Here is a 55231-nt window from a genome sequence, read left to right on the forward strand (position 1 = left end):
GGCGTCAAACGCCTATTGGCCGAAGGTCGTAGATCACAAAAACGCGCGCCCGACTGGCGGGCGCGCGATCTTTTTGGGGGTCAGGGCTCGGCTCAGTTCGCCGAGGCCAGTTCCTTGGGCAGGCGGAAAGTCCACAACGTGCCTCCCTGGTTGAGGTAGTTGACCTTCTTGGCCACTTCACCGCCCCACAGCGGAACCGCACCGCCCCAGCCGGATATGATCGAGACATACTGTTCGCCATCCTGTTCCCAGGTCACAGGCTGACCCACGATGCCCGAGCCGGTCTGGAACGACCACAGCTTTTCGCCGGTTTCGTCATCCAGCGCGATGAACTCGCCTTCGGGGGTGCCAAAGAACACCAGCCCGCCAGCCGTCGTCATCACACCTGACCACAGCGGCGCGTCGTTCTTGTATTCCCACTTCCACTCGCCGGTATCGGGGTCAATCGCCTTGAGCGAACCGATGTGATCCTCGTAGTTCGGCTTGATGGTAAAGCCCGCGCCCAGATAGGCCGCGCCTTTCTTGTAGGTGATCGGCTCATTCCAAATGTCCATGCCCCATTCGTTCGAAGGCACGTAGAAATTACCGGTGTTCTGCGAGAAGGCCATCGGCATCCAGTTCTTGCCGCCCAGGAAGGACGGCGAGGCAAAGATGACCTCACCCTTGTTGCCATCAGCCGCAGCGGCCGGATCACCGGGACGGTTGTTTTCGACAAAGATCGGACGGCCGGTTTCATCAATTCCGTCGGCCCATGTAATGTCCTTGACGAAAGGTGTCGCCGAGACGAACCCACCATCCTCACGGTTCAGAACATAGAAGTACCCGTTCCGGTCGGCAGTGGCGAAGCGCTGGTTACCTTCGCGGTCGGTATAAGCGACCACTTCGTTCACACCGTCATAGTCCCAGCCTTCACGCGGGGTAGTCTGGAAATGCCACTTGATCTCGCCGGTTTTGGGGTCGATTCCGATACGGCTGGCGGCATAGAGGTTGTCGCCCTTGTTGCCCTCGGTCGGGGTGCCGGCATCGCGTAGCCAGCTGTTCCAGGGGGCCGGGTTGCCTGCGCCAAAGACCAGCGTGTCGGTGTCAGCATCGTAAGAGCCGCCCAACCAGGTCGCGCCGCCGCCGGTTTTCCACATGTCACCGGGCCAGGTCGCGTTCAGCTCACCTGTCATGGTGCTTTCTTCGCCATTCAGCGTGCCCATGTGACCTTCGATAACGGGGCGTTCCCAGACCAGATCGCCGGTATTGACGTCCCGCGCTTGAACCGCGCCGACGATGCCGAACTCACCGCCCGAGTTGCCGGTGATGACCAGACCGTCGACGATCAGCGGGGCAGCCGTATAGGAATAGCCCGCTTTGTAGTCGGCAATCTTGTCGCGCCAGACCACATCGCCCGTGTCCTTGTTCAGCGCCACGATCCGCGCGTCCAGCGTACCGAAAATGACCTTGTCGCCATAGATGGCAGCGCCCCGGTTGACCACGTCACAGCAGGGCAGAATGCCTTCGGGCAGGCGGGCATCGTATTGCCAGACCTCTTTGCCGGTCTCCAGATCAATCGCATAGAGGCGTGAATACGACCCGGTGATATACATCATCCCGTCATAGATCAGCGGCTGAGTTTCCTGTCCGCGCTGCTTCTCTCCGCCAAGACTGAAGGCCCAGGCCGGAAGCAGGTTCTTGACGTTGTCCTTGTTCAGCATATCCAGCGGGCTGTAGCGCTGCAAATGCCGCCCCATACCATTGGTCACAACCTGAGTTGTGATCGTTTGGTCATTGGCCAGATCGTCTTCGGTAACTTCTGCATAGGCCGCGCTGGTCGCGACAATGCTCGCAGCGGCGGCCATGATAAACCGTTTCATCGGTATCCTCCCTAGACTTATGTCTTTCCTCCACGCCGAATCTCCGACGCGTCGGGATTGTTGGCGAGAGTATTATTCGCAGGCAGGCACCGGTGTTGGAATTGCACATTGGTCGTAGGGCGCAAACGGCAGATTTCAACTAGGTTGGGCCATCTTATTTGATGCGCGAGGCTATGATGCGGAGGCTTTTCACTTGGTTTATCCCTGCGGTTTTGATCTGCGCGCAGCCCGCGCTGGCCGATCCTCTGTCGGGGCAGAAAGCCATTTCTCTGGTCGACGGAGAAGGCAACAAGTTATTGATCGGACACGTGACTTTCGATCCCAAGAGCGACGCCGTAGCCTATCAGATCGACCTGAGCGCGGGCCCCTTCGCAGACCATTTCCTGTCCATGCGCCCGTTTCGCTGTCTTGAAGGGGCGGACAAACACTGGTGCCATGTCCCCTACCCTTATGCTCTGCGGCGCGAGGTCTCGGACGACAATCTGACCGATATGGAATACGACCTGCTGTTTATCCACAAGGGCGCCACCGAATACGGCATTGATATGTGGAACGGAGTCTACTACCGCCTGCAACGCGACGGTGACCGCCTGGTCGGACAGCTGCACGAAATGGATATGGGCATCCTATCGGCCCCACCTGAAGACGGAGATCTCCGGCCCGTATCCGAGGAAGACATCCACGTGGCCGATCCCGACAGTCACTGGCTACCGAAGGTCGTGATCGACTAATCACTGGTCTGAGATGCTGCTCAGATAGGCCAGAATGAAGTCCTGCACCGTCCGGTCCTCGATCCCGACATGGCGCATCTTTGTGCCGGGCATGAATCCGTCATTGTCTTCCATCCATGCGCGCAAAGCGGCGGGTGTCCAGACGATGCCTGATCCGGCCAGAGCCTCAGAATACTCATAGCCGTCGACCGTGCCCGCCCTGCGCCCGACGACACCGTCCAGCTGAGGGCCATAGCTGGGATCGGTCGCGCCCGGCGCATGGCAGCGGCGGCATTCCGAGACAAACAGGGTTTCCCCCGCCTCGACCTTGACGCGGTCAAAGGTGGATTGGGCATATGCAGGTGCGGCTGAAGCTGCGCAGGCAGCAAGGCCAAGGGACAAGATGATGTGTTTCATTTGATCCTCCGAACGTTTGTCGGAGTATAGGCCCGCACCCTGGGCCCCAAGCTTGACGCATATCAAGAAATCAGGCGCGCGGCCTCATCCTTTGGTCGTAGAAAACGCAGAAAATCAGGTTTTTTCAGAACAAGGGCGCGTACTTCCACTCATCTGCGTCCGGCGTGACCTCGTTGGGATCATAGCCAGACTCTTGCAGACGTTTGGCGATCTTCAAGCCGTCGCTTGCGGCTTCATCCACATAGGCGCGGCCTAGCTCGGGGTCTTGCGCCACCCCGTGACCGCGCAGCAGGTTCAGACCATAGTTGAACTTGCCCACCGGATCGCCCAGATCAGCGGCGCGTTTGTCCCAGGCGGCGGCGGCATCGGGATCGTAGTCTCCGCCCAGCCCGTTATTGTCCAACTGCCCCATCCATGTCATCGCGCCGGTATACCCGGCATTGGCGCAGCTTTCGAACAGCTTGCGCGCCATCTCGTGCCGGCCGGATTTGGTGATGTAGTAGCCGGTTGCGCAGGTCGTCATATCGGTGACGCCATTGTCAATATTGCTCATGACGCGGCCAAATCCCGTGTCCTGCGGGTTGAGCGTGCCGAACTCATCCTCGACCGTCTGGGCCGAGGCGGCTGTGCCCAGAAACAGTAGTGCAAATGCGATACGGATCATGAAAGAACCCTCCGTTTGAAAGGCATACTAGCGCATCGGGGGGGGATTTCACCTCTGCTATGGTCGTAGACAGCTTAGCGTCCGGGGCGTTTGATCCCGCGGGCCGGATCATAGCCCCACAGCGCAAGGCCCAAAAACGCCAGACCGGCCAGGATGGTCCAGCCCAGGGCCGCGCCATTGAACTGACCATAGAGCGCAAAGCGGATCAGCTCGACTGCGTGGGTAAAGGGGTTAAGCGCGCAGATATCGCGCAACAGGGCCGAGCTTTCGGCCATCTTCCAAAGCGGGTAAAGCGCCGAGGACAGAAAGAACATCGGGAAGATGACAAAATTCATCACCCCCGCAAAATTCTCAAGCTGTTTGATGGCCGAGGACAAAGCCAAACCCAGAGCGCCGAGCATCAGTCCGGCAATGATCAGCGCGGGAAAGACGCACAGATATCCGTACCAAGGCATATCAATCCCGCAGATCGCGGCAACCGCCAGAAACGTATAGACCTGCAGGATCGAGATCGTGGTGCTGGCCAGCAGGCGGCAGAACAACAACCACCACCGCGGCAGAGGGCTGGTCAGCAGCAACCGCATCGACCCCATCTCACGGTCATAGACAAGGCTGAGAGAGCTTTGCATCCCATTGAATAGCATAATCATGCCGCACAGGCCCGGCACGATGTAGATCTCATAGGTGATATAGGTCTGATAGGGCGGCGTGATCGACAGGCCCAATGCTGCGCGGAACCCGGCAGCAAAGACAACCAGCCAGACCAACGGGCGTACCAAAGCGGCGATGAACCGGCTTCGTTGACGCACAAAACGCAGCGCCTCGCGGATCAGGATCGCGCACAGGGCGATCAGCGCACCGGTCATGTGGCGGCTCCGGTCATCGACAAAAACACCTTTTGCAGAGGTTGGTCGCCGGTGATGTCGCGGCAGGTGCCTTGTGTCAGCATCTTGCCCCGATGCAGGATGGCAAGCTGATCGTCGGGGGTGATCTCATCGGTCAGATGGGTCGCCCACAACACGGTCAAACCATCCTGTGCCGACAGATCATGCACATGTTGGGTGATGGCACTGCGCGCGGCGGCATCCAGCCCCACTGTCGGTTCGTCCAGCAACAGTACCGAAGGCGCGTGGATCAGGCAACGCGCGATCTCCAGCCGTCTGCGATGGCCGCCATTCAGATCGCGTGTGCGTTCGCTTGCGCGTTCGGCCATATCCAGACGTTCCAGCGCGGCGGTGATACGGGTCTCGGCAGCACGACCTGACAGGCCATGCAAGGCAGCGAAATAGCTGAGGTTGCGATGAACCGTGAGGTCCAGATCCAGCGTCGGCTGCTGAAACACCACCCCGATCTGCGCCAAGGCCTGACGGGGCTGTTTCGAGATATCGAACCCCGCCACCTCTATCACCCCCTGCGCGGTGGTGAACAGGCGGGTCAGAAGGGAAAACAGCGTTGATTTCCCCGCGCCATTGGGCCCCAGCAACGCGCAAAACGCGCCCTGCGGGACATGAAAGCTCACGTCATCAAGGGCGCGTTTGTCGCCATAGGCGTAGCTGACATTGCGGACCGAAAGCCCTGTCACTTAATGGTAATCTCCAGCCGCTGCGTTTCGCCGGTGCTGCCCGGCACTTTCAGATAGTAGCTGCCCGGCTTGATTGCGACAAAGCCTATTTCCATCTCTCCCGCCTCGTCGAATTCAACGGAATCGACGCCCAGAGGCCGGATTTCCAACCCTTCGACCACGATCTCATCCACCCAGATCGCGCGGAAGAACTCGGGCCCGACCAAAGCCAGTTCCTGACTGCCGTCGCCTTGAATTTCGAACTCATAATAGGTGCCGGATTTCAGCTCCCACGGCGCCTCGGCCAGAGGTACGCCGGCAGAAAGGGTGATTGGCGGCAGATCTTCCTTGTTCTTGGCTGACAGCAGACCCGCAAGACCAAAGCCGTCGTCATCATCATCATCGTCAGCCAAAGCTGCAGTTGGCAAGGCCATAACCATCATCGCGGCCACGCATATCAGTCGCTTCATCACTTAAGTCTCCTCAATATTGTCAGTTGGTCGGACGGAAGGCCGCGCCCCAAGGGAAACGCCCAACCTTGATCGTCTTGATCGGTTCGCGCTTGGCCACATCAATCACAGTCACATCGCCGGAGACGCCGTTGGTGGTGAACAACAGCGACTTGTCGGCGTTGAAATCCATGTGCCAGACGCGGCGACCCACGAGGATGTAATCCTCAACCTCGTAGGTTTCGGCGTTGACGGCGGCGACATGGTTCGACGGCCCCAACGCGACAAATGCGGTCTCGTCCCCGTTCGACAACTCAAACCCCACGGGCTGTACCCGGTCGGGGTGGACCCCTTCGACCTCAAACTCGATCTTGGCCTTCTCGGTCTGGGTTTCGACGTCAAACACGGTGATCGTGCCCCCAATCTCGGAACTCACCCAAAGCTCCGTGCCGTCCTTCAGGAACTCGGCGTGACGTGGTCGGGAGTCGACGAGCGTATTGGCAAACAGCTCTTGCGTTTCCGTATCGATCCAATGAGCCATGTTGGTGGTCTCGGACGTCGTGATGGCAATCTTGCCATCTGGTGAGACGGCCATGCCTTCCGGCTCGATTCCCACGTCGATCTGGGCAATCACCGTGCGCGATTCCGTGTCTACCACTGTAGTAATCGCGTCATCCTCATTGGCGATATAAAGATGCTTGTCATTGGGGTGCAGTACGAACTGCTCAGGGTCCTCGCCCGAGGGTAGGTCGTGCAGAATCTCGCCCGTTTCGGGGTCCATCACCTGCACCGAGTCACTGTCGGACGCGCAGATATAGAGAACGGAGTAGTCCTTGGAGAACGTGATCCCGCGCGGGCGTTCTCCGGTCTCGATCGTGCGGATCACCTCAAGCGTTTCGATGTCGATCACACTGAGCGTGTCGTCCTTTTCATTGCTGATCCAGATCTCATCGGCAGTGGCAGGAGCGCAAAGCGCGGTCGCTGCCAGAAGTGCTGCTAGTCTCATCGCTGTTACTCCTTAAATGCCTGACACTGGCTTTCGGCTTCATCAATGCCCAGCGTGTCCAGTTCGGTGCGTTGGTGCAGAAACCCCTCAAGCGGAGCCATCGCCACAACGGCGCGATCCGTGACCAGCGGGATGGGTTGCCGCAACTGGCCGTTCCAGGCCCGGAAATTCATCGCGCGGCCTTTGAAGCCCGCCAGTTCGAAATCATCCGACAGGATATAGTCGCGCAGAACCGCAGGGTCGTCGGATTGGGTGCGCGTCACCGCCTCGCCCAAGGCCCGATAGGCCGCCCACGCGGCGTAATCCTTGGGGCGCATCGCCCGCCCTGCCTGATCGGCAAAACGGTTCTGCATCTGCACAGCGCCCCATTGTTCAACCACGCGCGACCACGTGACGGGCTGCAACCCCTCTGACCCGGCAACGGGGCGCGGTTCCCATGTGTTGAAGGGGATATAGCGGCCGAAATCGTCCAGCTCATCAGCGACTAGCAACACGTCATAGTCGCCGAAGTCTTGCGTAAACAGTGGCACCTCTTGTGCTGCATTTCGTCGAAGATCGGCATCGAACACCCACGTCTTTTCCGCCTGCAGGTCCAACCGGAACTTTTGCAGCGACCGCTTCAGCGCCTCGGCAAAGGCCTGATCCCCCGGATGCTCGCCCGAGATCAGGACTATTTCATCCCACCGGCGTTTGACAAGGAACTGCGTCAGTGCATCGGTGCGCATCACATCCGATGGCAACGTGTGTAACAGGTTGGCGCGACACTCGGCCTCGCGCAGCGACAGGTCCGGGGCCGAGGCGTTAAACAGCACCGCGCCTGCCGCTTCGGGCAGATCGGCGACCTCAAGCTGCGCTTGCGCAGGCGCATCCAGAATGACGAAGGGACCATTGACCAAAGCCTGCCGCGCGGCTTGCGCCCAGTCACCGCCCGCGGGCACCGTGGTCACCGTCAGATCATATTTATGCCCCAGAAACTTGGCCGTCGTCAGATTGTCGGCCAGACCCAGCTCGGCCCCCGCCTTGCCCAGATCTTCGGGAATCGGGTCGAGGTTGGACAGAACCGGAGGGCGCTCAACCTCTTGCTGCAGATAGGTCACTGAAATCGCAACCTCAGCCTGCGCAGCGCCAGATGTCAGCGTCAAGGCTGCAAGAACAAAAGAAAATCTGAACATGTTCGCGCCTCCTCCCCGGCCCTAAAAGTAAAAGCCGGTCGAAAATGGGAAAGCCATTCGACCTTAGTCGCAGATTTCGCCCATCTGCAACCAAGGTCGAATGTCGCGTTGTTTTTGCCTGCGCTATGACCGGGGAAAGCTTCAGCAGGAGGATGAAATGCGTCTTGGTTTTTACAGCGCGGCGATTGCGGCTACAGTGACAGCGGGCATGGCGCTGGCACATGGAGATGTCGCGCCCCAGCCGGTAAATACGGATGCCCTGCCCGACGTGAGCGAGGAATGGTTGATCGAGAACCCCTATCGCGATCAGGGCGAAGAGGTCTGGCAGGCTGCAATCGAAATCGGCGATTCCGGCTATAACCAGAACTGCGCACGCTGCCACGGTTTGGGCGTCGTATCGGGCGGACTGGCGCCTGACCTTCGCTACCTCGAGGCTGAAGAATACGGCGATGAATGGTATATCGAACGCTTCCGTGAGGGCTATACCCAGAACGGCATCACCAAGATGCCCGCCTTTGGCGATCTGTTGGGCCAAAAGGCCGCCTGGGCCATTCGTACCTATATCGAGACCCGCCCCGATGACGGCGCGCTGGATGATCATTCGGACCGGTTGAAGGAAATCCGCGACGAGCTGGCCGCTATGGCCGAGGGCGCGGATGGGGACACAGCCGCCCTGCAATCCGAACTGAACGAGATCGCGGGCACAATCGAAACCGGCTCGGGCGCGCCTGTGGCCGACTCGGTGGCCCTGCGCGCTGCGGTGCTGATCTCGGGCGAGGCCCCGGATTTTGCACAGGCGGCGGAGCAGCTGACTATCGGATTGTCTGCCGCGCAATAGAACGGCAGACTGGGGCACATGATCGGACGCCATTTCATTTTCTCCCTGTTGGTCGCCGCCCTGTCCGCCGGGTCGGCTCTGGCCAGGTGTGAAGACCATGTGCCCCAACCCAAACCCCAGAATGCCAGCCGCGACATCGTGGGCGCTGACCTCGATACCATTGTCGAGCGCGGCTATATCGAATTCGCCGCCTACGAAGATTTCGCGCCCTGGTCGTTTGAGCAGGACGGTAAGATTCAGGGCGTGGACATCGAAATCGGCAAGTTGATTGCACAGGATCTGGGGGTCGAGCCCCGGTTCAATCTGGTCGCGGCAGGAGAGAACCTAGAGGCCGATCTGCGCAACTGGATCTGGAAAGGTCCGCTGATCAACGGGCGCGTGGCCAATGTCATGCTGCACATTCCCTATGACAGCGAATTTGCCTGCCGGGTCGAACAGGTGGTGTTCACCGGCCAGTATCATGACGAGGAAATCGCCATCGCCTTTCGCCGCGATGCCTATCCCGAAGACCCTCCGGTTCCGGCCTATTTCCGTTTTGACACCGTCGCGGTTGAAAACGACTCAATTGCTGATTTCTACCTGTCGTCTTTTCCCGGCGGGCAACTGTCGCAGAATGTCAGCCGGTTCCCTACTGCAGATCAGGCGATGCAGGCCCTGGCCGCAGGTGAAACGATGGCCGCAATGGGCCCCCGCGCCCAGCTTGAGGCCGGACTGACCCCCGATCTGGATATCCATACCCCGCCTTTGCCCGGCTTTGCCGTCAGCACCTGGACCAGTGGCGTGGCTGTGCATTTTGCCTATCGCGGCCTCAGTTATGCGGTTGATGATGCGATCTATGCAGCGCTTCAGGATGGCCGCATCGCCAAAATCTTCGAGGATTATGGGCTGACGCATACCCCTCCCGAACTGCGCTGACTACGCCCAAGGTCGCATATGCTTTGCGGCCCCGACGCCATAGGTTGGAAAAAACTCTGGAGGAGTGACATGGAGTTACATGACAGCCGCACAATAGCCGCGCCACGGTCCGAGGTCTGGAATGCCCTTCTGTCGGCAGATGTTCTGCGCAAATGCGTCCCCGGTTGCCAAGAGATGACCGGCACCGCAGAGGACGGGTTCGATGCCACCGTGGTGCAGAAAGTCGGCCCCGTCAAAGCCACGTTCAAAGGGAAAGTGACCCTGTCCGACATGGTGTCCGGGGAAAGCCTGAAATTGTCGGGCGAAGGCAAGGGCGGCGCTGCCGGATTTGCCAAGGGCGCGGCCGATGTCACGCTGTCCGATGTCGCCGAAGGCACCTTGCTGACCTACAACGTGGACGCGCGCGTGGGCGGCAAGCTGGCCCAACTGGGTGGCCGCGTCGTGGACGGTTTCGCCAAGAAAATGGCGGATCAGTTCTTTCAGAATTTCCAAAGCGCGGTCGAGGTCGAGCCAGAGGCCCCCGCCAGCGAAGCGGCAGCTGAACCAGAACAACAAGCGGAAGAGGCAACCGAAAAGAAAGGCTGGCTCAAGCGCGTTTTGGGCGGTTGAGCTATAGATTTAAGGGAGGAAAATGTGATGAAAATATCGCTGACTGTGAATGGGATGTCTGTGAGCGGTGATGTTGAGGGTCGGACGTTATTGTCTGGATTTTTGCGGGATCATTTGGGTTTAACGGGGACGCATGTTGGGTGTGACACGGCGCAGTGCGGGGCCTGTGTTGTGCATGTGAATGGTCAGGCTGTGAAGTCGTGCAACATGCTGGCGGTTGAGGCGGACGGGGCCGAGGTTGGCACGATTGAGGGTCAGGCGGCAGAGGATGGGACGCTGAACACCATTCAGCAGGCGTTTCAGGATCACCATGGCCTGCAATGCGGCTTCTGCACGCCGGGCATGGTGATGAGTGCGGCGGCTTTGCTTAAGGACAATCCGCGCCCGACGGAAGCTGAGATCCGGAAGTATCTGGAAGGCAATCTGTGCCGGTGCACGGGCTATCATAACATCGTCAAGGCGATCATGGCCGCTTCGGGTCAGGACGTTTCAAGCATCGCCGCCGAATAAGGCGGGTAAGAATTTTCGACGAAAATTCTTTTCCAGGGAGGAGAACAAGCAATGCCCAAAGACAGTGGCATCGGAGCCAGTTCCAAGCGGCGCGAGGACGTACGCTTTCTGACCGGAGCTGGCAATTATACCGACGACATCAACGTGGCCGGACAGGCCTATGTCCATTTCCTGCGCTCGGATATCGCGCATGGACGTTTGAAAAGCGTGGATACATCAGCGGCTGAGGCGATGCCCGGCGTGGTCAAGGTGTTCACCGGCAAGGATTTCGAAGGCGTGGGCGGCATGCCCTGCGGCTGGGAGGTGACGGACAAGCACGGCGCGCCGATGCAGGAGCCTCCGCACCCCATTCTGGCCCAGGGTAAAGTGCGCCATGTGGGCGATCCCATTGCCGCCGTGGTGGCCGACAGCCTGGAACAGGCGCGCGACGCGGCCGAGGCGATCGAGGTGGACATCGAGGAACTGCCCGCCGTGATGGACATGAAGGCCGCAGCCCAAGAGGGCGCGACGCTGGTTCATGACGATCTGAAGAACAACATCTGCTATGACTGGCAGCTGGGCGAGGCCGATGACGCCAAGGTCAACGAGGTCTTCGCGAATGCGGCCCATGTGACCACGCTGGATCTGGTCAACAACCGTCTGGTCGCCAACCCGATGGAACCGCGCGTGGCGGTGGGGGAATACAAGCGCGGGACGGATGAGTACACGCTCTATACCACATCGCAGAACCCGCATGTGATCCGCCTGCTGATGTGCGCCTTTGTGCTGGGCCTGCCCGAGCATAAGGTCCGCGTGGTGGCCCCCGATGTGGGCGGCGGCTTTGGCACCAAGATTTTCCACTATGCGGAAGAGGCGTTCTGTACCTTCGCCGCCAAGGCCTGCAACCGGCCGGTGAAGTGGACCTCGAGCCGGTCCGAGGCGTTCATGTCGGATGCCCATGGTCGAGACCACGTCAGCACCATCGAGCTGGCGCTGGATGCGGACAACAACTTCATCGGTCTGCGCACCAATACCTTTGCCAATCTGGGGGCGTATCTGTCGACCTTCTCAAGCTCCGTGCCAACCTGGCTGCACGGCACGCTGATGGCGGGCAACTACAAGACGCCGGTCATTCAGGTGAACGTCAAGGCGATGTTCACCAACACGGTGCCGGTGGATGCCTATCGCGGCGCGGGCCGACCCGAGGCGACGTTTCAGTTGGAGCGCGTGGTGGACAAGGCCGCGCGCGAGCTGGGGGTCGATCCGATTGCGCTGCGCCGTCAGAACTTTGTCACCCAGTTCCCCTATGACACGCCGGTGGCGCTGACCTATGACACCGGGGATTACAACGGGACGATGGACAAGCTGGAGGCCGCCGCCGATCTGGCAGGCTTTGCCGCCCGCCGGGCGCAGAGCGAGGCCAATGGCAAGCTGCGGGGCCTGGGCATCAACTGCTATATCGAGGCCTGTGGCATTGCGCCGTCGAACATCGTTGGCATGCTGGGGGCCCGGGCGGGTCTTTATGATGCGGCGACCGTGCGGGTGAACGCCACCGGATCAATCAGTGTCATGGTGGGTGCGCATAGCCACGGGCAGGGGCATGAGACCGCCTTCCCGCAGGTTGTGGCCGATATGATCGGCATCGACGAGTCGATGGTCGAGATCGTGCATGGCGACACCTCGAAGATTCCGTTTGGGATGGGCACCTATGGCTCGCGCTCGCTTGCGGTCTGTGGCTCGGCTATGGTCAAGGCCACCGAGAAGGTGATCGACAAGGCCAAGAAGATCGCAGCCCACCTGCTGGAGGCTTCCGAGGCCGATATCGAGCTGAAGGACGGTCAGTTCAGCGTGGCAGGCACCGACAAGTCGGTGGCCTGGGGCGATGTGACCCTGACGGCCTATGTGCCGCATAACTTCCCGCTGGAGGTTGAGCCGGGGCTGGAGGAGACCGCGTTCTATGACCCGGCCAACTTCACCTTCCCCTCGGGCGCCTATGCCTGCGAGGTTGAGGTCGACCCCGAGACCGGGCAGGTCAGTATCGAGGCCTTCACCGCGGCGGATGACTTTGGCAACATCGTCAATCCGATGATCGTGGATGGTCAGGTGCATGGCGGTATCGGTCAGGGCATCGGTCAGGCGCTGCTGGAGAACTGCGCCTATGACGAGAATGGCCAGTTGCTGAGTGCGTCCTTCATGGATTACGCCATGCCGCGCGCCGATGATGTGCCCTTCTATGCGGTGGATCATTCCAGCCAGACGCCCTGCACGCATAACCCGCTGGGGGTGAAGGGCTGTGGTGAGGCCGGGGCCATTGGCTCGCCGCCTGCGGTGGTCAATGCGGTGCTGGATGCGATGAACTCTGGCGGCAAGGCGGTGGATCACATCGACATGCCAATGAGCCCGTCGCGCGTCTGGGCGGCGATGAACAGCTGAGTTGGAGAGGGCGGACCGGGGGCCAGCCCCCGGACCCCCGGGATATTTATAGCCAGATGAAGAACGGATCCGTGTTCTTCGGAAAGGAAATGCGAAATGTACAGTTTCGAGTTTGAGAAGCCCTCGAACATAGCGGATGCGGTTGCCGCATTGGGGGCTGAGGATGCGCAGGCGTTGGGGGGTGGTCAGACACTGATACCGACGCTGAAGCAGCGATTGGCAGCGCCTTCGGTGCTGGTCAGCGTGAGCGGGATTGCTGAGATGCAGGGTGTCTGTATCGAAGATGACGGCTCGGTCGCGATTGGTGGAGCGACGACTCATGCCACCGTGGCGCGCGAAGCGGCGAGCGCTTATCCGGCGCTGGCGGCGCTGGCGGGTCAGATCGGTGATCCGGCGGTGCGCAACCGCGGCACCATTGGCGGGTCGGTGGCCAACAATGATCCGGCGGCCTGTTATCCGGCGGGGGTTCTGGGCTCGGGTGCGACTATCGTGACCGACACGCGGCAGATCGCGGCGGATGACTTCTTTGAGGGCATGTTCGCGACCGCACTGGATGAGGGCGAGATCATCACCTCGGTCCGGTTCCCGGTGCCACAGGCGGCGAGCTATCAGAAGTTCTTGCAGCCCGCGTCGCGCTTTGCCTTGGTTGGTGTCTACGTGGCGCGCTTTGCGGATGGCGTCCGTGTCGCTGTCACCGGTGCCAGCGAAGACGGCGTGTTCCGGTGGGCAGAGGCCGAAGAGGCCTTGAACAAATCCTTCAGCGCCGATGCGTTGATGGGGCTGAGCGTCAACCCGATGAACATGATCGCCGACCTGCACGGCAGCAAAGACTACCGCGCCCATCTGGTTGGGGTAATGACGAAACGCGCCGTCCAAGACTGTTCGTAATCGCATAGGCGATAAACCCTAAAGCCCCGGGCAAAACCCCGGGGCTTTTGTTATGATTGGAAGGTCCGGACAGACCCATTCTGGTGAACACAAATTACAGTGGTGCTCTTGGGTGTCCGATCCAGGATGGTTTGAATCTCACCTTCATCTGCATGGCAAAGCGCCGTTGACAATGCATCTGCCGATGTCGCGGTTGCAGCCTGAACGCCGACCGTCGACCATTGGGGTGGTTGCATGGCTTGTGGATTCAGGACGTGAAACTGACCGCCACCCAGTCGCAACGCACCTGGGCTGGAGGTGGCAATCGCTTGATCTTTGAGCGTCCGGGTCTGAACGATCCCGTACTGAGGATCGGATAAACCAAGGGTCCAGTTACGCCCTGCGGCGTAGTACTCACCGATATTGACGAGTACGTTCTCCCAACCCGCCTGACGCAGCACCTCTGTGACCAGATCCGTGGCGTAGCCCTGTGCAATTCCATTCAGCGTCAGTGCTTGGCCGGGATCCAGCGCAATGTGATCGGGCGAAATCCGAACCCGGTCCCATCCAAGGGCTTTGCGCGCGGCATTGAGGTCTCCATTCTGCGCCGCTGCCTGCCACAAGGGTTGAACGGTCGGATCAAAACGCCCGTCGGTCTGCCGGTAGGCGTGATCACACGCCTGCAGAAGCGCGAGCATTTCGGGCGCGGGTGCTTTCAGGTGGCCAGAACGGTTCAACCGAGACAAGTCGGAATTCGGCCGATAGAGGCTGAACAATGCTTCGCAGCGTTCAAGCTCGGCTCGGATGCGGGTTATGGCGGGTTCGGCAACATCTGGGGGCGCGTCAAAGGTTAGGCTGACTTCTGCGCCCAAAGCGTAGCCATGCCATTTTGTGGGCTGGGCCGTGGCCGGAGTGGCCAGCGCGGCGGCAGAGATAGCAAGGAAGCGGCGGCGGTTTATCATTCGGCGGCGACCTCTCTGGCTTGGCGTCGGGCGGCGACAATCAGGGGCACACATTTCGTGCTGTCGTCATGGATCGTCACACAGTCAAGGCATTGAAAGCACTCATCATATTGGATACGTCCACTCTTTGCGATGGCCCCGTATTTGCATTTGACCTTACACAACTGACAGGGAGAGCCGCATTCTGCGCGCCGGTCGATCCAATCGCGCCCGCGCAACAGCCCTCCGATCGCCATGAAAGCGCCGAGCGGACAGACATAGCGGCAAAATCCCTTGAACAGCACCATTCCAAGGAACAGCCATCCCGCCGCATAGGCCACGTAATACCATTCCCGCACAAAGAAGGTGGTGACCGCGGTTTTGAACGGCTCGACCTCGGCGGCTTTGTCCACCTGATCGGGGGCGGCGAACACAACGCCCACAAGGCCCGCCAGGATGACGTATTTCAACCATTTCAGACGCCTGTCCCAAGCGTCGGACGGCTCAATCTGCGGCAGACGCAGGGCTTTGCCGAGGTGATGCGCGAACTCCTGCATCGCGCCGAAGGGGCAAAGCCAACCGCAGAAAAGCCCCCTGCCCCATGCGATGAAACCAGCAATGGACACCGCCCAGATCAGCAGGGAAAACGGGTCATACAGAAGGAATACGAAACTGCCGCCCTCGACTGCTGCTCTGAGTGTTCCAAGAACGGTGACGATGGACAACTGCCCTTGCCCCCACCATCCGACAAAACCGATGACAACGGCCAGCACACCCAAGCGGAGGGGCGTGAACAAAGGCTGCGCCGCCAGTGCATTCATGCGAAGGCTGAGCGCGGCGACGAGACCTGTCAGGAATATCCCCAGAACGATCATGTCACCCTGACGGTTGCGCAGCGCCTCAAGCCACGGGGGGTCCGGCGTGATCTGAACCGGACGGGTAAAGAACCGCTCGGGCGTGATATGGGGCACCTCAAGCGTGACCGAGCCTGTTTCGGGTTGGAACATGCCGTGTTCCCGCACGGCCAGCACCTTCAGAACCCAATCACGCGAGGGGTCAAATCCCAGCCTACGGTCCGTTCGCAAGATCATGGCGGTTCCATCGGGCAGACCATCGACCAGCTCCACAAACAGATCGGCATCGCGCAGAGCAACCGGGAAACCGTCCTGTTCCGCCGACAGCCAATCAGGCGCGGTATTGCGCACGAAATCCTCGCTGACCAAACCGTGGCGCGCGGTTTCGATCACCAGGATCGGTTCATCATTGTCCGAGATTTCCAGAAAGCTCTGGAGGTCGTCGAAACTGTCCTCGGCCAGCGCAGCGCGGGCGATGGAAGTAGGCCCCAAATCGACAACCCAGATGTCTAAGTAAGGCTCATCCGGGTAATCCTGCGCTTCGGGGTCGTCATCCTCCCACAAGGTGCCTGCGAACAAGGCGTCGACTTGCGCGTTGGTGTAGGTCTTGCGCGTGGCGATGCCCTGATCGACAAGATCCTGCCAAGTCAGGTCCTCCTGATACTCGGAGTCGGGAAAGGCGGGCGGCGCGGTAGCCAGCCCCTGCATTTTTTCGCGGGCCACTGCCAGCGCGGCCCCCATGACGGATTCGTGGGCAATGCGCACGCTGGCCGTCGCCTTGGTGACGCCATCCAGATAAACAAGCTGTGAACCCGCCGCCGCATCGCCATAGGGTGTTCCCACCACAATCGAGTCCGAAATCGACAGCCCGCCATATTGTTCAAAGAATTTGTGAAACGGGGCCTCTCCCAGACCCGAGACAAAGATCGGCTCGTTGTGTTCGATCAGTTGGACATCCAGAAAGCGCCCCTCAAGGTCCAGCACCACCAGCATATTGATCGGCGCGCCTGAGAAGCCCGGCAAGGGGGCCAAGGGTTCGGATTCAAACACATATCCTGCCTCACCGCCACCCGAGTTCAGCAGGCTGTAGACCCCGTCATCGTTCAGCGCGTCGCCCAGCGAAAACGGGGCGCGGATATAGGTTTCGATCTGCTCACGCGGCAGAGGCTCTGCCTGAACCGACAGGCCGCTGAGAAGCAAAAACACAAGTAACAGGATCGCGCGCATGAGCGTGAGACTATATTTCCGCCTGCGCCCATGACATTCGACGAAAGTCCTAAGTCCCGCCTCTACGACCCCAAGGCGGTTGACGCAGCCGCCCCGGCCCCTCAACACTACATCCCATCCCTACGACCAAAGGAGCATTTTCCGAAAATCGTGCCGGTAGTAGGTTTTTAACAACGCCAGTCATTCATGGGAGGACACTATGACCTGGAGCACACCGAAGCTGAAAGAAGTGAACTGCGGTATGGAGATCAACATGTATTCTCCGTCCGAGGACGAAGGCCGCGAGTACGAGCCCGACCTGTTTTGATCACGTAAACGCAGCGGAGGCCCAAAGTGCATTTCCTGGTTCTTGGGGCTTCTGCAGGTGGCGGTTTGCCACAATGGAACTGCGGTTGCCGGAATTGCGAGGACGCCCGCAAGGGTAAGATCCCGCCTTCCGGCCAATCCTCTTTGGCGGTGTCGCCGGATGGCCTGAATTGGAGCGTCCTGAATGCCTCGCCCGATATTCGCCAGCAGATGCTGGATACCCCCAAAATGCACCCACGTGCGTTACGCGACACGCCTGTGGCCTCGGTTCTGCTGACCAACGGGGATATCGACCACATCGCCGGGTTGCTCAGCCTGCGTGAACAGACCCCGTTCACCCTGTTTGCCACAGGCGATATTCTGGGTGTGCTGTCCCAGAACCGGATCTTCGACGCGGTCAACCGTGAGAAAGTCAACCGCCGTCAGATTGCCCCCGGCGATGAATTCACCCTTCAAGATGGGCTGCAGGCGCAGCTCTTTGCAGTGCCCGGAAAGGTGCCCCTGTTCATGGAGGGCGACACCGTTCAGACCGATCTATTGGGTGAACAAACCGTGGGCGTCCGGCTGACTACCGCCGACAAGACCGCCTATTACATTCCCGGCTGCGCGCAGGTGACCGATGACCTGTTGGCCCGAATTGCGGATGCCGATCAGTTGTTCTTTGACGGCACGCTTTGGGATGATGATGAAATGATCCGCACCGGAACCGGTGTAAAAACCGGGCAGCGGATGGGTCACATCTCGATCAGCGGGCCCGAGGGGTCGATCGCCCGACTGCAAGACATCCGCGCGTCGAAAACCTTTATTCACATCAACAACACCAACCCCATTCTGCAACCCGACAGCCCTGAGCGCGCGTTCGTGGAAACCGCTGGCTGGAACATCGCCTATGACGGGCAGGAGATCACGATATGAGCCGCGACACCCTTGAGGCCCGCCTGCGTCAGATCGGGGCCGAGCGTTATCACGACAAACACCCGTTTCATCACCGGCTGCACAGCGGGGAATGCACCCCCGATCAAGTGCGCGCCTGGGTGATCAATCGGTGGGCCTATCAGGCGGCGATTCCGATGAAGGATGCCGCCTTCATATCGCGCTGCACCGATCCCGACATCCGGCGCGAGTGGCGATCCCGCATCGAAGACCATGATGGTGGCGTGACCGAGGGCGGCGGCATTCGGCGCTGGCTGAAACTGGCCGAGGCGGTGGGGCTGGATCCCGACTATGTCGCCTCGGGCCGCGGTATCCTGCCGGCCACGCAATTCGCCGTCGACGCCTATGTGCATTACGTGCGTGAAAAGCCCCTGTTGCAGGCCGTCGCGTCTTCTCTGACCGAGTTATTTGCCCCCAAAATCCACGAACAGCGGATCGAGGGCCTGTTGCAGCACTATGACTTCGCCAATTCCGACAGCCTGTCCTATTTCCAAAAACGCCTGACCCAAGCCCCCAAGGATGTGGCGTTCGGCCTGAACTGGGTTTTGGACCATGCCGATACGGCGGAAAAAGAAGACATGGCCTGCGAGGCGCTTATCTTCAAAACCAACGTTTTGTGGGCGCAGCTGGACGCGCTTTGGTCGGGATATGTGGAACCGGGCCTGATCCCGCCCGGCGCATGGAAACCGGGGGAAGGCCTGCTATGACGCTTGACTTGCATCAGTCCGACCGCCCCTACCTACCGCGCGGCGTGCGGGTTCAGCGCGACGCAGTGCGCGACCGCATGGTCCTGCAGGCCCCGGAAAAGGTGATCGAACTGGACGATATCGGCGTCGCCATCCTGTCGCGGGTGGATGGCCAGACCTCGTTTCGCCAGATCGTCACCGATCTTGCCACCACCTACGGCGCCCCTGCCGATCAGGTCGAAACCGATGTTCAACGGTTTTTGCAGGCCCTGCGCAGCCGTCTATATGTAATGGTGCAGACATGACTGCCGCACCGCCCATCGCGCTTTTGGCCGAACTCACCCACCGCTGTCCACTTAGCTGCCCTTATTGCAGCAACCCGGTCGAGCTTGAGCGCAAAGAGACAGAACTGGACACGAAGGCGTGGGTGGATGTGTTCCAGCAAGCGTTCGACATGGGCGTCCTGCAATTGCACCTGTCAGGGGGTGAGCCCGCCTCGCGCCGCGATCTGGAGGAGTTGACCGCGCAAGCCTCCCGTATCGGGCTCTACACCAACCTGATCACCTCCGGCATCGGGCTGACCCCCAAACGACTGGACCGGCTAGAGGAGGCAGGGCTGGACCACGTCCAACTGTCTCTGCAAGGAACGAATGCAGCTCTGGCCGATCGCATCGGCGGCTATCGCGGCGGTTTTGACCGAAAGATGATCATTGCCAAAGAGGTCGGTGCCCGGGGCATCCCGCTAACACTGAATGCGGTCATGCACCGGCAGAACCTGGATGATCTGGAACGGACCATCGAAATGGCGGTTGAGCTTGGCGCCCGGCGGCTTGAGGTTGCTTGCGTCCAGTTTCACGGCTGGGCTCTGCCAAACCGCCCAGCACTATTGCCGACGTTTGAGCAGACGCAAGCCGTCAAAAAGACCGTCGCCGAGGCCAGTCGCCGGCTAAGAGGGGTTCTGGCCTTCGACTTTGTGCCGCCCGATTATTATTCGGATTTTCCCAAGGCCTGTATGGGAGGATGGGGTTCGAGCGGGCTTAACATTACGCCAAACGGAACCGTTCTGCCTTGCCATGCCGCACAAACGATTGGCCACCTGAAGTTTGCCAACGTGCAGGATGAGCCGTTGTCCGATATTTGGTACAACAGCGCCGCCTTTAACCAATATCGCGGCACTGACTGGATGCCTGAGCCCTGTCAGAGTTGTGACCGTAAGGAAATAGACTTCGGAGGTTGCCGGTGCCAGGCTATGGCATTGGCCCATGATGCAAACACAACAGACCCGGTGTGCCAAAAGTCGCCCTTGCATGGCCGAGTCCAAGAAGTGCTGAACGCAACGACTGAAGAAGCTGAGGTGGAGTTTGTCTACCGCAAACTATGAACCGGAACTGGGATTTTCCAAGCTAGGTTCTGAATGCTCAGTCGAAGCGCATTGTTCAAATAAAGTTTGTCTTGGACTTAGAAGGGTTCTGTCGCAAACTTTGTTCCCACCTGTCAGGTCAAGCTTAGTTTTGGTAGCGCATGCTCCAAATTGCAGGAGCAGACCGTGACAATCTCATTCAAGGGCGCACACTTTCCGAAAGAAGTGATCTTGTATGCTGTTTTCTTCTATCTCCGATACGGCGTGTCTTACCGGGATCTGGAAGAAATCATGGCTGAACGTGGCGTTGAACTGGATCACGCGACGCTAAACCGTTGGGTGAGTCGATATGCCGGTCTTGTAGCTGATGCTTCACGGTACAAAAAACGCCCTGTCGACCGTTCATGGCGCATGGATGAGACCTATGTGAAGGTGAAGGGTGAGTGGGTTTATCTCTATCGCGCCATCGACAAACACGGAAAGACCCTTGATTTCATGCTATCAAAGCGCCGGAACAAAGCGGCTGCGACCAAGTTCTTCGCTCGTGCGCTTGAGGCGAACGGTTTGCCACGGAAAATTGTCATCGACAAAAGCGGTGCAAACACAGCTGGCATTAAAGCAATAAACAAGATGCTGAAAGGCTTTGGTTGTCTGGTACCGATTGAGGTGGTCAGGCGGAAGTACCTCAACAACATCATTGAACAAGACCATCGCTTCATCAAACGTCGGATCAGGCCCATGTTGGGTTTCAAGTCTTTCGCTTCAGCTGCATCTGCCCTGGCTGGCATCGAACTGGTCAACATGATCCGCAAAGGTCAATTCACGCCCGGACTCCGTCCGTTTCAGCAGTTTGTTCAACTGGTAGGGTAATCAACCTGCCTACGCCATCTCCACAGCCTTCAAAGGAATTTGCGACAGAACCAGCGGCGGCAGGCTTTGCGGGACTTCCCCAACGATTTCCACACCCATTTCGACAAGATCCAATGCCCAAACCGCAACCGTAGTAGCAACTACGGCGGCAACAGGTCCCGCCTTCGTTAGAATATCGGCAAGCGCCACCGGAGCACCCAGCCTCAATAATTCGGGTTTTAACCATCGGCGGGCCCAAAAAAGGAAGGCCGTCGCACTGAGGCCGATAACGAGCGTAACCCAATTCACCTCATGCAAATGCGCAGCAATCGATGCGAGGATCTCGAGCAATGTATGTCCGCGAGCATTCACACCCAAAATGTGCTTAAGTTGGCTCGCGGCGATCAAGATCCCAGATGCAGTGATAAACCCCGCAATCACCGGGTGGCTCAAAAAATTAGCCAGGAAGCCCAGCCGCAAGAACCCCAAAAGCAACAGGAAACTGCCAGAAAGAAATGCGAGGGTCAGTGCCGCAATCGCGTAGCCTGCCGTGCCTTGTTCAGCAACCTGACCGACCGCTGACGCTGTTAGCAGTGAGACAACGGCAACCGGGCCAACGGCTAACGCGCGACTGGTTCCAAATATTGCGTAAAGAAGAATTGGCGCGATGGACGCGTACAGCCCCGCTTCTGGAGGCAATCCAGCCAGGAGCGCATAGGCCAGGGATTGAGGTATCAGCATGATGGTGACGATCACCGCCGCCATTAGATCGTTAGAAAGCTCTGCCCGTCCATAGCTGCGAGCCCAACTCAGAACCGGAAGATATTGCGCCGCCCGCATCCTTACTCCCCGCTACGCCGCGGTACGTCGTCGTGCGTGCCACAACGTTGCAGCGCGCTGACCGCTTCGGCAGTAGCCAAGGGCAGGCTCGGGTAGCTCTGCCAACGCCTTAGAAAAAGCAATGTGGTTCGATTCTGTTGCGCCGGAGGGTTTGACCGGCACATAGCGAGCTTGAAGACCTTGCGCCTTGGCGCATTCTTGGATCTTGCCAAAGGTAGGCTGCCCCTTTTCTTCGCCGTCAGGGCGCACACAGATTAGAGAGCGAAATCCGAGCGTTTTGACTTCCGCCAAGTCATCGGTCTCCAATTGACCGCAAGTACTGAAGTTGTCGGAAATTTGGGTGATTTCCATTGCTCTTATCCTTTCAAAATCAGAGTTTGTTGACCGGAACCTTGAGCATGGGGTTGCCGTCCACGTCCGTAGGCACCTCACCCGCACGCATATTTACCTGAAGTGATGGGATGATCAGCTTCGGCATTGCCAGCTGAGCATCTCGTTCTTTGCGGAACTTGACGAACTCTTCTTTTGATTTGCCACCACCAACGTGGATATTGTGGGCTTTCTCATCACCGACAGTTGTTTCCCAGGCGATTTCTCGCCCGTTTGGTCCGTAGTCATGACACATGAAAAGTCGTGTTTCGTCCGGCAAGCTCAGGACTTTTTGAATGCTATCGTAAAGCGTTGCTGCATCGCCGCCAGGAAAATCTGCGCGCGCTGATCCCCCATCCGGCATGAACAAAGTATCGCCCACAAAAGCCGCATCCCCTGCAACATGTACCATGCAAGCCGGCGTATGTCCGGGAGTGTACATTGTGAACACCTGCATATTGCCAACCATGTACGTATCGCCGTCTTCGAAAAGCTGATCGAACTGGCTGCCATCACGCTGGAACTCGGTACCTTCATTGAAGACCCTCCCAAACGTGTCCTGCACGATCATGATTTTTGAACCAATGCCGATCTTTCCCCCAAGCTTTTCTTGGATATACGGCGCTGCACTTAAATGATCGGCGTGAACATGGGTCTCAATGATCCATTCCAAATTCAGATCTTGGCTTACGATCTGGTGGACGAGCTCGTCTGCGTGATCGTAAGTGATGCGCCCCGCCGCGTAGTCAATGTCCATTACGCTATCGACAATGGCACATGAGTTCGAGGTTGGATCCTTCACAATATAGCTGATGGTGTTCGTCGCCTCATCGAAGAAGGCCTGAACGTCCGGCTTGATGTTCATGTTTACGGGATACGTCATCTGATTGTACTCTTGGGAGGTTGAGGGAAGTCGGAGACTACGCCGCCGACCGAACAGGACGCGGGAAAAGGAGCCTGCGCAGTACAAACCCGGCAAGAACTGCAACCAGAAAGAGAGCGACTTCCCAACGCCCGGTGCCAAGTGCAGGTATAGCAGCGCCGGGGCAGAAGCCTGCAATTCCCCAACCGATGCCGAAGAGAGCCGAACCACCAACCAGTCGCTTGTCTACGGCCGTCGCGCTTGGGATCTGAAAACGACCGCCAAAGAGCGGCGTTGTTTGCCGCCAGGCAAGTCTGTAGCCGAAGAAAGTGACCAGGAGCGCACCGCCCATAACAAAGGCGAGGCTAGGATCCCACGTCCCGGCAATATCGAAGAAATTCAAAACTTTGGCCGGATCCATCATGCCCGACATAGCGATACCAACACCAAAGATCAGGCCAGTAAACAAAGCAAAGACAAGTTTCATTGCATTACACTCCAAAGACATGACGGATCAGGAAGACTGTGACTGCAGCTGTGACCATGAAGGTCGGCACTGCCACCAAAGAGCGAACAGACAGCCGAGATAGTCCACAAACACCATGCCCTGAAGTGCAGCCAGACCCGAGACTGGCGCCCAGGCCGACGATCACACCGCCGATCACGATCATAGTCGGACTGACAGGTACCGTGAGTTCAGGCATTGCACCGGTCGCAGCATAGATCAGACCCGGTGCGAGCATCATTCCCGCAACCAAGGCTGTTCGCCAGGCGAATTCCTCGCGGTTTTCTGGGAATGCCAAACCGGACAAAATGCCCGTCGCACCCATGATGCGTCCCAGTCCGAGCATCAAAAGCACGGATCCAAGTCCAATTGCGAGCCCGCCTCCAAATGAGGCGATCGGCGTAAACGCGGTTTCCATCAGGCGTCTCCGGTTGTTCGTGTTGCAAACTGATTACCCACCGGTACCTTGCTCTTCAGTGACAATGTCACCTAACGCAAAAACTCATGCGCTGTCCGCCAAACGCTCCAATTGAGGTTTGTTTTGGAGGGTGATCCGCCCTCTCGTCTGACGGATAAGTCCGCGCTTTTGAAAATCGTTCAGTATGCGTGAAACGACCTCACGCGCTGTCCCTAACTCGTTTGCCAAAGCCTGATGCGTCGCCTGGATTTCGGAGTGACCTTCTCCCAGCGCCAAAAGGCGCTCTGCCAGTCGAACGTCCATTCTGCCAAAGGCGACATCGTCGACCACGCGCAGAAGATCAATCAACCGTCGAGAATAGGCCGAGAAAACGAAACCGCGAAAACTGTCTTCTTCAGCAGCCAGCCGATCAAATGAAGTTTTAGGTAATGTGATAGCCGTAACGTCGGTCTCGGCAATTCCCTCAGCATTATAAGCTTCCTCGGACAGCATGCAGGCGGTGGTCAGCACGCAGCTCTCTCCAGCCTCAACGCGATACAGCACGATTTCTCGCCCGGCATCAGAGCTTTGGGAAACGCGTATGCGGCCGGCATGCAAAAACATCAGACTGTCCGGGATATTGTCGGGTCCAAAAATTTGCTGGCCCTGCTTGTATGAAACCACGCGTGCTTCAAGTAGAAGCTTATCCCTGACCCGCCGAGGTAGGTTCCTCGTGCCAAGAAAGCTTTCGGTCCAATCTCCGACAGTTGTCTTCAATTTATGTCCTATGCCCTGTGCGTACGTTTCACTGGTTCCATGCAAAGATGCGGTGGCACGCGATCTGGATCAATGGCTCTCTTTGCTTTTCAGACTAGCTAGATCCGAGCGTCGCCCGACATTGGCCAGCCCGACTGGCTATTAACGCAGGCCTCAGCTCTTTGGCCGCTTCAGGCTCTTCGCGGCCATCGGCACCCACACAAAATCTGAACTGCAGGAGACCTGGAGCGATATCGTTGACAGCCCTTTCCGGACCTACACCCCATAGTCTCCATGCTGCGGCGCGGCCCGTCGAACCCGATGGGGTGGATAGCTCCTGCTCCAACCGGCGTCGCAATGCGCCATACTGCAGTTGTGTATCACTGCTAGGAAAGGAGCTACCCAATGCAAGTTACAACAGTCGGCATCGATCTGGCCAAACATGTTTTTCAAGTCCATGGGATTACTGCGGATGGCACCGTCGTTTTCAATCGAGCGATCCGGCGCGCCCAACTTGTCGCCTTCTTTGATGAACTCGAGCCATGTTTGGTGGGGATGGAAGCATGCGGGTCCAGTCATCATTGGGCACGAGAACTCTCAAAGCTGGGCCATGATGTTCGGCTGATCCCGGCCAACTACGTGAAGCCTTATGTGAAACGCGGCAAATCTGACGCGGTTGATGCTGAGGCGGTTTGCGAGGCAGTGACGCGCCCAACAATGCGGTTTGTAGCGCCGAAATCGGAAGCGCAGCAAGCGGTCCTATTTCTCCATCGTGCTCGCGATCTGATAGTCCGCCAACGGACACAGCTCAGCAATATGTTACGCAGCCTGCTGGTCGAGTTTGGCATTATCATAGCGCAGGGTACAGGAAGTGCCGTGAAGTATGCCAAGAGCCTTCTGGATGGTGACAAACCAGACCTGCCTGAAATTGCGATGGATGTTCTCAAGCAGCTGAGTCATCAACTCGTTGCCATGCATCTCCGCCTCCGTTGGTACGAGGTGCGCATGCGCCTGCATTCGAAACTGGACAAGCGCGTGATGTTGCTGCGCACGATCCCAGGAATTGGACCCGTGACAGCATCGGCAATTGTTGCAACCGTCGGTGACGCGAAGCAGTTCAAGAACGGCAGACAGTTTGCAGCCAGGCTTGGCCTGACGCCGCTCAACCGATCCAGTGGTGGTAAGGAACGATTGGGGCGGATCACGAAGATGGGCGACCGATATATCCGGCGCCTCTTGGTGACCGGTATGACGGCGCGATTGCGGCAAATGAAGGTGAACCCCGACCGTGTCGATCCATGGGCCATAGACCTGCTCGCCCGCAAGCCTCCCCGTTTGGCGACAATCGCCATGGCCAATAAGACAGCGCGGATCGTCTGGGCTGTGCTGACCAAGAGCGAATACTACCGTCCCCACCCGATCTAAGAGAACAAGAAGGGAATACTCGAGACAGCAAGACCCTTGAAATGATGGAGAACAGTCAGCCCGCCAGCCAAGACACCCCGTCGAACGGCAAGGACACTAGTTGTCCGCAATACCCGTATGGGACTTGGTCGCGGAAACCATCAAGGCCAGCAGCCGCGTGTGCTGCACAAACAGGCCGGACACACGTCTGCTTCTGACCAGTGCGAAATTACTTTCAAAAAATGTCTTGCTATGCGGGAGCTATCTACACATGCCGTTCCCTGCGAGCGCAAAATCAAAGGCTGCCTGAATTCGCAAAATGCGGGACGAAGTTCGAATTCGCCACACAAGTACTAATGAATGCTTTTGGTTGTCGTATTAGTGATGTGGATCTTCGCCCAGTGCGATCTGTAAGTGGTGTGCCTGATGGTGGGCGCCGATAGTCATGACGCCGAAGAATCCGAGGCCGAGGGCGCGGGCAAATTCCTGATCTGTATCGACTTCGATCCGCATCGTTGCTCCGTTCGCCGAGGGTTCAGCAGTCACCGCCCATCCGGTTGCCATTTCCAGCATGGGCGAATGCGCCAGCGCCATGCGTTCTACAGCATCGGCAACATGGCCCTCGCCGAAAGCGTGGAATTCGACGATCCGGCCCTCACTACTAGTACGCACATTCGCCTCTGTCGTGACCAGTTCCATATCCACGAGGTGATCGCGCAGCGCCTGAACATTGACTTTGCTCCAGTCGGTGCCGGGATCATCCGACAGAATTTGGACGATTTCAGCCAAGGCGGCAAATGCGGACTGACCCGTTTCAATGGGGCCACCTGAGCCATGATGAAAGTGTTGGGCTGTTGCAGGAACAGCCAAAAGCGCGACTGTGGCGCACAGGATTGATTTGATCATGAGACGTCCGTTGTTGCAGTTAGCATGCGAGATTTGCTACACCGCAAACAAAGAAACAAATATGATTGAAATCACATGTTGCCGCCTCCGTTCGATGTATTACACGTGAATTCTCTATCTAACCTGTGTTACGCCCAAGGTGGCCACGTGTTCCGGCAAGGCGACCCGACGAATGGTATTTTCTTCATCAAATCGGGCAACGTCTGCCTTACCCGAGTTACGGAATCTGGAAACGCTGTCACCATCCATAACGCCCAGCCTGGCGACATGTTTGCCGAAGCATCCATCTATTCGGATCACTACCACTGCGATGCGATTTGTTCCTGTTCATCCGAAGTTGTTCGGGTGTCGAAACGGGCCATTTTGTTGCGCCTAGAGGACGACAGCGCATTTTCGGAGGGGATAACCAAACGACTAGCAATGCAGGTGCAGGACTACCGCCAACTTTTGACGCTACATGCGGTGAAATCTGCAAATGAGCGAGTTTTGCTGGCAGTAGCGTTAGGCAAGCTAACCGGATCGGTCACACAGTTCGCCAGCCAGATCGGACTAACAAAGGAAGCCTGCTATCGGGCACTCAAAGACCTATCCGAACAGGGATTGCTCGTCAAAACTGGACGCGGGAGTTACGCACCCACGCCACGCGGTAACGATAGCCATCCTTAGTTATGTGGTGGATTGCGACCCGCTTGAATTTCCTGAACGCGCTCAGGCCAAGTGGACCTTATGTAGGCGAGAACATCCCAGATATCGTCATAGGTGAGGGCAGCCCCAAAGCCGGGCATGCCACTCGCAAAGCCGTCGACGCCACGCGCGGCCAACGCGGTTTTGTTGCAAAGATCTGAGGCCGTTGAGTTATTTCAGCAATCGCTTGTGCGTCATGTGGCGAGCTCAGCGAACTGCTGAAATGGGCAGAGTCCTGGTATGATTTGACCTTTGCGGATCATGTGCGCCACTTCTATTCCGTCGAGCGTTGCCGCCGCATAATCAATCCAACCAGATGCGCCAGATCCTCTCTTAACTCAGGCAGCCATCTGTCCCAAAATCCCTGACAACGGACAACCACCGCCAGCGCCGACAATTCTGCAATAATCACGCATAGCCAACGACGCTCTTTGCTCTGCTACTAAGCTTGTTGAGTCGCCCTAACGGCTGCCTTCCGCTCTCCAGTCAATTGCTCCGCTTCGTCCAGACCGGGGATCGCAACGCGCACTTCACGGCGGGCAAAGTCGATGCCGTTTTCCTTGAACGCGGCCTTGACCCGGTTGAAGATTTCCTTGCGCAGCGTGAACTGCTTGCCCGGTTTGGCCATGAACTTGCCCCGGATGATCATGCCCACATCGTCAAAGTCAAAGACGCCCTGAGACTTAAAGGGCTGCAGGAAGCCGTCCTTGTGGGTCTCGTCTTCCATCATCTCGGCACCGATCTTCTTGAAGATCTTCTTGACCTTGTTGGGGTCGGTGTCGAAGGGCACGGTGAATTTCAGCTTCATGATCACCCAGTCGCAACTGTAGTTGGTCAGCTTCTGGATCTCGCCATAGGGGATGGTGTGAACCGGTCCGCGATGGTGGCGCAGCTGCATCGAGCGGATCGAGATCTTTTCGACCGTTCCCGTGGTGCCGCCCACATCGACATATTCTCCGACGCGGAACGCATCATCGATCAGGAAGAAGATGCCGCCCACGATATCTGAGACCAGTTTCTGCGCGCCGAACCCGATGGCCAGACCCAGGATACCTGCACCAGCCAGCAGCGGTGTGATGTCCAGTCCCAGGGCCCCCAAAGCAAGCAGCACGAAGATCACAGAGATGGCAACCTGCGCGGTGACCCGCAGCAGCGGCAGAACCGTGGCCAGCCGCGAGCCACCTGCGCCACCGCCTTCGCCTGCCTCTTCATCCGGGCTTTGGTCCGCGGTCATCTCTTTCGCCAGACGACGGTTGATCCACAGCGAGACGAGCTCATTCAGGATATAGCCAATCGCGATGATGATGAAGAATTGAATCACCCGGCTGCCGTCTTCTTCACCGCCACCCGCAATTTCTTGCAGGTCCAGATTCCAGGCTTTGGCGATCATCAGGATCACCAGAATGCCCGCCAGCACCCGCCCAATGCGGATGTAGCTGCGTTTGGTCGATTTATAGGCTTGCTCGGCCACCGGACCTTCGCCCAGCATCGGGGGTTGCAGGTGACGCACCAGCCCTCGGATCAAGGTATCCAGCGCTGGCGCGATCAGCAGCCAGAACATGGTGGTGAAATGCGCGCCTTGCAGCAGGATGGCCCGGATCGCCGGATCGCGCTGTGCAGCCAGGAATTCAACCAGCAGCCAGATCACCGCAGACACACCAATCGCAAAGTAGGGGTAGTAGTGCGCAACTTCTTCATCGAACTTCGTATGATCAGGGTCGGTACCCAACATCATCTGCGACAGACCTTCGCGCGCGGTCCAGGCGATGACGCCGATATAGATGTGGATCGCGGCATTGAGCCAGAAGCCAATACGAGTCTCACCACCGGTGATGCCGTTCAACCGGTTGAAGTGCAGCAGGAACAAGGTAAAGCCAATCAGGATCAGCAGGCCGATCAAGTTGCGGTGCAGGTACTTCGCCCAGCGATCGTCGGTATTGACCAGGCGGTATTCTGGCTTGTTCGGGGCAAGAATAAACCGCGACGCCGCCGCACCCAGACGGGGAATCCAGATGAGGTAGAAGACAAACGGCGCGGCGTAAGTGACCTGCTCGGGCGTCAGAAGTCCGCGACCGATGGCTCGGATAACGACGTAAAAGACCACCAGGCCTGCGATCTCGTGGCAAAACCGGATGAACAGGTACCTTGCAGCGCCCCGTAAATCGTTTTCGTCCGCAGTGTCGGGCTTTGCGTGCCATTTGCGCGTTAGCAGGCCAAACAGTTTCTCGGCAATGAAGCCAACGACCAAAACGCTGATTATAAGGCCGATCAGGACGAGCGCGCCATTGCCACCGAACTTACCAATGAAGTTATCGACCGCATGTGCCTGTGCGCTGAAAATATTGGGAATAGTGACAACGACATGGGTCCAGGACGCCACCATTTCAGCCCAGATCTCATTGATCTCGGTAATGGGATCTTCGCGTTCTTCCGCCTCGGCGGCATTCTTTTCAGCAACCGCATCCAATCGTTCCAGCAGGATTGATCTGACCTGATCGTCCGACATACGTGCGACCAGACCATCAACCTGTTCAGGTGTTAGGCCTTCGGGAATGGTTACCGTTGCCGGTGCTTCCGATGAAGAGGTTGCCGCGACTTGCGCATGCAACGGCCCGACCAAAAGCAAGAAGCCAATCAGGGTAACACTAGAGAATAGCCGAAACATATGTCCCACTTTGCCTACGAGATGAGATTGAAAAACTGGCCACATCTGGTCAGGCTTGAACACCCCGAACCTGACCAGATCGACGATCTTTCGCCACAGAATTCAAACGACCTGGAAAGCTGCATGGGCTTCAATGTAAGCCACCACCTCGTTGGGCGTTGATTACAGTTTGCTCTAGCGGGTTGTAGCCTTCGGGCACCGGGACGAGATTGACCTCTTCGGCGTATTCATCAAAGAACGCCTGCATTTCTGCGACGAGGTCCGGCATCTCTGCAGCCAGGTTGTTGATCTCGGACGGATCGGCAATGGTATCATAGAGCTCCCATTCTCCTGTGCCTTTTGGCGGTGGATTTTGGGACAGCTTGTAGCGCCCTTTGAACACGGCACTGGAACCGGCCAATTCGTAGCCGACTGGATTGTCTTCATCACGGACCGTATCGAGCGCACCTGTCAGGACCGGTACCATACTAATCCCACTGGGTGGGTTGATCTCGCGACCCTGGTAGGTCGAACCTGGTGTCTCAACGCCTGCCAGCTCAAGCAGAGTTGGGACAATGTCCAGGACAAACGCGAAGCTTTCAACCTTCGTGCCTGCGGCAACCATTTCGGGGTAACGCACAATCAGCGGAACACGCAGGCCCCCTTCTGTCGAGAACGTTTTGTAATAACTGGCCGGTGTCGCTGCAGCTGCTGCCCAACTCGGACCGTAGTCCGCGTAGACACCTTGCTGTCCCATCGACGAAAAATCGCCTTGGTAATCCTCCATCCACACAGTGTCATAGTTGGCCTCATACCACTCTCGGTAGTCCGGTGAGAGCGTCAGTTGGTTGGGGTCAGGGCCGTTGTCAGACAAAAACAGGATGACAGTGTTGTCCAGTTCACCCTTTTCCTCGAGATATGCGAAAATCTCCCCAATGTTTTCGTCCATGTTGTCGAGCATACCTGCATAGGTCTGCATCCGGCGGGCATGGAAAGCCTGCTCTTCGCCGGACAGCGCGTCCCAATCCTCAAGCCGCCAAGGGTCGTAGCTGGTTTTGTCCATTGCCGCATCGAGCGCTACGTCCGGAGAAACAACGCCAAGTTCCACTTGGCGCTCCAGCCGTTTATCACGTAAATCGGCAAAACCACTGTCATAGACACCATCATATTTATCGATGTAGGGTTTTGGGGCCTGGTGGGGATAGTGCACCGCTTGATAGCCCACCCAAGCCAGAAAAGGCTTTCCATCATCTATGTTGCTGTCGATATAGTCGATAATGGTGTCGGTGTAGTGCTCTGTTGAAAAATAGTCTTCAGTGGGCAAAGACACGAGTTCGTTGTCTTCGTAGTAGTGAACGCGCTCGTAAAAAGGCGCATAGGGCTGCTCAACCCAATTGTCCGCCCCACTTTCGCCCAGCATAAAGGAACGATCAAATCCACGCGCATAGGCTATGGTATCCTCGTCATGCCCCAGATGCCATTTCCCGGCCATATAAGTGTGGTAGCCGGCATCGCGCAGCAACGTGGCAACCGTCACCACGCTGTCGTTGAGGTGTCCTTCATACCCCGGCTTACCAAATTGGTTATCGGCTTGGATCTCAAGCATGTTGCCCAGACCCGCCAGGTGGTTGTCTACACCACTAATGAGCATTGTACGTGTCGGTGAACAGGATGCACCAACGTGAAAATTGGTAAACAACATCCCCTGAGCTGCGAGTTGGTCAATATTCGGTGTCTCAATCTCGCTGCCAAAAGCACCAACGTCCGAGAAACCCATGTCGTCTGCGATCAGGATCAGGAAATTAGGGCGTGTATCTTCTTGCGCTGCCGCGGCAGAAAAACCAAGCGCCGCAAAAGCGGAAAACAGGGGGAAAATTCGTCTCATACCAAACTCACCATAATTGCCGTTTTAAGCGCACTTCTAGAAGCGCGACACAGCTTATCGTTGCGTATTAGAGCTGTCGTTGCGATAGCTTGCAGCCAAGGTTTCACTTTTCGGAACGAGCGTATAAACTTCTGAAATCGAGATTGCGGCCCCGGATTGTCGCTTGGAAATTCGTCACAGTATTCGTGGCCGCCGAAGGGCAACAAACATGATTGACACGAAATTGGCCGTTGCCGTGAAAGCTCTCGCGCGAGTGGGAGGATTTCGTGAAGCAGCCGCAGCTGCCGGGGTTTCGCCAGCCACATTGTCCCGTCGGATTTCGCAGGCGGAGGATTATGCAGGAAAACGTCTATTCGAACGCAGCCGAAACGGCACCACACTGACTGAAGCCGGGCAAAAGTTTCTTCAGCTCTTATCCGATTTGGACACGGCGGGGAATTCCTTTGAACGCGGCGTCGCGGCTTTGCGCGATGAAGGCGCAAGTCTTCTTGCGATCGGGTGTGGGCCACTGACGACGCGAACCATTATTTCCCCCAGCCTCGAAAAACTCCTTTCTGAAATGCCGGACCTGCGGGTCCGGATCGATGTGAGGGCCACCAAAGAGCCGCTCGAAGCTCTGCGCAGCGGCCGTATCGATATTGCCGTATGCGACCTTACCCATACACCGGACTTGAGTGACCTTGAGATCCAGGTAGCACACCGCAGGCCCGTTTCATTCTGGGCGCGACCAGAGCATCCTATTCACGCAGAAGCACCGGTACCTTTAGACAAACTCTTTCGACGGCCTCTTATGGCGCCATTTTTGCATAAGCATTGGCGCGCAACGTTTGCAGAAATCCTCGGAGGTGATGCCCAAGCCTGGGAGCTTGCGGAGCGACTCCCTCAGATCGAATGCGACGATTATGGGATGCTCATCGATTTGGCGTGCCGATGCGACATTGTCTGTGGCGGCATGACCGACGCGTTTGTGGAACATGCAAAACTTGAACGCCTTAAGCAGGTTACCACTCAGACCGAAATTCAATGGAATATCTGTTTCGCGCGCCGAAGAAACCACCGCTTTGACTCATTGGATGTGCTTTGGCGGATATTGCGGACCGAATTCGGGGTGTAAATCGATGAGCCAGATCAATATCTTTGAGACGGACCGCAAGCACCGCACCTTAACGATCGTCTGACGGGTTACACCAGCATGGCGCCAAGAGACGTGAAGTTGCCTGGCTGACCCGAAACCATGCAAGCTTCTTGTAAGATAAGTTGGAACCGTGCAAACCGCCGAGGATGATATGAGTTTCAATCTTGCAGAGCCAAAATCATCTACAAACCGCATCGAAACCAGCGAAACAGTATTTTGAGATTGTTCAAACTCTTCAAAGCAAATCGAGACTGCAATCTGACACGGCTTCTTCCTTTCCGGCGGTTGGATCGTTCGCGCGAGCACCTAGCCGGGATAGCTGAGGCGACTCAAACTGTCATCTTGCTTGAACCTGGGTTCGGCAGCTGCAACCAAATTTTGAGGGCCCATCAGAAGCAATTTGGGGAAACCCCTGCATGCTTTGGAGGTCCAAGCCTATGAGTGCCGCTACAAGCTACGCTCTGGCGGCCTATTTTTTGGCTCATATCGGCGTTGCTATTTGGGCGAGAGCGAAGCGCCGCGGAACGATCGAGAGCTATTATCTCGCTGACCGCGATATCGGCATGTTTGCCCTGACGGCCACCCTCGTTGCCTCCGCCGTGAATGCTCTCGCAGTCACTGGAACCCCAGCGCTATTTTACACTGGCGGCGTTCTATTCTCGCAGATGTTTGTAGCAGTATTAATGACGTCGGCGCTCGTTTGGTCCTTTGGGCCGACGATCGCCAAGCAAGGACGCCAAGGTGGAATTGTCACCCAGGCAGAGTATTTCGGCAGTCACTACGGATCCCGCAATGTTCAATTATTGGCCGCCCTGCTGGGACTTCTGTCGCTACTCCCGTTCCTAGCCGCGCAGATTGTCGGCGTCGGCAAAATTCTCGCCGGAGTTTCCGGCGGTCAAATACCGTTTGAAACTGGAGTGATAAGTTGTGCGCTCGCTATTGCGATCTACGTTTTCTTTGGCGGTGCAAGAGCCGTTGTCGCGAGCGATGTTCTGCAGGGCATCATCATCCTTATTTTCTTACTTGCCTCCGCTTTTGTTTTGATCAGTGCGCAGGGGGGAGTATTTGAGGTGCTCACTCAAATTAGCCTGTCAATGCCAGACAAACTTGTATTCTCCGCAAGCAATTTACCGCCCTTCATAGATAATTGTCTGTCCTGGTCATTTGCGTTCTTTCTCTGGCCGCACATGTTCCAGCGCCTGTTGATGGCGCGAAAAGAAACTCGAATCCAGTACGTCGCTACCATGAGCTGTCTGTCCTACTTCGTTGTCGTACTCTGCATTCTAGCTACGGCGATGGCCGCGACGGTGCACTTTGGCGATGTTCAAATTGATCCGGATCGCCTGGTACCGGCCGCGTTGAGTGCGCTATGGCCCGTCGGTGGAACTATTCTTATCGTCGCTATTCTTGCTCTCGCCATGAGCACGATTGACAGCATTGTATTGACGTCCGGATCAATCTTGTCGCGCGATTTCCTGTCACAAACAACCCAGTCTGGCGACGAAGTGCATAATACCACGATTTCGCGAGTTCTGGTTTTGCTCATTATGGCCCTGGCGATTTCGATTGCTGTGACTGAGTTCGGTACTCGAACGGTCCTTCCCTTGGTCACCTTAAGCGCATCGATCGCGACACTGGCGCTGTGGCCATTGCTCGGTACCGTTTGGCCAAAAGTGAGCACCACGGGCGTTATCCTCACGCAAGTCAGCGGGCTGCTAGCCATGATCTATGTTTTTGCAACTGGGAACAGTCCGTTTCAGCCGCTTGGTTCGGCATCCACAGCGTTTATTGTCTCGGCTGCGGTGTTTTTGGCGACGACGCTGGTCTTTCCTCGAAAAGGATACACTTAGATGAAAGGGTGTATTGCACCCGCTTTCCTACTTTAGTGAATTTTGCGACAAAGCCTCAATGAGGTGCGGGATTCCCATACTGGCAAAACAGTGGTGCTTGTCTGTGCATGGGACAATGGGCAAGTAAATGTTGCATCTGACGGTGGGCTGAAGGTGGTAGAGCTTTCCCCCACAGCGCGCCTTCGTCTTTGAGAAATTGGTCCCGAGGATAGAAAGATTGCCTTGAGATCGCAGAACTCAACATAATTTCACTTCTGCGTTTTTGGTTTGAAGCAGGGGGTGTGTGCTATTTCCAAGTGCGACTTCTGTTAGAAACCAATGGGTTATCTAATGAGGAGAAAATGGCACAGGCGCAGTGTATTCGCAACTCGGCATTTAGAAACGGCGTAGGATTGAGCGCTGGAGGCATGCGAAGGTCCCTGTTCGAGAGATGGCACATGTGTTGAAACGCTCGAAGGCAACTATCCATCGCGAGATCAAATAAACGTCTTCTCAGAACCCTGTCATCTGAACGCGATGGTTACTACGGCGCGTCTGCGCACCGGAAAGCTGCAGATCGGTGATGGGACACCTCATGTCCTACTTCTCACCTGTTGGAGCATGAGACTTGCGGTCTGGCGACGGCAGAATTACGCGAGTTGATGTCGGAAAAGGATACAAATAACGTCCTTTATTGGACTCGTCGGCGGTGTTCATTCGTCCTGTCATCAATTTGCTTGCCCATAAGCATGTCATCCCACCGATGCTCGGCGCTGGTGGGATTGGGTTCTCAATCCAGACCTATATCCGTTTATCCGTTCGTCGAAACAGCGAGTGTGGCGTTGGCCGTGAAAGCTCTAGTAATAGCTTCTGCCCCCATCAACGTAGCGCTAAGGCAAATCCGCAATCGTTGTCTATTCGGAACCTGTCCCTCTATGAGTAGATTTCGATTGGCGTCCCGTCTTTGACCATAGCGTAGATCTCTTCAATCTCCTGATCTGTGACAGCGACGCACCCTGCAGTCCAGTCACGCTTGTTCGTGGGATCAATTCCAGGGCGAGGGCCGCCATGGATAAAAATATCACCGCCCGGAGAACGACCCCGAGCTCGGGCAAACGCAGAATCCGCCTCGTTCGGATAAGAGATTCCGATTGAAAGATGGAAAAGGCTCTCGGGATTGCGACGGTCAATTACATAGGAGCCTTCAGGTGTTCGCCCGTCTCCTTCGAATTGCTTGTGACCTTCGGGGGCAAATCCGAGTCCAATTGGAAAAGCCCGCAAGACACGCTCACTACCATCGAGGATAAGTAGGCGCTGCGCTTTGTATAGCCGAAGCCGAGTCACAACCGGCCCATTGTAAGTACGGAACTTGCTTGCACAGCCGGACAAAAAGGCGGCTATGAAGCCAGAGAGAAACAGACGTCTTTTCATTGGAACTGCTCGGCTCATTTTGATTTTTTCAAAAAAATATCACTAAAGGCCAGTTGAACAAAGGTATATTGGATCTCGCTAGGACAGGAACCGAAAACAAAGTGATCAGTTGTGGCCACCTCGTCAGAAGTGCAATGAGTAACTCTATGATTTCGACATATGTTATTCTTAAGCAATCTTTCAGTTTTCGCCTATTCAGTACGGAGATCGCTGCTGTAGTCAGGTTTTTTGCCGCTGGAAATCTTGACGCCGATTACTAAGTGAGCCAGATCATCTACCGAATTGGATTCTTGTTCTAAGGACTCGTTCACTACGTCTGCACCTGTATCGATTTTCAGGTACCCACGTAGTTTCGCGCCGGGCCACCCACCCTCAGATAGCGTCACTGTCTAGCTGCAACTTAGGACAATCTCTGTCTATGTGAAATTAGATCTACCAAATTTCGCAACCATATTTGAGGCTCTTTTTGTTTCTACTTTGCTTCATCGGCCCGCCCAACGAACCGTTCAAACACTGCAAGAGTTTCTTCGCTTACATGATGCTCAATACCTTCAGCGTCATGCTCTGCCACTTCTGGTGAAACGCCCAAGGCGATCAGGAACTCCACGACAATCCGGTGACGCCTTCTACAAGCTTCCGCCAATTGACGCCCGGCATCGGTCAGCTGAAGTGAGCGGTAGGGTATTTGCTCAATGAAACCCTCTCGTTTCAAACGAGCCAAATTCTTGGAAACCGTAGGTTGGGTCACGCCCAATCGCTCGGCTATTTCGACCGGGCGCGCCGTGCCATTCTGATGGATCAGCTCCGCGATAAGTTCAACGTAGTCTTCAACCATTTCGCTTTGGTGGGCCTGTCGCACAGCCTCAAACCCACTCGCCTGGGTATCAATGCTACGATCTGAATTTACCGGTTTTGTTTCGGTCATCGGCTCACGATTACGTCGCTGGTCTAGTCTCCAGTGTATGCACCTGAAAGCCGAGCTTGACAATGAGCATGCCTTCATCATTAAATTAGACAAGGCTAACTTTGATAGACAGTGCTATGAAACACCTGATAGCGTCCACACTACTTTGCGCATTGCCCGTGATCGCGGATGCCACGGCGATTGAAGAATCTCCTTGGGCTCCGCGCGCTGCCGCGTATCGACTGACCTTGTTCATGGGAAATCTAACCCCGGTTCCCTGGGATGAAATTGAGAGGAGTTGGACTTCGCCCGCACCTGGCAGTGACATTCAGGTCGCTCCCTTGTCACGCGTCTCCGGCAACGAAGCGATTGCGATCAACCAAGCTATGAAAGCCGAAGATCGGCAGGCGCTGTTTGAAGCAAGCACAACTGCCATTGCTGAGGGAATTCTGCGCCATTTGGATGTCGCAAAGACCGCGCTGGGTCAGCCTGAAGCGGCACGCGAGGTCGCGCAAGCGGCTGCTCTGTTCCGCGCATTCGAGGATGGTATCAAGGCTGCAGACACGTCGGCGTCTCGCGATCTGGGCCGGGCATGGTTGGTTCTGAACTCCACCCTTGGCAGCGCAGGAGTACTGGGCAATGGCGCACAAACAGTGGATGTCGACCAATTTGCAGAAGCTCAGGCCACTATTGTTGCCTATATTCGTGCCAACTATCTGCCATCCGAGTATGCCCAACGCGACAAGTTAACACCGCTGCCTGAAACAGTAGTTCTTTCAGGCGAACAAATCACAATGCCCGCCACGCTGCCGCCAGGGTCGAACATCGGAGATCAGGCGCAGCTGCCGCGGCTGGTTCTTCAGTTTGAAGAGGCGGGTGAGGATGAGGCCAATCTACCGCTGGTGGCCTATGGAGATATGCTGTTCGACAGCCCTGAAATCTTCGGCGGCCCGGCGCGCGAGTTGGGCATCGCCTGCTCGACCTGCCACAACCGCTCCGACGTGAACCGGGATTTCTTCATTCCGGGCCTTTCATCCCATCCAGGTGGGATGGATGTGGACGGTTCGTTCTTCAATCCAATGTTCAATGACCGGACCGATGATCACTTGGACACGCCTTCCATGCGTGGCATCCGCTTTACCGCACCTTATGGCCGCGACGGGCGCGAACCAAGCCTGCGCCGGTTCATCCGAAATGTGATTGTGACCGAGTTCGCGGGAAAGGAACCAACGCCGTTCCAGCTGGATGCGCTGGAAGCCTATGTCAAACAGTTCGACTTCCTTCCCAACCCAAAGATCGACCGGTACGGCAAGCTGACCGATCTGGCTTCGGACGACGCCAAGCGCGGAGAGGTGCTGTTCAACACCAAATTTGCCGGACTTGGTGACAAATCCTGCGCTTCGTGTCACACGCCTGACCGTCAGTTCCGCGATGGTCTGACCTACGACATGGGCAGCGCTGAACCACCATTCCCCGGGGGCACGGCTACGGCGTTCGAAACCCCGACACTGCTCAACGTCAATTTCACTGCACCTTACATGCATGACGGATCGCTGCCGACGCTGGCCAGCGTTGTTGACTGGTTCAATGACACCAAGAATTTGGGGTTGGACGAAGCACAGCGCGCAGACCTGACTGCCTATGTCGAAGCCGTTGGCGACGGTGAAGACCCCTATCAAGTATTCGAAGGCCGTGACAGCGTATTCCGCTTGTCCTGGGAAGAACTGACAACATTCGCCAGCACGCTCGATACCCTGCTGCCTATGCAGGATGCTGAAAACATAGCGGTTCTGATCGACACGGTAGCTCCTGATCTGGCGACGGATGCCAGTGTCATGGTCAATCAGAACGCCAAGCCCGAAATCTACGAATTCGCTGCCATCCTGCGAGCGGTTGGCGATGCCAGCGCCGAAGGAAACTGGACCGAAGCCACCCGCCAATGGGAGCTGTTCAAGGCCATGCAGGCCGAAATTGACGAGAGGATGTTCTGATGCTGTCGCGCCGCAATTTTCTGGTCGCTGCAGCCGCATCTGTAGCCCTGCCCGTAATGGCCGCAACTGATCAGGGGCTGAAGCTGGCCTTCATCCCGCAGGAGAACCCCGAAAAGCTGTTGGGTGATATCAACATCATCACAGGCTGGCTTTCCGAGCAGATGGGTGTTCCGGTCACGGGGTTTGTGACGTTTGACCACGCAGCCGCCGTCGAGGCGCTGCGCAACGGTGATGCCGATATCTCGTTCATGGGAGCGTTGCCCTTTGTGTTGGCCGAGGACCAGATCGGTGCCGTACCGCTCTTGTCCGAGGTTTATCGCGGGCAACCCAGCTATTCGGGCCGCGTCTTCGTGCGACGTGACAGCGGTATCGAAACGCTGGCCGATCTCCGGGGACGTGACATTGCCTTTTCCGATCCGGTCTCGGAATCCGGTTACATCTATCCGCTTGATCTGTTTGTGCGCGCCGGGCTGTTCTCGGGCACAGGCGATGCTGACAGTTTTTTCGGGCAGAAGTTCTTTGCCGGTGGTTATCAGCAAGCGATGCAGGCCATGGCCAACGGACTGGTCGATGCGGCAGGCGCAAGCCAGTATGCCGATCTCTATCTGACACCGGATCAGCAGGCCGAGGTCAAGGTGCTGGCGGAATCAGAACAAATTCCCAGCCACGCAATCATCGCCCGCCCTGACCTGGACGCTGGGCTGCAGGCGAAGTTCATTGAAACCATGCTGCGCCTCAACGAGAGTGAGAACCGTCACCTGCTCACCTACCTCTATGGCCCGGACGGCTATCTCCCTGCTGATCCATCGGTTTACGAAGGCGTACGCGAGACTGCGCGGCGGTATGGGTTTCTGAAATGAACCCTGTGATTTCACTCAACGCGGTATCGCAGCACTTTGCCAGTGCGGCAGCTCTTGCAGATGTTTCACTGTCGGTGCAGCCGGGTGAAAGTGTCGCGCTACTCGGTCCTTCGGGTGCGGGCAAATCAACGTTGCTGGCGTTGTTGGATGGTCGTTCGAGCGGTTGGCAGGGCGAGGCCCAGGTGCTGGGCAAGTCACTTTTGGCAACAGGAATTCCATCCCGCGAGGACCGTGCCAATATCGGCTTTGTCTTCCAGGAATTCGCATTGGTTGATCGGCAGAGTGTCTATCAGAATGTGATGAACGGTCGGATGGGCCGGATGAATATCTGGTCCTCACTCTGGGGGCGGTTCCGGGAAGAGGACCATATGTGCGTGACACGGGCGCTTCAGGATACGGGGCTGTCCGATCTGGCAAGCCGCCGTGCCGATCAGTTGTCGGGTGGACAACGGCAGCGCGTTGCGATTGCCAGATGTCTGGCACAAGAACCCGAGTTGATCCTTGCGGATGAGCCCGTCAGCAATTTGGACCCTGCTCACGCAGAACGCATTCTGAGCCTGATCACCAGCTCTGCACGTAGCCGCGAAATCGGCGTCATTTTCAGCTCGCATCAGCCCGACCTGTCACGCCGCTTTGCTGAGCGCATCATAGGCCTGCGAGATGGCGTGGTATTGTTCGACAAACCGTCGGCTCAGTTGACCAGCGGGGACATCGATGAACTGTATCACGGTGCCGGTGTCACATCGGGGCTGCGTGTAGTCAGTTGATGGGTCGATCCGTCATTTGGGTCATGCTGGTGCTGGCGATCCTGTGGTCGCTGACCAGCGGAGATATGGGATTGGGCAAGCTGCCAGGCGCGGGACCCCGTCTGGCAGAGTTTTTGGGGCGTATGATCCCACCTGACCTGTCCGTTTGGCGCGAGGTTCTGACCGGGCTGGCGGAGACTCTGAGGATCGCCATTCTGGGAACATTGTTCGCCGTGATCCTGTCGGTGGGACTGGCCGTTTTGGCCTCTGAAACTATGGTACCACCAGCGATCTGGCGTCCCGTCCGTGCCTTGCTTGCGGTTATCCGGTCGATCCCGCTGATCCTGGTCGCTATGCTAATGGTGGGCGCTGTTGGGTTGGGTCCGCTTCCCGGTATACTGGCAATCACATTTCACGCGACCGGCATGTTGGCAAAGTTCTATGCAGAAGCCATCGACAATGTTGCCACCGCTCCTGTGGCGGCGCTTGAAAGCGCAGGGGCCAACAGAATTCAACAGTTGCGTTGGGCAATCTGGCCGCAGATGGCGCCTGTGATCATGCGCGATACCGTATTTCGGTTTGAGCTAAATCTGCGCGAAAGCCTGATACTGGGCATTGTCGGTGCAGGTGGCATTGGGTTGTATGTGCAAACCTATGTACGGTCGTTTCAGTATGAAAAGGCTGCGACCGTGACGTTGGCAATCATTGTTCTGGTTTTATTGTCAGAGGCGCTGAATATGGCCTTGCAAAAACGGTTCAACTAAGCCGGAATTTCCCAATTCTCTAAAGAAAAGGCTCGTGTCTTTCCTTTTCTTCCATCGCGGTTGAAGGTTGGATGCTTCGCTTGAAACCGGGCCGGTGTAGCCTGCTACACACGCCCTCGCGCTGGTTTGTTAAGGCCTCAAGCTTGCTAGATTGAAAATCGCCTGCGTTGAGGAAAATTCTTGGTGCCAATCTAGCGTTCAAACGGATTCACCGGAGTTGCCATGGGAATGTGTTGCCGAAACATTTGCCACCAGCCTGCCAGTGCGTAGTGCTCTTACACGTGCGTTCATCCAATGCCTCACGACGACTCGGTACATCAGTTCACGAAAAAAGCCAAAGTTCTGCCTGTGACGGACATAAAAGGAGTCAGGTGAGTCAAAGTCCCCAAAATCCTGCACGATGCCGTTTCTTTGAATGTATGTGTCACGGCCTTCCCATTCGACCTGGGGATCGCTCAGGCAATCCGTCCCCACACCATACCCACACAGGCTTTCTGTTTTGGGAAATGTCTGCTGCAACACGCGTAAGAAAAGCTCATCCAGAATAAAGCCTTCCAGCTTTAGCCACGTACCCTCTGCTTCGACTTCAACCCATGAATGCACAATCTCCGTCGGCGCCATCGGATAGAAAAGCTCGGGAACCACACCCCTCTGCAACTCTTTGTGGATCGTAAAGCCATGCAAACGGCATCGGATACCGCTGCCGCGAAACAGTGCCATCAGAAGAGTGCCCTTGGTATTGCATTGCCCATAGCCATTGGCGAGTACCTCTGATGCCGGGATATCGTCTGCACGGTTGTAACCAAAGGCAATCTCGTTACGCACGAAATCATAAATAGCGCCAATTCGATCCAAGACAGGCAGATCGGGCCAGCGCCGTTCCGTTATGAGTCCCAAAATTGCGGGTGTTTCAAAATCAAGCAGAGGTGTGGCGGTTAGCAACGGGTCTCGGTTCAGCATTTGGTCTCTCGTCGAATCAACTCAGAAAGACTTGTAATTGCTACAGTGACTATAGCTTCAAGGGGCTAATTCCAGTTCGCAACGACGCTGCCCAGGGTTACGCGCCGATTTCTTCGTGATCAGTAAGACATTCGGAATGATCGCGCAGAACTTCGAGTACACGACAATCCGAGGTGTTGCCGCCACTGCATTCATGCACCATGCGCTCCAGCTCGGTCCGCAACGCTTCCAGCCGCGCCATTCTTTGCTCAATCTGTTTGAGTTGCCGGCGCGCGATACTGTCGGCTTCATGACAGGGGCGATCCGGATCGTCGGACAAATCAAGCAGTTCGCGTATCGCCTCAAGCGAAAACCCCAGTTGGCGGGCGTGACGGATAAAAGCCAGGCGATCCAATTCGGTATGGCCATAACGCCGCTGGCCACCTTCGGTGCGCCCCGGTTCCGGCATAAGTCCGATCTGCTCGTAGTAGCGGATCGTCTGAACCTTGGTTCCGGTCTTTTTTCCAAGCGTTCCGATCGTCAGCATCTGGGTCTCCTTGCAAAGTTACAGCTTATGTAGGTTCAGGTCAGCACCGCACAATAGCACCTTCCAGCCGGTGGACCTGTGACACCCAGCCGCAGGCTCGAAATCACCTTTGAACCTCTAGCAGGTAGAGGGTGTACACGCCGTTCTGAACCAAGAATCGCAGGCGGACGGCTAACTTTGAAACTGACTGTATTTCAGAAAATCTTATGGGTGCTGGCTGGTGTCGCAACGGCGGCATTTGCCTATCTGATGTTGTGGTCAGATAACAGATCCGTGCGGACCGAAGAAGGTTCTGTCCCGTTCGAGGCCAGGTTCGAACTGACAGATCACTCTGGTGTTGTCCGTACTCAGAACGACTTTGCGGGCAAGTGGATGTTGGTGTTTTTTGGGTTCACCAACTGCCCGGACGTTTGCCCTACAACACTGTCCGAGGTGGCAGCAGTGCAGGAAGGCCTGGGAACCCAATCAAACCAAGTGCAACCCATCTTCATTTCAATTGACCCCGAACGCGACACTCCGGCCGTCTTGGCCGAGTATGTACCACTTTTCGATGCGGGGATCATTGGACTTACAGGCACGTCAGAACAGATAGCGCAAACGTCCAAGACTTTTCCGATATTCTACGAACGGATCGAACAAGCCGCTGCACCGGACGGATACACGATGGGGCATACCTCTCATCTGTTTCTGTTCAATGAGGACGCTGGATTCGTTCAGTCCTGGTCATATGGCACGCCTCCCGAAGAAATTCTTGCGGATCTGAAACAGAGACTCTGAGCACCATGTCCTGGTTTTCCAAAGATACACTTCTCGGCCTGGCCTGGGCGATTGCCCTGGTTGCTTCTCTTTCTGTTCTGTTCATTGGAGAGATCCTGGGGCAGACGCCCTGTGTGCTGTGCTGGTTCCAGCGCGCGTTCATGTTCCCATTGGCGATCGTACTGGGGCTTGGCCTGTGGTGGCAGGACCAGAACGTGGGCCGTTACGGGATAGCACTGGCATTGGGGGGCGCTGCTGTCGCCTTGTGGCACATGGGCCTGTATGCCGGTCTGATCCCCGAAAAAATCCAACCATGCTCAGCTAGCGGTCCGTCCTGCACGGACGCAAATCAAACTGTTTTGGGCGTCCCGATTCCGCTGATGGCGCTCGTTTCATTCGCGCTAATCGGCGTTCTGTGCGCCCTTTCACTCAAGGAGAAACAAGTATGAACAGACGAGGCCTGATTTTGTCCGTTCTCGCATTTGGTGGCGCTGGTTTTGGAGCCGCCTCCTGGTACGTGAACCGCCCGGCTGCTTCAGGCAACACCGAGCCTGTCGCACCCGAAATCGCTGAAACACTTATCCGTTCTTACTCGCCTGTTCTCGGCCCTAAAGACGCACCGGTTACAATTGTCGAATTTTTCGATCCGGCTTGTGAAGCCTGCCGTGCCTTTCATCCGGTCGTGAAGGACATCATGGCACAGCATGGAGACGCCGTGCGCGTTGTGATCCGGTACACCCCTTTCCATGGCGAAGGCTCAGAGGAGGCGATCCGCGTGCTTGAAGCGGCACGCATGCAGGGGGTCTTTGAACCGGTCCTGGAAGCCGTGCTGCGAGAGCAGCCCAAATGGGCCGCGCATGGTGCGCCTGAGCCTGGTCTTATTATTCGAATTGCAGCAGCGGCGGGACTGGATGCCGATGCAGCGCAGGCACAAATGCTCGCGCCCCAGACAGTCGGTGTTCTTAATCAGGATCGCGCTGATGTCGAAGCAGTCGGTATACGGCAAACTCCGACATTCTTCGTCAATGGCAAATCTCTGGATCCGTTTGGTGAGGCTGAATTGAGACGTCTGGTCGCTGCAGAAGTTGCAGCACTGCAAAGCTGAGCAGTAGCGAGAGGTACTATGAGACTCACTACAAAAAATACACTTCTGGCAGGTGTGCTTGCCGCATTCGGCACCACTGCCATTCTATCGGCACCGGTACTGGCAGGGGGCGACGATGTTGTCGTTGAAGATGCCTGGTCGCGGGCCTCTATCGGCACCAACCGGCCGGGTGCCGCGTACATGACGATCCGCAACACCAGTGATGAGGTCGTCACACTGACCTCTATCCGCACCGATCTTGCGATGATGCCCGAGATCCACCAGACATCGACCAATGCAGAGGGCGTTAGTTCCATGGCACCAGCTGGCGAGCTGGAAATTGCGCCCGGTGGTTCCGTCGCGCTTGAGCCCGGCGGGCTGCATGCAATGCTTATGCGGCTGCAACGCCCGATGACTGAAGGCGAGAGTTTTGCGCTGACCCTGATCTTTGCCGATGGAGCAGAAAAGACCGTCAACATACCGATATTCGGTATTGCTGCACGAGGCCCAGAGAACTGATGCAGCGGCGACGTGTTCTCACATTTGGGGCTGCTGGAATTGGCGCAATCGGCCTGACACTCTTTGTCGGATGGTGGCAAGTGGATGGGCCGGGAGCGGCTCAATCAGATCGCCTTCGTCCCCTTGCGTTGTCGGGCATGAACTTTCGCATGGTTGATCACGAAGGGACCCCCGTCACCCCGCAATCGCTGGTCGGACGTGCAACAATGGTGTTCTTCGGCTTTACCTACTGCCCGGATGTTTGCCCGACGACTCTTTCGGATATTTCCCTCTGGCTGGATGATCTGGGCAATGACGCGGACGAATTGAACGTCGTGTTCATAACCGTAGACCCTGAAAGGGACACGGTCGATGCCATGACCGATTATGTCAGCTACTTTCATCCAGCTATTCGCGGTTGGGTCGGCGTTTCGGACCAAATCGCGCAAGCCGCAGACGACTTTCGCGCCACTTATGAAAAAGTTCCTATGGAAGATGGCGACTACACAATGAACCACACCGCAAGTGTTTTTCTGTTTAACCCCACAGGCGAATTTGTCAGCACCATCGACTATCATGAGCAGAGAGAGTTTGCTGTACCCAAGATCCGCCGCGCTTTGAAAAGTGGAGCGGATACAACATCATGAGCGCACGGTTTCTAGCAACCTCGGCGATCGCGATCAGCAGCGTCTCGATTGCTGCGATCATGTTCATTGCCTCGAACAGGTCTGAAATGACGGTGCCTGCGCCCACGGTCTTTCAGGTGCCCAAACTTCCTGCGGAACCGCAGATCACATCGGCTCCGTTGCTGAACGTACCATCAACAGAACTCGCTCCAAGCCCCGTTTCGTTTCGACCTGTTCAGCCGGAACCCATTCAGGCAGAGGAACCTTTGCCTCCTGTTGAACCACCTTCACGAACATGGACGCGCGAGCTTGCGGTGGGTGACACACTCGACAGTATGCTGTCTGACGCGGGGATTGACGCAACCGATCGCGCTGAAATCGCACTTGCACTTGGCGCTGAATACGACTTGCGGCGCTTGCGGCCGGGTCACTCGATAACAGTCGTTGCAACGGCAGCGGATCAACTGCGGAGTGTGGAGCTCGCCGTGGAAGATGGCGTGAGAATTGAAGTGACACTTAGCGAGACATTGTCCACGCGCGTGGTCTCGCCAGAACCCGACACTGTCATTCTGGCCCGCAAAACAGAGATCGAAACTTCGATCTCAAATGCTCTGAGCAGCGCAAAGATCCCGGTTCGTTTTGCGGTGGATCTCGCTCAGATGCTGAGCGGCACAGTGGATTTTCGACGCGATCTGACCGGTGGCGAAACGCTTCGGCTTCTCTGGCGCGAAAAGAGCATCGATGGCGAGAGGGTGGGCCAGTCCGAGCTCATTTTTGCGGCGCTGGAAGTTGATGATCGGCTTTACGAAATAGCATGGCCAGACGACGACAACGGTCGCGCCACGATCTATGTTGATGGTGAACTTCTTCGCGTCTTTGCCCAACCCGTCGAAGGCGCGCGCCTGAGTTCAGTCTTTGGTCGGCGGAAACATCCGGTCTACGGCAATGTGCGGATGCACACCGGTGTCGATTTTGCTGCCGCACGTGGTACTCCGGTACATGCGACGGCCCCGGGTCGCGTGTCTTATGTAGGTTGGCGCGGGGGGTATGGGCGTGTGGTGGAAATCGCTCATGGATCGGACACGGTCACGCGATATACGCATCTTAGCGCAACCGCCGATGGTCTGGCCAAAGGTCAGCGCGTGGAGGCTGGCGAGATGGTTGGCCGTGTCGGGTCGAGCGGCACCGCGACCGGCCCCAATCTTCATTATGAAGTATTGGTTGACGGGCGCCCAACGGACCCGCTTTCTGACAACCGACTTGCTGCCGCTGCGAACAACGAGGTTGAAAGCGAAGCAGCGCGAAAACGCTTAAGAAATGCTCGAGCACAGCTTGAGAAACAGCTGGGCAATCCCGTCGCCAAAAAAAGCGAATCTAGTTCGTGAGAGTTTCCTAAACGGCTTCAAGTGCGCGGCTATCAGTTTGCGGGTATGCGCGCCTGAAGCGGACTGCACTGCAGAAGAACCAAATCAGAGGATGTAAGATGATTGCAATCGCGGGGGCCTTGGTTGGCGCGGTTTGGGGTGGGGTCCTGGCAAAGCGCCGGAATGGCAACAGCCTTGATATTCTTCAATACGCTACAGGATATGGCATCGCTTTTGGCCTGGTGGCGTTATTTCTTTCAATCGCAGTTGTGCGCCTGATGTAACGCGCCAGTAAGCAAGGCGAAAGCCGGACACCTGGAGTCCGGCTTTCGCTCTTATGTGGTCGCAGCGCCTATTCCCTGCGAGCCAAGGGTATTTGCCTTAGTCTGGGCGGTATGATCTTCCGGAGCTTTCAGAAGCCGTAAGGCATTGGCCACGACCAGCAAGGACACTCCGACATCAGCAGCGATTGCACCCCACATGGATGCCAAACCAAAACCCGTGAGAGTGACAAACAATGCTTTGGTCGCAAGTGAGAAGCCGATGTTCTGACGGATGATCGACATGGTTCGACGTGAATGGTCGATCAGCCAGGGTACTTTACCGATGTCGTCGGTCATCAGAGCAATGTCTGCGGTCTCAATCGCAGCATCGGACCCAACTGCACCCATCGCAACTGCATAATGTGCCCGAGCCATCGCAGGCGCGTCGTTGACGCCATCGCCGATCATCGCAACCATCTCGTGCTGTTCTGCCAGTTCCTCAATCGCAGCGACTTTGTCCTCCGGCAGAAGTTGGGCCCGGACTTCGTCGATACCGACTTCGGCTGCTACCGCTCTCGCGGTTTGTTCGTTGTCACCAGTCAGCATGATGATTGACTTCACGCCCTGCGCGTGAAGCCGGGCAACGATGCTTCGGGCTTCGGGGCGAATGCGGTCCCGCAGCTCAAGCAAACCGGTGACTCCGTTCTCATCCCCGACAACCACAAGTGTGCTTCCCGCGCTCTCGATTTGGTTGCGCAATTCGGCAGGGATGGACGCGCCAAAGCCTTTCTCTACAGCGAAGCGGTCAGAGCCAAGCCAGATATCTCCGCGCTCGGTGCGGCCTTCAAGACCCCGACCGGGAACGGTTCGGATGTCTTCAGCCGCAGATATCGAAATGTCGGTCTGTTCTGCCTTGGTCAAAATGGCGCGGGCCAGCGGGTGTGAAGACCGAACCTCGAGGCTGGCACCGCTCGCCAACAGCTCCTGCTCGGATGCGTCGCCCAGCGGATACACATTGGCAACTTCAGGCTCTCCCATGGTGATCGTGCCGGTCTTGTCCATGGCCAGTGCGGTGGTACGCCCGGGGGCCTCGATATATGCGCCGCCCTTAATCAGAACCCCAGCCCGGGCCGAAGCGGTCAAAGCCGCAACGATGGAAACCGGTGTGGAAATGACGAGCGCACAGGGGCAGGCGATAACCAGAAGAACAAGTGCATTGTAAAACCAGAAGCCCCACGATGCGCCAAATGCAAGCGGTGGGATCAGGGCGATGGCCACTGCAACGACCATAACGATGGGCGTATAGATCCGCGCAAATTTTGTAACCCACTGCTCAACCGGCGCACGGCGAGCATGAGCATCACCGACCATCCGGATGATCTTGGCAAGCACGGTATCGGACGCTGTTTTCGTCGCACGAATTTTGAGGGTGCCTTCACCATTGATTGTGCCGGCATAGACCTCATCACCCAGCTCTTTGGGAACCAGCGCGCTTTCACCTGTGATTGGAGCCTGGTCAACGGCACCGGCCCCTTCGATGACTTCGCCGTCAAGTGGAATGCGATCCCCACCCCGAACGATGAAGCTGTCACCGACAAAGACATCCGCCGCCGGGACCGTTGCCTCGGAACCGTCAGCACGAACCAGCCGAACCGTCGGGGGGGCCAGATCAAGCAGCGCGGATACTGCGTTGCGAGCCCGTCCGACACTCCAGCTTTCCAGATAAAGAGAAAGCGAAAAGAAAAATGCTACAGTTGCCGCTTCAAAAAACTCGCCCAGAGCGATGGCACCAGCGACGGCAACAACCATCAGAAGGTTCATATCCGGCGAAAGTCGACGCGCCGAATACCAGGCCTTAGGGGCCACCAGCCAGACGCCAAACAAGATCGCGACTGCGAACAAAGCTGCCTCGGCTAATGGCATCGGAACCTCACCATGTCCCGAGAACAGCCCAAGCGCACCGCCCATGCCGGTTTCGAAAATGTGCCAGCCAAAACCCGCTGCCCAAAACCCTCCGCTGAGCGCGGTGAACCGCCGCTGACGTGCAATATGCGCCGCCTGATCCTGCGCGGCATTTCCGTCATCCCAAGAATTGGCGGTCATACCGGTGCTGGCAACCAGCAGCATGACATCTTCGTCAGAAAGCTTGGCAGCACTTTCAAGAAGCGTCATTCGACCGTTGATGACATCAAAAGCGAGATGCTCTTCACCACCAACTTTCGGGCCGATAACCCGGTTCAGGATCGCAACCTCTTCGGCGCAATCGAGGCCAGAGACCTGAAAGCTTCTGCCACCTTCGGGAATCGGACCGGCGGGCGCGATGTCACCACACCCGCTACTGCCGCACGCGTTGTGACCTTGTCTATTTTCGTGGTCATGGTCGTGGTTGTGGGTATCGGATGACATAGTTAGACCTCAAGAATCTCTGCGGTCCTTTGCAAATAGTTCCTACAGCAACTAGAGCTTCAATACCTTTTTCAATTTTTTTCAATCCGGTTCGTTGCCCGCGATATTGATGCTTCATTCCTTCTTGCGGGCCGGTCGCGTGGATGCAATTTAGTCGCAGAAGACGTAATAAATTTTGGAACAAGTCAATGCAGAAACGGATCGCAATTACCATCACGTTAGTCTCGATTACTGCCGGTTGCTCAGCCCAGTTCACAGGGGGCAAAAGCAAAGCATTCGAACCAGGTAACCTGCCGGATTCAGTTGTTGCGCTGGCAGAACCGGGGCAAGATCTGGCCACAGCGCGCCTTATGCCAGAAGATAACTGCTTTTGGTATGAGCACAGCGGACCTGTCGAGACGACGCTGGTTCCACTGCGCGCAACGAATGGCGCCCCGATCTGCGCTGCGCGTGACGCCTGATAAAAAAGAGGGCAGCGACATCCACCTGCGCTGCCCAAAATTTATGAGCGGGCTGTGACGCTATCTTCGGCCGAGTATACGTATGCGGTCGAGCCGATTTTTACATGTGGGTAGAGATCATTGATATGGGCCATGATCATTCTAACACATCCAGAACTTGCGCGACCACCGATGCTTCTGGGCTGAGGTGTACCGTGGATTCTGAGATAAGTATCTCGATCCCCAACGTATAGATAAAGGGCTCGAGAGCCGAGAGCATTACTTGGCCCGGGTTCCATGCCATCCCGGAATTCCGCGTATTCGGGGTTGAGCTCGATCATTGAAGCCGTTGGCGTCCAATGTGGCCATTCGACCTTGCGCCGGATAGCATAGGTACCGGGCTCGTAAAGGTTCCCACGCGCGATCGCTACGCCATAGCGCATTGCTGTGCCGCCTTCCTCGATATGGTAAAGATAGCGCGCGACGGCATCGACATGGATGTCACCGGGAACCAAACCATCATTTGCTACGACACGTCGTGGTAAAAAACGGTCATGAACGCCCCATGGATTTGAGGTCGCTGGATCGTAGTCAAATGGCGTGACCTGGCTGTCCCAATAGGTCTTTTGCGACGAGGTTGGCCATGTTTTGGCGATCAATGGACTGGCCGCAGACGCCGAGAATAGCGCTGTGGTTGATTGAATGAAATGGCGCCGTGTCAGCATAAGTCTCGTCCTGGTTCACAAGTGTAATGTGGTTGCATCGCATTTTTGCGATCAAATTCGAGTCTTAAAGCCTCTAGCAGCTAGAGCTTCAAGAGGTTTCAGGTAACGCTTGGTTTACCTAATGGACCATGTCGCCGGTTGCGTGAATCCTGCATCGGTCGAGTCTACTTCGGACTAGGTCGCAAAGACATTTGACAGAAACGAAGCCGCCATTGTAGCGGTGAATTGTTTTCGGTTCCTGATGGCGGAAGCCAAAAGGATTAAAAGGGAATACGGTTCGGTGTTTTCAATGGCGCCAATTCCGTAACTGCCCCCGCAACTGTGAGCGGAGAGCGATGCCAAGACACCACTGGTTCGTAATGGAACCGGGAAGGTTGGCGGAGCGAGCACCCGCGAGTCAGGAGACCTGCCGTAAAGCGCCGGGCTATGCCCAGACTGAACCTGTCGGCCTTACGGTCGATTCAACCTGACAAGCCGCCGGGTGAGGCGGTAGGGAGAAAGAACATGCATATCGAACCGGGCATCGTGAATGGTGCCAAAATCGCGCTTTCCTATGTTACCGCCGCAGGTGCGGCTACTTACGCAGCGAAAGAAACGTTTTCCACATTGCGTGCGAATGGACCTGCATCTTTTGCTATGCGCTCGGTGCTCGCCACCGTTGGGGTTTTCCTTTTCTTCGAAGTCCTGCCGCATTTCCCGGTTGGTGTCTCTGAAGTCCACTTCATCCTGGGGTCGACGCTGTTTCTGCTTCTCGGTGCTGCACCCGCGGCTTTTGGATTGGCAGCTGGTCTCCTGATTCAGGGTGTTTTTTTTGCCCCGTTCGATCTTCCGCAGTACTTCATCAACCTGACCACTCTGCTGGTGCCGCTATTTGCGCTACAAGCACTGGCCAGCCGCATCATCGCTCCCGGCACAGCATATGTTGACCTCAAATATGGCCAAGCTCTTGCGCTGAGTGCGACGTATCAGGGAGGAGTAGTCGCATGGGTTGGGTTCTGGGCCTTCTACGGCCAGGGTTTCGGCGCAGAAACCATGGCTTCGGTTCTATCCTTTGGCGGTGCTTATATGCTGGTAATCGTCATTGAGCCGATTGCTGATCTGGCAGTGCTTGCGGCAGCCAAGGCGATGCGCGGTTTGAACAGTACAGGTCTGGTGACTCCGCGTTTGTACAACGCTGCGAAAGCTTGACCAAAGTTTGAAGCGGTGTCCTAAAATTGGGTTGCCGCGAAAAAACCGGTAGTCGCAGCTCCAAAGATTATTGTGGCGCGTCTCGAGGGCGCGCCACATTGTTTTTAGCCACTAAAAACCTGTACCCAACGATCAGGGTGAATCGGGTCCTGTATTCGTAGGAAAAGATACCTCGTTTCCTTCCACGTTTTGATCCTGTTGGTAACATTGTCCAGAACCAAATCGCCTTCACTCGAGCGATAGACTAGAACAGCATGGCCATTGCGATTGGTGTCCAAGACAGTCGCAATTAGTAGCTTCGTAGGATCCAAACCATTCTGCACAAGTTCAAACTTCTTTTGCAAAGCGAAGTCTTCGCAATCTCCTGACCCTTGCGTCGGCAGTGTCCAGTATTCTTTTGTCCCATATTGGCTTTGATCCGAAACTGCTCGGATTCTCCGATTGACGCGCGTGTTGATCGTTTTAACGATCTGATTTTCTTTTGCCACGGACAGACCAGAGCTACGAGCGCTCGCGCACGCCCACGAGTAGTCTTTGCACAGTGATTTGGCACCGGATGGCGCTCCAATCTTTTTGTCAAGACCGATCGAGGGAAGCTCAGAGGCTTGCAATGTAGCGGCAGACACAAAAAAGCTGCATATAAAACAGACCATTGGGAGATAACCCAGCAGGTTTTTCGATAACACTCCCTGAACTAAAGTGGGATTTGTCATATCTGCCTTCTCCATGCTCGTTCCTCTAAAGTATCCAAACTTCCCCGGCCAATGTGTTTTATTCCAAGCCTTCATGTGCTTGGGGAATTGCAACAGCTTCTTAGCCTCTAGGGGTAAAGCGGCAAAAATTTGCAGATTCTTTGGTATTTCTTCCTTAGTTGACAGCATCAGAGCATCCACGCCATCACCAGCCCGGCATAGCTAACAGAGCGAATTAGAGGGTAAGCTGATCGCAATTCTCTCATTCAACAATAATACAACAGAGATCGGCCGTCATCGCTGAGGGTTACGGAATACCGGGACAATGAAGCCGCTCCTCCGCAAGCTGAGATAGCCAGTTTCGGTTTTCCAGGCGCTGCAATTAGTGGCCGCTAATGACATCTTTGACGAAAGGCTCGTTGAGCAACGCCGTTAGCAGGGGGCATGAGGCCGCACCCTCGGTGCAGGTCTGCACAAGTTCTGCCAGTGCTTGCTCCAACCGTTGGAGGGCGGCGATTTTTGACCTGACGTTGTCGAGATGTCTTGTTGCAACGTATTCGACGTCACGACAAGCTTGCTCGGGCGCTTTGGACAATTCGCGAAGTGCGCATGCATCCTGAATGGTAAAGCCAAGATCGCGGCAGCGTTTGATGAATCTGAGCTCGGAGATTTCCCGTTCCGTGTATGCGCGGCGTCCCGAGGCGGTTCGACCGGCTTTCTCGACTATGCCTTCCCGTTCGTAATAGCGGATCGTCTCGACCGACAGACCGATCAATCTCGCCGCTTCGCCAATCGCAATCATGTGATGACCTTTCCCTTGAACCTGTAGCTACTACAGGATGCATGTTGTCGGTCATGATGTCGAATTTCACAAACCGCGCGAAGCAAGAATCGAGGAAGTCGAACCGGCTTCCGTTCGAGTTCGTCAAAGCCGGAGAAAGCTGACCATGAGCAAGTTTGTTGGCGCGAGTTTTATTGGATCGTTTACCGCACTTGGCGTTGCGACCTGCTGCATCTTGCCGATGGCCTTGATTTTACTTGGCTTGGGAGGGAGCTGGCTGGCCGTATTCGGCAAGATCGCCGCCGCGAGTTATTACGTGCTCGGCGGTTCGACGGCCCTGCTGTTTCTCTCTGGCATCGTCGCGTATCGCCGTGGTTCGCTCGACCGCCTCAAATGGTGGCTGACAGGCAGTTTTGCGTTGACGGCCATCGCTTGGGTTATCGTGCTCAACGAAATCCGAATAAATGATTTCCTGATAACCTTGATGTGACGCCATGAGTGAAAAGCGCCCGAACCTTGTCAGCACGATCATCTGCCCGGAATGTGGACATTCAAGGCCTGAAACGATGCCAACAGACGCGTGCCAGTGGTTCTACGAATGCACATCTTGCGGAAAAGTCCTGAAGCCACTTCCCGGCGATTGCTGCGTCTACTGTTCCTACGGATCGGCTCCATGCCCGCCAATTCAGGCGGGCTACAAATGCTGCGGTTGATACGGCGGCCGGGATGTCGGTTTTGTCCGCAAAGCCGGTCATCAGGCTTTGCGGACGCGGGTATTTTTTCACCGTAAGCTGGAACTTGCCCGGTAGGACAAGGCAGGCGTGAAGTCACGGATCAACTGGTTTGCCGTGAAGAATGTCACGTA

At 56.6% G+C, this 55231-nt stretch carries 59 protein-coding genes, 3 pseudogenes and 1 riboswitch; of the genes and pseudogenes, 33 read left to right on the forward strand and 29 right to left on the reverse strand.

Features of this window, described 5'->3' with window-relative positions; all coding sequences use genetic code 11:
- Positions 1–92 precede the first annotated feature (92 nt).
- Positions 93–1859, reverse strand: coding sequence for a PQQ-dependent methanol/ethanol family dehydrogenase (locus FIU92_RS21115; protein WP_152460699.1), 1767 nt, complete (start codon positions 1857–1859; stop codon positions 93–95).
- A gap of 161 nt (positions 1860–2020) precedes the next feature.
- Here FIU92_RS21115 and FIU92_RS21120 point away from each other — a divergent pair, with 161 nt between their 5' ends.
- Positions 2021–2590, forward strand: a complete 570-nt coding sequence (locus FIU92_RS21120) for a hypothetical protein (RefSeq protein ID WP_172978557.1) — start codon at positions 2021–2023, stop codon at positions 2588–2590.
- Here the strand turns inward: FIU92_RS21120 and FIU92_RS21125 are convergent, their stop codons facing one another.
- From FIU92_RS21125 to FIU92_RS21155, 7 genes are all read right to left on the reverse strand, one after another.
- On the reverse strand, positions 2591–2986 hold the full coding sequence (locus FIU92_RS21125) for a cytochrome c family protein (protein WP_152460701.1): 396 nt from the start codon (positions 2984–2986) through the stop codon (positions 2591–2593).
- Between the two features lie 124 nt (positions 2987–3110).
- Positions 3111–3650 (reverse strand): sel1 repeat family protein, encoded by a 540-nt coding sequence (locus tag FIU92_RS21130; protein WP_152460702.1) that lies wholly within the window; start codon positions 3648–3650, stop codon positions 3111–3113.
- A 74-nt stretch (positions 3651–3724) separates the two neighbouring features.
- Entirely contained in the window at positions 3725–4516 is a 792-nt protein-coding gene (locus FIU92_RS21135; RefSeq protein ID WP_152460703.1) for an ABC transporter permease, read from the reverse strand.
- Positions 4513–5232, reverse strand: a complete 720-nt coding sequence (locus FIU92_RS21140; protein ID WP_152460704.1) for an ABC transporter ATP-binding protein — start codon at positions 5230–5232, stop codon at positions 4513–4515. Before FIU92_RS21140 ends, FIU92_RS21135 begins: the two co-directional genes overlap by 4 nt.
- The gene (locus FIU92_RS21145; protein ID WP_152460705.1) at positions 5229–5681 is read right to left on the reverse strand and encodes a hypothetical protein; all 453 of its coding nucleotides are present in this window, start codon (positions 5679–5681) and stop codon (positions 5229–5231) included. Before FIU92_RS21145 ends, FIU92_RS21140 begins: the two co-directional genes overlap by 4 nt.
- Positions 5682–5703: 22 nt before the next feature.
- On the reverse strand, positions 5704–6666 hold the full coding sequence (locus tag FIU92_RS21150; RefSeq protein WP_152460706.1) for a YVTN family beta-propeller repeat protein: 963 nt from the start codon (positions 6664–6666) through the stop codon (positions 5704–5706).
- Between the two features lie 5 nt (positions 6667–6671).
- The gene (locus FIU92_RS21155; protein ID WP_152460707.1) at positions 6672–7838 is read right to left on the reverse strand and encodes an ABC transporter substrate-binding protein; all 1167 of its coding nucleotides are present in this window, start codon (positions 7836–7838) and stop codon (positions 6672–6674) included.
- A 157-nt stretch (positions 7839–7995) separates the two neighbouring features.
- Between FIU92_RS21155 and pedF the strand changes: the two genes are divergently transcribed.
- From pedF to FIU92_RS21185, 6 genes are all read left to right on the forward strand, one after another.
- The gene (gene pedF, locus FIU92_RS21160; RefSeq protein WP_152460708.1) at positions 7996–8676 is read left to right on the forward strand and encodes a cytochrome c-550 PedF; all 681 of its coding nucleotides are present in this window, start codon (positions 7996–7998) and stop codon (positions 8674–8676) included.
- 18 nt (positions 8677–8694) lie between these two features.
- The gene (locus FIU92_RS21165; protein ID WP_152460709.1) at positions 8695–9591 is read left to right on the forward strand and encodes an ABC transporter substrate-binding protein; all 897 of its coding nucleotides are present in this window, start codon (positions 8695–8697) and stop codon (positions 9589–9591) included.
- Between the two features lie 69 nt (positions 9592–9660).
- Entirely contained in the window at positions 9661–10200 is a 540-nt protein-coding gene (locus tag FIU92_RS21170) for a CoxG family protein (RefSeq protein WP_152460710.1), read from the forward strand.
- Positions 10201–10227: 27 nt separating this feature from the next.
- A complete protein-coding gene (locus FIU92_RS21175) occupies positions 10228–10710 on the forward strand; it encodes a (2Fe-2S)-binding protein (protein ID WP_370644462.1) in 483 nt (160 codons plus the stop codon).
- 51 nt (positions 10711–10761) lie between these two features.
- Complete coding sequence (locus FIU92_RS21180) at positions 10762–13122, forward strand: xanthine dehydrogenase family protein molybdopterin-binding subunit (RefSeq protein WP_152460712.1); 2361 nt, start codon at positions 10762–10764, stop codon at positions 13120–13122.
- A 96-nt stretch (positions 13123–13218) separates the two neighbouring features.
- Positions 13219–14010 carry a xanthine dehydrogenase family protein subunit M gene (locus FIU92_RS21185; protein WP_152460713.1) on the forward strand — a complete coding sequence of 264 codons (792 nt, stop codon included), beginning with the start codon at positions 13219–13221 and terminating at the stop codon, positions 14008–14010.
- 50 nt (positions 14011–14060) lie between these two features.
- Here the strand turns inward: FIU92_RS21185 and FIU92_RS21190 are convergent, their stop codons facing one another.
- A complete protein-coding gene (locus FIU92_RS21190) occupies positions 14061–14951 on the reverse strand; it encodes an FAD:protein FMN transferase (protein ID WP_172978558.1) in 891 nt (296 codons plus the stop codon).
- Positions 14948–17011 (reverse strand): 4Fe-4S binding protein, encoded by a 2064-nt coding sequence (locus tag FIU92_RS21195; protein WP_152460715.1) that lies wholly within the window; start codon positions 17009–17011, stop codon positions 14948–14950. The genes FIU92_RS21190 and FIU92_RS21195 overlap by 4 nt, the downstream gene beginning before the upstream one ends.
- A gap of 199 nt (positions 17012–17210) precedes the next feature.
- On the opposite strand from FIU92_RS21195, the gene pqqA reads away from it, so the two are divergent.
- From pqqA to FIU92_RS21225, 6 genes are all read left to right on the forward strand, one after another.
- The gene (pqqA, locus tag FIU92_RS21200; protein WP_152460716.1) at positions 17211–17318 is read left to right on the forward strand and encodes a pyrroloquinoline quinone precursor peptide PqqA; all 108 of its coding nucleotides are present in this window, start codon (positions 17211–17213) and stop codon (positions 17316–17318) included.
- Between the two features lie 26 nt (positions 17319–17344).
- Positions 17345–18232, forward strand: a complete 888-nt coding sequence (gene pqqB, locus FIU92_RS21205; protein ID WP_152460717.1) for a pyrroloquinoline quinone biosynthesis protein PqqB — start codon at positions 17345–17347, stop codon at positions 18230–18232.
- Complete coding sequence (pqqC, locus tag FIU92_RS21210) at positions 18229–18957, forward strand: pyrroloquinoline-quinone synthase PqqC (protein ID WP_152460718.1); 729 nt, start codon at positions 18229–18231, stop codon at positions 18955–18957. Before pqqB ends, pqqC begins: the two co-directional genes overlap by 4 nt.
- A complete protein-coding gene (gene pqqD / locus FIU92_RS21215) occupies positions 18954–19241 on the forward strand; it encodes a pyrroloquinoline quinone biosynthesis peptide chaperone PqqD (protein ID WP_152460719.1) in 288 nt (95 codons plus the stop codon). Before pqqC ends, pqqD begins: the two co-directional genes overlap by 4 nt.
- Entirely contained in the window at positions 19238–20317 is a 1080-nt protein-coding gene (gene pqqE / locus FIU92_RS21220) for a pyrroloquinoline quinone biosynthesis protein PqqE (protein WP_152460720.1), read from the forward strand. The genes pqqD and pqqE overlap by 4 nt, the downstream gene beginning before the upstream one ends.
- Before the next feature lie 165 nt (positions 20318–20482).
- Entirely contained in the window at positions 20483–21166 is a 684-nt protein-coding gene (locus FIU92_RS21225; protein ID WP_152460721.1) for an IS6 family transposase, read from the forward strand.
- A gap of 45 nt (positions 21167–21211) precedes the next feature.
- Here FIU92_RS21225 and FIU92_RS21230 read toward each other — a convergent pair.
- The 6 genes and pseudogenes from FIU92_RS21230 to FIU92_RS21255 form a co-directional block, all read right to left on the reverse strand.
- Positions 21212–21985: pseudogene (locus FIU92_RS21230) on the reverse strand (SulP family inorganic anion transporter); the annotation flags it as partial.
- Positions 21986–21997: 12 nt separating this feature from the next.
- Positions 21998–22336: a TIGR01244 family sulfur transferase gene (locus tag FIU92_RS21235; protein ID WP_152460723.1), complete on the reverse strand. Its 339-nt coding sequence runs from the start codon at positions 22334–22336 to the stop codon at positions 21998–22000.
- A gap of 19 nt (positions 22337–22355) precedes the next feature.
- Positions 22356–23237, reverse strand: a complete 882-nt coding sequence (locus FIU92_RS21240) for an MBL fold metallo-hydrolase (RefSeq protein ID WP_152460724.1) — start codon at positions 23235–23237, stop codon at positions 22356–22358.
- Positions 23238–23274: 37 nt separating this feature from the next.
- Complete coding sequence (locus FIU92_RS21245) at positions 23275–23703, reverse strand: DUF6691 family protein (RefSeq protein WP_152460725.1); 429 nt, start codon at positions 23701–23703, stop codon at positions 23275–23277.
- Between the two features lie 4 nt (positions 23704–23707).
- Positions 23708–24139: a YeeE/YedE family protein gene (locus FIU92_RS21250; protein WP_152460726.1), complete on the reverse strand. Its 432-nt coding sequence runs from the start codon at positions 24137–24139 to the stop codon at positions 23708–23710.
- A gap of 84 nt (positions 24140–24223) precedes the next feature.
- Positions 24224–24895, reverse strand: coding sequence for a Crp/Fnr family transcriptional regulator (locus FIU92_RS21255; RefSeq protein WP_152460727.1), 672 nt, complete (start codon positions 24893–24895; stop codon positions 24224–24226).
- A gap of 384 nt (positions 24896–25279) precedes the next feature.
- Between FIU92_RS21255 and FIU92_RS21260 the strand changes: the two genes are divergently transcribed.
- Entirely contained in the window at positions 25280–26299 is a 1020-nt protein-coding gene (locus FIU92_RS21260) for an IS110 family transposase (protein WP_152460728.1), read from the forward strand.
- Positions 26300–26656: 357 nt separating this feature from the next.
- Here the strand turns inward: FIU92_RS21260 and FIU92_RS21265 are convergent, their stop codons facing one another.
- Positions 26657–27184, reverse strand: coding sequence for a hypothetical protein (locus FIU92_RS21265; protein WP_152460729.1), 528 nt, complete (start codon positions 27182–27184; stop codon positions 26657–26659).
- A gap of 147 nt (positions 27185–27331) precedes the next feature.
- Between FIU92_RS21265 and FIU92_RS21270 the strand changes: the two genes are divergently transcribed.
- The gene (locus tag FIU92_RS21270; RefSeq protein WP_172978559.1) at positions 27332–27850 is read left to right on the forward strand and encodes a Crp/Fnr family transcriptional regulator; all 519 of its coding nucleotides are present in this window, start codon (positions 27332–27334) and stop codon (positions 27848–27850) included.
- A 212-nt stretch (positions 27851–28062) separates the two neighbouring features.
- Here the strand turns inward: FIU92_RS21270 and FIU92_RS23080 are convergent.
- The 3 genes and pseudogenes from FIU92_RS23080 to FIU92_RS21290 all read right to left on the reverse strand — a co-directional run.
- A pseudogene (locus tag FIU92_RS23080) lies at positions 28063–28167 on the reverse strand (IS6 family transposase); the annotation flags it as partial.
- A gap of 143 nt (positions 28168–28310) precedes the next feature.
- A complete protein-coding gene (locus FIU92_RS21285; protein WP_152460731.1) occupies positions 28311–30533 on the reverse strand; it encodes a mechanosensitive ion channel family protein in 2223 nt (740 codons plus the stop codon).
- 130 nt (positions 30534–30663) lie between these two features.
- The gene (locus tag FIU92_RS21290) at positions 30664–32397 is read right to left on the reverse strand and encodes an arylsulfatase (protein ID WP_152460732.1); all 1734 of its coding nucleotides are present in this window, start codon (positions 32395–32397) and stop codon (positions 30664–30666) included.
- A gap of 208 nt (positions 32398–32605) precedes the next feature.
- Between FIU92_RS21290 and FIU92_RS21295 the strand changes: the two genes are divergently transcribed.
- From FIU92_RS21295 to FIU92_RS23230, 3 genes are all read left to right on the forward strand, one after another.
- Positions 32606–33511, forward strand: coding sequence for a LysR family transcriptional regulator (locus tag FIU92_RS21295; RefSeq protein WP_152460733.1), 906 nt, complete (start codon positions 32606–32608; stop codon positions 33509–33511).
- A 458-nt stretch (positions 33512–33969) separates the two neighbouring features.
- Positions 33970–35382, forward strand: a complete 1413-nt coding sequence (locus tag FIU92_RS21300) for a sodium:solute symporter (RefSeq protein WP_170609217.1) — start codon at positions 33970–33972, stop codon at positions 35380–35382.
- A gap of 391 nt (positions 35383–35773) precedes the next feature.
- Positions 35774–35866: a helix-turn-helix domain-containing protein gene (locus tag FIU92_RS23230; protein ID WP_152460845.1), complete on the forward strand. Its 93-nt coding sequence runs from the start codon at positions 35774–35776 to the stop codon at positions 35864–35866.
- A 428-nt stretch (positions 35867–36294) separates the two neighbouring features.
- Here FIU92_RS23230 and FIU92_RS21310 read toward each other — a convergent pair whose 3' ends face one another.
- The 3 genes and pseudogenes from FIU92_RS21310 to FIU92_RS23235 form a co-directional block, all read right to left on the reverse strand.
- Positions 36295–36792, reverse strand: a complete 498-nt coding sequence (locus FIU92_RS21310; protein WP_152460735.1) for a murein L,D-transpeptidase family protein — start codon at positions 36790–36792, stop codon at positions 36295–36297.
- Between the two features lie 472 nt (positions 36793–37264).
- Positions 37265–37717, reverse strand: coding sequence for a manganese-binding transcriptional regulator MntR (gene mntR, locus FIU92_RS21315; RefSeq protein WP_152460736.1), 453 nt, complete (start codon positions 37715–37717; stop codon positions 37265–37267).
- Between the two features lie 768 nt (positions 37718–38485).
- Positions 38486–38593 (reverse strand): annotated as a pseudogene (locus FIU92_RS23235) (hypothetical protein); the annotation flags it as partial.
- A 224-nt stretch (positions 38594–38817) separates the two neighbouring features.
- On the opposite strand from FIU92_RS23235, the gene FIU92_RS23240 reads away from it, so the two are divergent.
- Genes FIU92_RS23240 through phnE form a run of 4 tightly spaced genes read left to right on the forward strand, consistent with a single transcriptional unit; the run spans position 38818 to position 42057 of the window.
- A complete protein-coding gene (locus tag FIU92_RS23240) occupies positions 38818–39687 on the forward strand; it encodes a cytochrome c peroxidase (RefSeq protein ID WP_367396997.1) in 870 nt (289 codons plus the stop codon).
- Positions 39687–40547 (forward strand): phosphate/phosphite/phosphonate ABC transporter substrate-binding protein, encoded by an 861-nt coding sequence (locus tag FIU92_RS21325; RefSeq protein ID WP_152460738.1) that lies wholly within the window; start codon positions 39687–39689, stop codon positions 40545–40547. Before FIU92_RS23240 ends, FIU92_RS21325 begins: the two co-directional genes overlap by 1 nt.
- Positions 40544–41314, forward strand: a complete 771-nt coding sequence (locus tag FIU92_RS21330; RefSeq protein WP_152460739.1) for a phosphonate ABC transporter ATP-binding protein — start codon at positions 40544–40546, stop codon at positions 41312–41314. The genes FIU92_RS21325 and FIU92_RS21330 overlap by 4 nt, the downstream gene beginning before the upstream one ends.
- Positions 41314–42057, forward strand: coding sequence for a phosphonate ABC transporter, permease protein PhnE (gene phnE, locus FIU92_RS21335; protein ID WP_152460740.1), 744 nt, complete (start codon positions 41314–41316; stop codon positions 42055–42057). The genes FIU92_RS21330 and phnE overlap by 1 nt, the downstream gene beginning before the upstream one ends.
- Positions 42058–42255: 198 nt before the next feature.
- Here the strand turns inward: phnE and FIU92_RS21340 are convergent, their stop codons facing one another.
- A complete protein-coding gene (locus FIU92_RS21340) occupies positions 42256–43017 on the reverse strand; it encodes a transglutaminase family protein (protein WP_152460741.1) in 762 nt (253 codons plus the stop codon).
- Positions 43018–43114: 97 nt separating this feature from the next.
- On the reverse strand, positions 43115–43543 hold the full coding sequence (locus tag FIU92_RS21345; RefSeq protein WP_152460742.1) for a helix-turn-helix domain-containing protein: 429 nt from the start codon (positions 43541–43543) through the stop codon (positions 43115–43117).
- 213 nt (positions 43544–43756) lie between these two features.
- Here FIU92_RS21345 and FIU92_RS21350 point away from each other — a divergent pair, with 213 nt between their 5' ends.
- From FIU92_RS21350 to FIU92_RS22905, 7 genes are all read left to right on the forward strand, one after another.
- A complete protein-coding gene (locus FIU92_RS21350; RefSeq protein ID WP_152460846.1) occupies positions 43757–44320 on the forward strand; it encodes an SCO family protein in 564 nt (187 codons plus the stop codon).
- A gap of 5 nt (positions 44321–44325) precedes the next feature.
- Positions 44326–44748 carry a disulfide bond formation protein B gene (locus tag FIU92_RS21355; protein ID WP_152460743.1) on the forward strand — a complete coding sequence of 141 codons (423 nt, stop codon included), beginning with the start codon at positions 44326–44328 and terminating at the stop codon, positions 44746–44748.
- The gene (locus tag FIU92_RS21360) at positions 44745–45404 is read left to right on the forward strand and encodes a DsbA family protein (protein WP_050605686.1); all 660 of its coding nucleotides are present in this window, start codon (positions 44745–44747) and stop codon (positions 45402–45404) included. Before FIU92_RS21355 ends, FIU92_RS21360 begins: the two co-directional genes overlap by 4 nt.
- 18 nt (positions 45405–45422) lie before the next feature.
- Positions 45423–45902 carry a copper chaperone PCu(A)C gene (locus FIU92_RS21365; protein ID WP_152460744.1) on the forward strand — a complete coding sequence of 160 codons (480 nt, stop codon included), beginning with the start codon at positions 45423–45425 and terminating at the stop codon, positions 45900–45902.
- Positions 45902–46528 (forward strand): SCO family protein, encoded by a 627-nt coding sequence (locus FIU92_RS21370; protein WP_050605688.1) that lies wholly within the window; start codon positions 45902–45904, stop codon positions 46526–46528. Before FIU92_RS21365 ends, FIU92_RS21370 begins: the two co-directional genes overlap by 1 nt.
- Positions 46525–47892, forward strand: coding sequence for a M23 family metallopeptidase (locus FIU92_RS21375; RefSeq protein ID WP_152460745.1), 1368 nt, complete (start codon positions 46525–46527; stop codon positions 47890–47892). Before FIU92_RS21370 ends, FIU92_RS21375 begins: the two co-directional genes overlap by 4 nt.
- 98 nt (positions 47893–47990) lie before the next feature.
- Positions 47991–48155 (forward strand): hypothetical protein, encoded by a 165-nt coding sequence (locus tag FIU92_RS22905; RefSeq protein WP_170602105.1) that lies wholly within the window; start codon positions 47991–47993, stop codon positions 48153–48155.
- A gap of 51 nt (positions 48156–48206) precedes the next feature.
- On the opposite strand, the gene FIU92_RS21380 is transcribed toward FIU92_RS22905, so the two are convergent.
- Positions 48207–50540 (reverse strand): cation-translocating P-type ATPase, encoded by a 2334-nt coding sequence (locus FIU92_RS21380; RefSeq protein ID WP_083445369.1) that lies wholly within the window; start codon positions 50538–50540, stop codon positions 48207–48209.
- A gap of 188 nt (positions 50541–50728) precedes the next feature.
- Here FIU92_RS21380 and FIU92_RS23085 point away from each other — a divergent pair, with 188 nt between their 5' ends.
- Positions 50729–51001 carry a hypothetical protein gene (locus FIU92_RS23085; protein WP_050605691.1) on the forward strand — a complete coding sequence of 91 codons (273 nt, stop codon included), beginning with the start codon at positions 50729–50731 and terminating at the stop codon, positions 50999–51001.
- A gap of 41 nt (positions 51002–51042) precedes the next feature.
- Here FIU92_RS23085 and FIU92_RS21390 read toward each other — a convergent pair whose 3' ends face one another.
- Positions 51043–51705, reverse strand: a complete 663-nt coding sequence (locus tag FIU92_RS21390) for a L,D-transpeptidase (RefSeq protein WP_152460746.1) — start codon at positions 51703–51705, stop codon at positions 51043–51045.
- 215 nt (positions 51706–51920) lie between these two features.
- Positions 51921–52134, forward strand: a riboswitch (cobalamin riboswitch).
- 75 nt (positions 52135–52209) lie between these two features.
- On the opposite strand from FIU92_RS21390, the gene FIU92_RS21395 reads away from it, so the two are divergent.
- A complete protein-coding gene (locus FIU92_RS21395; RefSeq protein ID WP_050605693.1) occupies positions 52210–52893 on the forward strand; it encodes an energy-coupling factor ABC transporter permease in 684 nt (227 codons plus the stop codon).
- A gap of 104 nt (positions 52894–52997) precedes the next feature.
- On the opposite strand, the gene FIU92_RS21400 is transcribed toward FIU92_RS21395, so the two are convergent.
- A complete protein-coding gene (locus FIU92_RS21400) occupies positions 52998–53786 on the reverse strand; it encodes a transglutaminase-like cysteine peptidase (protein ID WP_254705416.1) in 789 nt (262 codons plus the stop codon).
- A 181-nt stretch (positions 53787–53967) separates the two neighbouring features.
- On the reverse strand, positions 53968–54387 hold the full coding sequence (locus tag FIU92_RS21405) for a MerR family transcriptional regulator (protein ID WP_152460747.1): 420 nt from the start codon (positions 54385–54387) through the stop codon (positions 53968–53970).
- 145 nt (positions 54388–54532) lie between these two features.
- On the opposite strand from FIU92_RS21405, the gene FIU92_RS21410 reads away from it, so the two are divergent.
- Positions 54533–54856, forward strand: a complete 324-nt coding sequence (locus FIU92_RS21410; RefSeq protein WP_152460748.1) for a hypothetical protein — start codon at positions 54533–54535, stop codon at positions 54854–54856.
- Between the two features lie 4 nt (positions 54857–54860).
- Positions 54861–55079: a GDCCVxC domain-containing (seleno)protein gene (locus FIU92_RS23090; protein WP_152460749.1), complete on the forward strand. Its 219-nt coding sequence runs from the start codon at positions 54861–54863 to the stop codon at positions 55077–55079.
- Positions 55080–55231: the final 152 nt, after the last annotated feature.

The organism is Ruegeria sp. THAF33 (assembly GCF_009363615.1).
In the GTDB taxonomy this organism is placed as follows: Bacteria; Pseudomonadota; Alphaproteobacteria; order Rhodobacterales; family Rhodobacteraceae; genus Ruegeria.

Bases quoted from the DNA above. Each gene is read 5' to 3' on its own strand.
- mntR (WP_152460736.1), bottom strand. From the start codon at position 37,717: ATGACCGAAACAAAACCGGTAAATTCAGATCGTAGCATTGATACCCAG.
- FIU92_RS21340 (WP_152460741.1), bottom strand. From the start codon at position 43,017: ATGCTGAACCGAGACCCGTTGCTAACCGCCACACCTCTGCTTGATTTT.
- FIU92_RS21380 (WP_083445369.1), bottom strand. From the start codon at position 50,540: ATGTCATCCGATACCCACAACCACGACCATGACCACGAAAATAGACAA.
- FIU92_RS23085 (WP_050605691.1), top strand. From the start codon at position 50,729: ATGCAGAAACGGATCGCAATTACCATCACGTTAGTCTCGATTACTGCC.
- FIU92_RS21155 (WP_152460707.1), bottom strand. From the start codon at position 7,838: ATGTTCAGATTTTCTTTTGTTCTTGCAGCCTTGACGCTGACATCTGGC.
- FIU92_RS21310 (WP_152460735.1), bottom strand. From the start codon at position 36,792: ATGAAAAGACGTCTGTTTCTCTCTGGCTTCATAGCCGCCTTTTTGTCC.
- FIU92_RS21395 (WP_050605693.1), top strand. From the start codon at position 52,210: ATGCATATCGAACCGGGCATCGTGAATGGTGCCAAAATCGCGCTTTCC.
- FIU92_RS21345 (WP_152460742.1), bottom strand. From the start codon at position 43,543: ATGCTGACGATCGGAACGCTTGGAAAAAAGACCGGAACCAAGGTTCAG.
- FIU92_RS21165 (WP_152460709.1), top strand. From the start codon at position 8,695: ATGATCGGACGCCATTTCATTTTCTCCCTGTTGGTCGCCGCCCTGTCC.
- FIU92_RS21355 (WP_152460743.1), top strand. From the start codon at position 44,326: ATGTCCTGGTTTTCCAAAGATACACTTCTCGGCCTGGCCTGGGCGATT.
- FIU92_RS21375 (WP_152460745.1), top strand. From the start codon at position 46,525: ATGAGCGCACGGTTTCTAGCAACCTCGGCGATCGCGATCAGCAGCGTC.
- phnE (WP_152460740.1), top strand. From the start codon at position 41,314: ATGGGTCGATCCGTCATTTGGGTCATGCTGGTGCTGGCGATCCTGTGG.
- FIU92_RS21175 (WP_370644462.1), top strand. From the start codon at position 10,228: ATGAAAATATCGCTGACTGTGAATGGGATGTCTGTGAGCGGTGATGTT.
- FIU92_RS21360 (WP_050605686.1), top strand. From the start codon at position 44,745: ATGAACAGACGAGGCCTGATTTTGTCCGTTCTCGCATTTGGTGGCGCT.
- FIU92_RS21245 (WP_152460725.1), bottom strand. From the start codon at position 23,703: ATGAAACTTGTCTTTGCTTTGTTTACTGGCCTGATCTTTGGTGTTGGT.
- FIU92_RS21265 (WP_152460729.1), bottom strand. From the start codon at position 27,184: ATGATCAAATCAATCCTGTGCGCCACAGTCGCGCTTTTGGCTGTTCCT.
- FIU92_RS21130 (WP_152460702.1), bottom strand. From the start codon at position 3,650: ATGATCCGTATCGCATTTGCACTACTGTTTCTGGGCACAGCCGCCTCG.
- pqqC (WP_152460718.1), top strand. From the start codon at position 18,229: ATGAGCCGCGACACCCTTGAGGCCCGCCTGCGTCAGATCGGGGCCGAG.
- FIU92_RS21180 (WP_152460712.1), top strand. From the start codon at position 10,762: ATGCCCAAAGACAGTGGCATCGGAGCCAGTTCCAAGCGGCGCGAGGAC.
- FIU92_RS21325 (WP_152460738.1), top strand. From the start codon at position 39,687: ATGCTGTCGCGCCGCAATTTTCTGGTCGCTGCAGCCGCATCTGTAGCC.
- FIU92_RS21240 (WP_152460724.1), bottom strand. From the start codon at position 23,237: ATGACGTATCCCGTAAACATGAACATCAAGCCGGACGTTCAGGCCTTC.
- FIU92_RS21135 (WP_152460703.1), bottom strand. From the start codon at position 4,516: ATGACCGGTGCGCTGATCGCCCTGTGCGCGATCCTGATCCGCGAGGCG.
- FIU92_RS23240 (WP_367396997.1), top strand. From the start codon at position 38,818: ATGCGTGGCATCCGCTTTACCGCACCTTATGGCCGCGACGGGCGCGAA.
- FIU92_RS21235 (WP_152460723.1), bottom strand. From the start codon at position 22,336: ATGGAAATCACCCAAATTTCCGACAACTTCAGTACTTGCGGTCAATTG.
- FIU92_RS21285 (WP_152460731.1), bottom strand. From the start codon at position 30,533: ATGTTTCGGCTATTCTCTAGTGTTACCCTGATTGGCTTCTTGCTTTTG.
- FIU92_RS21365 (WP_152460744.1), top strand. From the start codon at position 45,423: ATGAGACTCACTACAAAAAATACACTTCTGGCAGGTGTGCTTGCCGCA.
- pqqA (WP_152460716.1), top strand. From the start codon at position 17,211: ATGACCTGGAGCACACCGAAGCTGAAAGAAGTGAACTGCGGTATGGAG.
- FIU92_RS21195 (WP_152460715.1), bottom strand. From the start codon at position 17,011: ATGCGCGCGATCCTGTTACTTGTGTTTTTGCTTCTCAGCGGCCTGTCG.
- FIU92_RS23090 (WP_152460749.1), top strand. From the start codon at position 54,861: ATGAGTGAAAAGCGCCCGAACCTTGTCAGCACGATCATCTGCCCGGAA.
- FIU92_RS21370 (WP_050605688.1), top strand. From the start codon at position 45,902: ATGCAGCGGCGACGTGTTCTCACATTTGGGGCTGCTGGAATTGGCGCA.
- FIU92_RS21170 (WP_152460710.1), top strand. From the start codon at position 9,661: ATGGAGTTACATGACAGCCGCACAATAGCCGCGCCACGGTCCGAGGTC.
- FIU92_RS21150 (WP_152460706.1), bottom strand. From the start codon at position 6,666: ATGAGACTAGCAGCACTTCTGGCAGCGACCGCGCTTTGCGCTCCTGCC.
- FIU92_RS21145 (WP_152460705.1), bottom strand. From the start codon at position 5,681: ATGAAGCGACTGATATGCGTGGCCGCGATGATGGTTATGGCCTTGCCA.
- FIU92_RS21185 (WP_152460713.1), top strand. From the start codon at position 13,219: ATGTACAGTTTCGAGTTTGAGAAGCCCTCGAACATAGCGGATGCGGTT.
- FIU92_RS21190 (WP_172978558.1), bottom strand. From the start codon at position 14,951: ATGATAAACCGCCGCCGCTTCCTTGCTATCTCTGCCGCCGCGCTGGCC.
- FIU92_RS21300 (WP_170609217.1), top strand. From the start codon at position 33,970: ATGAGTGCCGCTACAAGCTACGCTCTGGCGGCCTATTTTTTGGCTCAT.
- FIU92_RS21115 (WP_152460699.1), bottom strand. From the start codon at position 1,859: ATGAAACGGTTTATCATGGCCGCCGCTGCGAGCATTGTCGCGACCAGC.
- FIU92_RS21390 (WP_152460746.1), bottom strand. From the start codon at position 51,705: ATGCTGACACGGCGCCATTTCATTCAATCAACCACAGCGCTATTCTCG.
- FIU92_RS21410 (WP_152460748.1), top strand. From the start codon at position 54,533: ATGAGCAAGTTTGTTGGCGCGAGTTTTATTGGATCGTTTACCGCACTT.
- FIU92_RS21260 (WP_152460728.1), top strand. From the start codon at position 25,280: ATGCAAGTTACAACAGTCGGCATCGATCTGGCCAAACATGTTTTTCAA.
- FIU92_RS22905 (WP_170602105.1), top strand. From the start codon at position 47,991: ATGATTGCAATCGCGGGGGCCTTGGTTGGCGCGGTTTGGGGTGGGGTC.
- FIU92_RS21125 (WP_152460701.1), bottom strand. From the start codon at position 2,986: ATGAAACACATCATCTTGTCCCTTGGCCTTGCTGCCTGCGCAGCTTCA.
- FIU92_RS21120 (WP_172978557.1), top strand. From the start codon at position 2,021: ATGCGCGAGGCTATGATGCGGAGGCTTTTCACTTGGTTTATCCCTGCG.
- FIU92_RS21290 (WP_152460732.1), bottom strand. From the start codon at position 32,397: ATGAGACGAATTTTCCCCCTGTTTTCCGCTTTTGCGGCGCTTGGTTTT.
- pqqD (WP_152460719.1), top strand. From the start codon at position 18,954: ATGACGCTTGACTTGCATCAGTCCGACCGCCCCTACCTACCGCGCGGC.
- FIU92_RS21295 (WP_152460733.1), top strand. From the start codon at position 32,606: ATGATTGACACGAAATTGGCCGTTGCCGTGAAAGCTCTCGCGCGAGTG.
- FIU92_RS21250 (WP_152460726.1), bottom strand. From the start codon at position 24,139: ATGGAAACCGCGTTTACGCCGATCGCCTCATTTGGAGGCGGGCTCGCA.
- pqqE (WP_152460720.1), top strand. From the start codon at position 19,238: ATGACTGCCGCACCGCCCATCGCGCTTTTGGCCGAACTCACCCACCGC.
- FIU92_RS21330 (WP_152460739.1), top strand. From the start codon at position 40,544: ATGAACCCTGTGATTTCACTCAACGCGGTATCGCAGCACTTTGCCAGT.
- pedF (WP_152460708.1), top strand. From the start codon at position 7,996: ATGCGTCTTGGTTTTTACAGCGCGGCGATTGCGGCTACAGTGACAGCG.
- FIU92_RS21405 (WP_152460747.1), bottom strand. From the start codon at position 54,387: ATGATTGCGATTGGCGAAGCGGCGAGATTGATCGGTCTGTCGGTCGAG.